The following is a 47,216-nucleotide window of genomic DNA, read 5'->3' as shown; positions in this document are numbered from 1 at the left end:
CTCATCAAGAGCGGACGTACCGAGGACGAGGCGGCCTCCCGTCTGGTGGCCGCACTGCGCGGCGCCCTCATCGGCTGGTCCACGGCACCGGACCGGAGGGACGACTGAGGGCCCCCGACCGCGGCCGGGACGACGGCATCACAGGGTGAGCAGTTCCTCGTGGAAGCCGCCGAACTCCCGTTCCCGGTCGATGAGATGGATCTCCAGGATCCAGTGGCAGCGGCGCCCGGCCTTGTCGGTGCGCCGCATGGGAGTGGTGTTGGCGGGCGCGACGTACGACTCCACGTCCGCGCCCTCGATCCACTCGTGCGGGAACTCGCCGACCAGATGTCCGGCGTGCCAGCCGCCCAGCTCCCACCCGGCCTCCTTCGCGAGCCGCTCCACCTCGGCGTACAACCGTGCTCCGGTGATCTCCGGATCGGCCTCGAAGAAGCGCCGGCCCGCCGCGAAGAGCTGCGGCAGGTCGTCGCGGAGCCGGTGCTTGACCGGGTCGTCGCCGAGGACGAAGGTCCGGCCGAAGTCGGCCTCGTACTCCTCGAAGATCGGCCCGAAGTCGGCGAACACGATGTCGTCCGCGCCGATCACCCGGTCCGGCGGGTTCTCCCGGTAGGGCTTCAGCGTGTTCGGCCCCGAGCGCACGATCCGCTTGTGCCAGTGCCGGGTCGTGCCGAACAGTTCATTGGCCAGATCTCGGACCCGGTCGCTGACCGCCCGCTCGCCCTCGCCGGGCGCGACCAGCCCACGCTTCTCGATCTCCGTGAAGAGCCGCTCGGCCTTCGCCTGGGCGTCCAGCAGCCGTGCCGCACGCGTGGGTTCGTCATCCGCCATGGGCCGAACGTAGTTACCTAGATCGCTTCCGGCAACGCAATTCCGATGCCCGGACCCGGGTCCCGTGCAAACGCACATGCCATCTCAACAGATCACAGTTACGGATCATGCGAAGGCACAGGAGACATTTGCCTTGCATCTGCGGCAGTATCATCAGCGCCTGAACCCGCTGGCTGCCAGAACTCCAGGTGATCGTGTCCGTCAGGACCAGAGAGAGTGGACCCGTGATGACCCGTACCGTGCGCCGGACCCGCCGACCGATGCGGGTGGCCGCTCTGGGGGCCACCGCGCTGCTGGCCCTGAGCGCCTGCTCGTCGTCCGACGACTCCTCGTCGGCGAAGTCGGACTCCGCCGCGTCCACCGCGTCGTCGGACAAGCTGTCCGGCACGGTGACCGTGTTCGCCGCCGCGTCGCTGAAGGAGAGCTTCACGACGCTGGGCGAACAGTTCGAGAAGGACCACCCCGGTACGAAGGTGACCTTCAGCTTCGGTGGCAGCGACTCCCTCGCCGCCAGCATCACCGGCGGCGCCCCGGCGGACGTGTTCGCGTCGGCCAGCCCCAAGACGATGAAGATCGTCACGGACGCGGGCGACGCCACCGGCACACCCGCCACCTTCGTGCGCAACCAGCTGGAGATCGCCACCCTGCCGGGCAACCCCGACAAGATCGCCTCGCTCAAGGACCTCACCAAGTCCGGGCTGAAGGTCGTGCTGTGCGACAAGGAGGTGCCGTGCGGCGCCGCCGCCCAGAAGGCCCTGGACGCCACCAAGTTGAAGCTCACCCCCGTCTCCTACGAGCAGGACGTCAAGGCCGCTCTCACGAAGGTCGAGCTGAAGGAGGCCGACGCGGCCGTCGTCTACAAGACCGATGTGCACGCCGCAGGTGACAAGGTGGAGGGTGTGGAGTTCCCCGAGTCCGCCAACGCCATCAACGAGTATCCGATCGTCCAGCTCAAGGACGCCCAGAACACCGAGGCCGCCAAGGCGTTCATCGCACTGGTGCGGTCCGCGGCGGGCCAGCAGGTCCTGACCGAGGCCGGGTTCCTCAAGCCGTGACCCTCCCGACCGACAAGTCCGACGCCGCGGCCGACGCCCTCCGGGGTGGCCCGCGGCGTCGGCGCGTCCGGACGGGCGGCATGGGTGGCGGCGGCCGGGGCGCTCCCCTGCCGCTGCTGGTGCCCGCGTTGATCGGCGTGGCGTTCCTGGTCGTACCGCTGATCGCACTCCTCGTACGGGCCCCCTGGCGCAGCCTGCCCGAGCTGCTGACCAGCGCCGAGGTGTGGCAGGCGCTCCAGCTGTCCCTGGTCTGCGCGACCGCCGCCACCGCGGTGAGCCTGGTCATCGGTGTGCCGCTGGCCTGGCTGCTGGCCCGCGTCGAGTTCCCCGGACGCGGACTCGTCCGGGCCCTGGTCACCTTGCCGCTCGTGCTGCCGCCGGTGGTCGGCGGTGTGGCGCTGCTGATGGCGCTCGGCCGCAACGGCATCGTCGGGCGGTCGCTGGACTCCTGGTTCGGGATCACGTTGCCGTTCACCACTGCGGGGGTCGTGGTCGCGGAGGCGTTCGTCGCGATGCCCTTCCTGGTCATCAGCGTCGAGGGCACCCTGCGCGCCGCCGACCCCCGCTTCGAGGAGGCGGCGGCCACGCTCGGCGCCTCCCGGTTCACCGCGTTCCGCCGGGTCACGCTCCCGCTGATCGCCCCGGGCATCGCGGCCGGCGCGGTACTGGCCTGGGCGCGGGCGCTGGGCGAGTTCGGGGCGACGATCACCTTCGCGGGCAACTTTCCCGGCCGTACGCAGACGATGCCCCTGGCGGTCTATCTGGCTCTACAGAGCGATCCGGAGGCCGCCATCGCCCTCAGCCTGGTCCTGCTGGCCGTGTCCGTCGCGGTGCTGGCGGGCCTGCGCGACCGTTGGATGACAACAGGATGACCACTCTTCACGATGCCCCCGACGGGCTCGACGCCCATCTCGTCGTCGAGCGCGGCGCCTTCCGTCTCGACGTGGCGCTGAGTGTCGCGCCCGGTGAGGTCGTCGCCCTGCTCGGCCCGAACGGTGCCGGGAAGACCACCGCCCTGCGTGCCCTCGCCGGTCTGGCACCGCTCACCGACGGTCATCTTCGCCTGGACGGCACGGCGTTGGAACGTACGCCGCCGGAGTCCCGCCCGGTCGGCGTCGTATTCCAGGACTACCTGCTCTTCCCCCACCTGAGCGCCCTGGACAACGTGGCGTTCGGGCCGCGCTGCCAGGGCGCGACCAAGGCGGAGGCCCGTGCGCGGGCCGCCGAGTGGCTCGACCGCCTGGGCCTCGCGGACCACGCCGGCGCCAAGCCGCGCAAGCTGTCCGGCGGCCAGGCCCAGCGCGTCGCCCTGGCCCGCGCACTGGCCACCCGGCCGCGCCTGCTGCTCCTCGACGAGCCGCTGGCGGCGCTGGACGCCCGTACCCGCCTGGAAGTGCGCGCCCAACTCCGGCGCCACCTGGCCGAGTTCGCGGCCGTCGCCGTCCTGGTCACGCATGACCCGCTGGACGCGATGGTGCTGGCCGACCGGCTGGTCGTGGTCGAGGACGGCCAGGTCGTCCAGGAGGGCGGTCCGTCCGACATCGCCCGCCATCCCCGTACGGACTACATCGCCCAGTTGGTCGGCCTGAACCTCTACCGGGGCAAGGCCGACGGCCACACCGTCCGACTCGACACCGGCCCCGTCATCACCACCACGGAGATCCTGTCCGGCCCGGTGTTCGTGGCGTTCCCGCCGAGCGCGGTCACCCTCTACCGCGACCGCCCGACCGGCGCCAGCGCCCGCAACCTCTGGCGCTGCGAGGTAGCGGGCCTGGAGACCCACGGCGACCAGATCCGCGCCGACCTCGCGGGAGAGCTACCGCTGGCCGCGGACCTGACCACGGTCGCCGCCGCCGAACTCGAACTGCATCCGGGGGCCGAGGTCTGGGCGACGGTGAAGGCGACGCAGACGCACGCGTATCCGGTCTGAGAGCGTCCACTGCGGGGCCGCTTCCACGTCCGGCAAGGCGCGCCATGGCATCGACGGCGGCCAGGACCTCACCTCGGCGCTCCCCTGGGCTCCGTCACGGAACTCGCTCTCGCCACGGGCCCGGTGGCGGGCGTCTCCACCCGCAACAGCCTGCCCGGCACGGTGAGCGCCGTCCCCCCTCGGAGGCCCAGGGCCCGGAGTCGCGATGGCCTCCGCCAAAGTCGGCGTCGAGGGCTACGACCTCACCGCCGGGATCGTCACCACGCCGGCCAAGTCGACCCAGGCCTCCCTCGCCGCCGTCGGACACCTCTTATTACGCGCCGGCGATCTCGGGCAGTGCGACGCCCAACTTCTCCGCCCCTTCCCTCAGTTCGCGCCACACCTTCGGTGCCACGGGCACCCCCTCGTCGGCCCGGCTCTCAGCCAGTGCGGCGCTGCGTTCGCCCGGGTAGAAGACGCCTGCGGCGCCCTCCGCGACCGGGAGTTGCTTCAGGGTTCCCAGTGTCGTGTCGACGGCTGCGGCAAAGGCGTCCGGGTCGCCGAAGGCCGCCGGGTCGAGGGCGATGAGCAGGGCGTTCTGGCGGTGCTTGCGGCCCTGGGGGTCGTCCGAGTGGAAGGCGGAGAAGATCGGGGCGCCGACGAGCACGCTGGTCAGCAGTTCGAAGGCGAGTGACATGCCCGAGCCCTTGGCGCCGCCCAGCGGCAACGGCATGACCGCCTGCTCGGGATCGGTCGTGGGAGTGCCGTCCTCGGTGGCGGCGGCGCCCTCGGGCAGCTGGGTGCCGTTTGCCCTGGCCTGGCGGATCTTGCCCAGGGCGATGGTGGCGGTGGCCATGTCGAGGAGCAGCGGCGCGTGTTCGCGGGCCGGTACGGCGATGGCGATCGGGCTGGTGGCCACGGCGGCGCCCTTGACGCCGGTGTAGCCCATGTTCGGCATTCCGGCGACGAATCCGATGCCGACCAGGCCCTGTTCGGCGATCTTCGAGACGTAGTAGCCGATGGCTCCCGTGTGGACGGTCCGGCGTACGCCCACGGAGGCGATGCCGGTCGTCCGGGCCCGCCGTACGGCCTCCTCGGCGGCAGCGGTCAGGGCCACCGGGCCGGGGGCGCGGTCGGCGTCCAGGACTGCGGCGGCAGGCGTGGTGGACTCGAAGGTGAGGTCGGGCTTGGCGTTGGCCACGCCCTTGGCCAGCAGTTCGACGTAGGCGGGGACGCGGGCGATGCCGTGGGAGTCGACGCCGCGCTGAGCGGCCCAGACGAACACGTCGGCGGTGGTGCGGGCGTGCTCGGGGCTGAGGCCCGCCTTCTCCAGGACGGCGGCGGCGAGGGTACGCAGCTCAGCGGCGGGGACAATGACCTTGCCCGGCTTGGGCGTTGGGGTGTCGGACATGGTGGCGGGGGTCTCCTGGTTCAGCGGGTGACAAGAACGTCGACGACAGCGGTCGTACCGTCCGCCACGGCCTTGAGGGCGCGCTCCAGAGCGGGCGCGAGGGCATCGGGCGCGTCGACCGTCTCGGTGTGCATCCCGAACGGCTCGGCGAACGCGGCGAGTCGGGGCAGCCGGTGCAGATCGGTGCCGAGCCACTCGCCGGTCTCGGCCGCCGCGCCCTGGGGGTAGAAGCGGCGGTGGTTGAGGTTCATCGACTTGTAGACACGGTTGTTGAACACCACGATCAGCAGCGGGAGTTCGTATGTCTTCGAGGCGTCGTACGACGGGAGGACCGGGTTGTACGCGAACGCGCCGTCGCCGATCGTGAGCACCACGGGGCGTTCCCGTGCGGCAAGTTTGACGCCGAGGGCGACCGCCATGCCCTGGCCGAGACCGCCCTGGACGTAGAAGTACGAGTCGGGGTCGGAGACCTGCAAATGGCGTTTGACGACCCGGCTGTGGGTGATGGTCTCGTCGACGACGATCGCGTCCCGCCCGTCGAGGAGCCCCCGCAGGGTCGCGGCGAGCAGCACCGGGTCGACGCCCTCTCCCCCCGCCGCCTTCGCCTCCGCGGCTGCGATGGCCGCCTGTTCGTCGGCGTGCCGCTGCTCCTGTGCCGTACGGCGTGCGGTGACGGCAGCCGTGTCGAGCCCGTGGGCACGCTTGGTGAGCTGGCGCAGGGTGTTGGCGACGTTGCCTTCCAAGTAGTGGTCGGCGAACAGGACTTGGTAGGTGATGTGCGGGCGCTGCGGTACCTCGTCGATGACGACGACCTTCGCGCGGGCCGGGCGGCGGGAGGGCGGGTAGAAGGGGGCCCGGCAGTTGACGAGGAGGATCAGGTCCGCCTCGTCCAGCCACGGGCCGATGTCGGAGCCGGCGTGCAGGGGGTGCGTACGCGGGAAGTTGCCGCACACGGCCGAGTCCGGTTCGACGACCGGGATGTTCCACGCCTCGGCGAAGGCGGCCAGGGCCTCGAAGCCTCCCGCCTCCCGGCCCGCCGTCTCGGTCACGACGACGGGGTTGTCCGCCTCGCGGATCAACTGGGCGACGGGGTCGACCTCTTCGGGCGAGCTGTGTGTGGAGCCGGGCGGGACGATCGGCTTGGCCTCGCGGCCGTCCCACTCCTCCAGGAGGATCTCCAGCGGGATGTTGAGGTACGTCGGTCCCGCCGGGGCCCGCCAGGACAGTTCGGCGGCACGGGTGATCATCGTCGGCAGCGTGTGGACGCTCGCTGCCTCGGTGGACCACTTGGTGAACGGCTGGGCGACGCCGTGCGGGCCGCCCACGATCGACAGGTTGCGGTACCACTGGCCGCCCGGGTCCTGGCCGGGGCCGTCGCCGTAGGTCGTCGACTCCGAGGAGGCGACCACCATGGGAACGCCCGCGAGCAGCGCGCCGTGGACCGCCATCGAGCCCTGGAGGAGGCCGGGGGCCGCGTGCAGGAGCACGCCCTGCGGCCGGCGCTCGACAAGGCCGTAGCCGGTGGCCATGCCGACGGCGACGGTCTCGTGCGTGAGGTCGAGGTACTGCGGGCAGGGCAGTCCGTCGCGGTGGTGGCGGGCCAGTGACTCCCACACCGGGGCCCATTCGGATCCCGAGGAGCAGAAGAGGTAGTCGGCGCCGGCGGCGGTGAAGGCGCGAACGGCCGCGTCCCCGCCATCCCTGTACTGGCTGTGGCTCTGGCTCATGTCAGCCCTCGATCGGCCAGTTCAGGACCTCGGAGATACCCCGGCCCATGATCCATTCGAGCTCTTCCGGGGTGAAGTCCCAGTGCTTGGTGAACTGCTCGATGGTGTCGGTGTACGTGATGCCGTGGCCGAGCAGCCGGGTGATGTCGGTGCCGTAGAAGCAGCGCTGCGGGCCCATCTTGTCGACCATCTCGCGCACGTACTTCTGGATGTTGTTGTTCGGGAAGGGCTGCGTCGAGTAGCCCGGCAGCGCGGAGAGTTTGACGTAGATGTTGGGGTGGGCGGCCAGGTCGGCGGTCTCCGAGACCCAGTAGCCGATGGAGTCGTCGACGCAGCGGGCCATGATGCCCATGTGGTCGATGATGATCTTCAACTCGGGGTGCTTGGCGGCGATCTCGCCGAGTTCGCGCTTCCAGATCGGCGCGTGGACCATCGTCGGGACGCGCAGTTCCTCCGCGAGGGGCCAGTACCAGTCGTTGGTGCCGTCGATCATCCAGTTGCGGTCGATCGGCCGGTGGAAGGTGAGCCTGGTGCCCTTGACGTGCGGGTTCTGCGCGAAGTCCGCGAGCATGGCCTTGCCCTCTTCGGGCTTGTTCTGCGGGATGCGCGCCATGATGCCGAACCGGTCCGGGTGGGCCTCGCAGGCTTCGAGGGCGTAGTCGATGCGGTCGCCCTCCCAGGAGGGGGGAAGGATCAGCGCCCGGTTCACCCCCGCCTCGTCCATCAGCTCCAGCGCCTCCTCGTACGAGAAGGGGTCCTCGCGGTGTCCGTTGAGGCGGATGCGCTCCCGCGCTCCCGGGACCCAGGGGCGGTCCTCGGACTCTTCCAGCCAAATGTGGATCTGCGTGTCGACAACGAACATCGGCGGGCTCTTTCTCTTCGGCGGAGGTGGTGACGTGGTGCGGTGGTGAGGTGGTGCGGATGGAACGCTAGGCGTGGTGCGAGGCCTTGCGGAGCCCCTGGGAGCGCAAGCACTTGTTGCACGTGACCGCCCCATGAGCAGGGCATTTTCAGCTTGCGGAGGCGTCCCCGAAGACGGCGCCGACGATGTGCTCGGCGATCGCCATGGAGGCAGTGGCGGCCGGTGAGGGGGCGTTGCGGACGGCGGTGACCCGGCCCACCCGATGGATGCGGAAGTCGTCCAGGAGGGTGCCGTCGCGGTCCAGGGCCTGGGCGCGGACACCCGCTCCGCCGCGCACGACGTCGGAGACGCCGACGTCCGGGACGTACAGCCCGGCGTCCTTCATGAAGGCGGTCGTGGAGAAGGAGCCCCGGTATTCGCGGATGCCGGTACGCCAGTGCCGGGCCGCCATCCTCCAGGTGCCCGGGTACGCGGCGAGGCCGAGGAGGTCCTTCGGGGAGATCCTCGTCCGCGTGTAGCCCTCCCTGGCCAGGGCCAGGACCGCGTTGGGACCGACCTCCACCGAGCCGTCGACGCGGGGTGTGAAGTGCACGCCGAGGAACGGGTAGCGCGGATCCGGCACGGGGTAGATCAGACCGCGGACCAGGTCGGCCCTCTCCGGCTTGAGCAGCATGTACTCGCCCCGGAACGGGACGATCCGCGGCTCCCGCCTGTCCTGCGCGAGTCGCGCCACGGCGTCCGACTGCAGGCCCGCGCACAGGATCAGTCGGTCCACGCGGACGCGTTCCTGTCCGGAGGTCACCGAGATGCCGCCCGGCACGGTGGTGATGCCCGTGACCGGGAAGCCGAGCCTGACCTCGCCACCGGAGTCGACGACGTCCTTGGCGAAGGAGCGGGCGATCGCCGGGTAGTCGGTGATGGCGGTGCGGGGCGAGTGCAGCGCGGCGACGCCGGCGCCGTTCGGCTCGTACTCCCGGATCTCCTCCTTGGAGATACGCCGCAGGTCGGGCACGTGGTTGTTCCTGGCCCGCTCGTAGAGGTCGTTCATCCGGCCGAGTTCGTCCTCGCGGACCGCCACGACCAGCTTGCCGATCTCCTTGTACGGCAGTTCGCGGTCCCGGCAGTACTCGCGCAACAGCGCCACGCCTCGTACGCACAGGTCGGCCTTCAGGCTGCCGGGTGTGTAGTAGATGCCGGCGTGCACGACGCCCGAGTTGTGGCCGGTCTGGTGGAGGGAGACCTCCGGCTCCTTCTCGAAGACGACGACCCGGGTGCCGGGGCGGCTCAGGGCGATCTCGCGGGCCGTGGCCAGGCCCACGATGCCGGCGCCGACGATGCCGACGGTCTCGTCAGCCACGAACCGGCTCCCCGGGCTTCCCTGGCTCCCCGAGATGGATCGCGACCGTCTTGACCCGGGTGGAGAAGCGCAGCACCTCGTCGCCCTGCTCCTTGTAGGCCGTACCGGAGTCGTGGAAGCCGCCGAAGGGCAGATGGACGTCCCAGCCGGTGGTCGTGGTGTTGACCGCGACCTGTCCGCACTCGGCCTCGTCTGCGAAGCGGTAGGCGTTGCCCAGGTCGCGGGTGAAGACGGCCGCCGCGAGGCCGAAGTCGGAGTCGTTGACCGCCTCGACGGCCGCCGCGAAGTCGTCGACCGCGCGAACGGCGAGGACCGGGCCGAAGACCTCCTCGCGCCAGATCGCCGTATCGGGCGTGACGCCGGCGAGGACGGTCGGCTGCACATAGCAGCCGTGGGCGCGCTCGCCCTCGGTGTCCGCGCGGCCGCCGGTGAGGACGGTGGCGCCCTGTTCGATCGCCTGGTCCAGGTCCGCGAGGACGCTGTCGCGCTGCTTCGGGCTCGACAACGGGCACAGGGTCGTCGCCGGGTCGCTGCCCGGGCCGACCTTCAGCGTCTCGACCTCGGCGACCAGCAGACGTGCGAACTCCTCGTACACCGGCTGTTCGACGATCACTCGGCTGGTGGCGGTGCAGCGCTGGCCTGCCTGGCCGAAGGAGGCGGCGACGACGGCCTTCGCGGCTGCGGGCAGGTCGGCGTCGCGCAGGACGACGGAGGCGTTCTTGCCGCCGAGTTCGCCCTGGAAGCGGACGTTGCGGTCGGCGAGGCGGCGCCGGATACGGTTGCCGACCGCGTTGGAGCCGGTGAAGGTGATGCCGACGATCCGCGGGTCGTCGAGGAGGGCCTCCTCGATCTCCGCCGTACGGCCGGTCACGACGTTCAGGACACCGGCCGGCAGACCCGCGTCGTGCAGGGCGCGGGCGAAGTGCAGGCCCGACAGCGGGGTTTCGGTGGCCGGTTTGAACACGGCCGCGTTGCCTGCCGCGAGCAGCGGGGCGAGCTTGCGGGCGGGGGTGATCAGCGGGTCGTTCCAGGGGCTGATCACGAGGATCACGCCGATGGGCTCGCGCTGGGTGTGGGTGCGGTGATTGGGGCGTACGTCGTGCAGGAGGGTGCCGTAGCCCTGGCGGGCGAGACCGGCGTAGTACTCCAGGAAATCGGCGGCCTTGAGCGTCTCGCCGGTGGCCTCGGCGCGGGTCTTGCCGTTCTCGGCCGTGACGTCGGCGGCGATCTCGTCGACCCGTTCGCGGATCAGCCGGGCGGCGTCGGTGAAGACGCGGGCCCGTTCGAAGGGGCTGGTGCGCTTCCAGGTGACGAATCCGCGCGCGGCGTGGTCGTAGGCCCGGGTGACGTCCTTGGCGGCGAGGGCGGGGACGTGGGCGAAGGGGGCACGGACGTCGGCCGGGTCGTGGACGTCGATCCAGTCGCCGGTCGACACCCACTCGCCGCCGGAGAGGGTTTCGAGGGTACGCATGCGGTTCACAACACCTCACTGGGTGGGGGTGGGACCAGCACCGGGGCGGCAGACATAGGTTGCGCTCTGCGCGAGCCGCTCATCAGGGGATTCGTGTTGGAATCGGCGGTGTCCGCGCATTCTCCGGAGGAGTCGATATGGCTTTCGTCGTTGTCGCCCAGTACCGCTGCGAGCCCGCTGACGCGGGGGTGGTGCGGGACGCGTTGTTGAAGGCGCGGGAAGGTACGCGTGCGGAGCCGGCCAACCTGGTGTACGAGGTGCATTCGGTGGTTGATCAGCCGGGGGCTTTTCTGCTGTATGAGAGCTATGTCGACAAGGGTGGGTTCGAGGCGCACAAGGTCGCTGATCACTTCCGGGAGGTGATCGTGGAGACGGTGTGGCCGTTGCTTGTCGAGCGGGTGGTTACTTTTGCCGAGGTGCTTTAGGTGTGATTTCTGGGCGCGGGTTGTCTGTGGCTTGTCGCGCAGTTCCCCGCGCCCCTGGGGTGAGTTCTAGAACTCGTTGCCCCATACGTACCGGGCGATTGTCTCCACCAAGGTCAGCTTGCGGCGCTGCTGCTCTGCTGTCAGTAGGGGGTGTGATGCCGCGTCCGCGAAACCTCTCGACGGGGATACGGCGCCGTCCTCCAGGTCCTTGAACTCGGCCGCCGCGTCGATGCGTTCCATCACCGTGTCGATGTCCTCCAACCCGGGTACGGTCGCGTCGACCACGCCCAGGCAGAAGTCACGGTCGCTCGGCAGTGCCCTGAGCAGGTCGAGTTCGGACTCGGTGCCCTGGTCGAAGGGGAGGATCCAGCGGTCGGCCGGGATGCTCGCGTACAGCTGCTCGGTACGGGCTCGGTCCACTGCGGCGGGGGCCGTCCAGCCGGGGCAGACGCCGATGCGTACGCCCTCGGGGCGCTCGTCCAGCCGTACCGCCAAGGCGTCGACCGCCAGCGCGTCCTCGAAGGACAGTGCACCCGGGTCGCCGTCCAGGAGCAGTGGGTTGTTCAGCTGGATCAGGCGTACGCCCTTCGAGACCAGGAGGGCGATCTCCGCTCGGACGATCTCCGCGAGGGCCTCCCCCAGTTCGCGGGGGGACGAGGGGCCGAGGCCGGGCTGATACGTCGTCGCGGCCAGGTATGCCGGGGAGGGCAGGGACACCTTGGGGGCGATCAGCGTCAGCTCGGTGAGCTTCTCCGCCCAGTCCGCGACCAGGGGGCCGCCCGCCTTGGGGAGGGACTCCGCGACCCAGCGGACCAGGCCGTCGGGGGTCGTTTCCTCCGTACGGCGGAATCCTGACACCCCGTCAAGAACCGCGCTCCGGAAGTCCTCACGGGGATAGTCGCCGTCTGTGACGACCGTGGATCGCAGTTTCCGCTGGAGGACCACGGTGTCCTCGACCGCCTGCTCGACGCCGGTCGTGGCGAGGTCGGTGGGGCGGACCAGGCTGCCGTGGTGGTCGATGCGGTAGTTGAAGGTGTCCGCCATGACGTCACGCGTCCTTTCCGGAGGTTCCGGAGGTGCCGGCGGGCTTGCCGGTGACGCCCCAGGCCGCGAACTCCAGTTCGTAGCCGAGGGATTGGAGGACGTCCTCGGCGATCTGCTGGTCCTCGTCGGCGGTTCCGCCGGCTATGCCGAGGCCACCGATGATCTCGCCGTCCCTCTTGATGGTGACGCTGCCCTCGGTGGCCATGATCGGCATCGCGGCGCCGGGCAGTTGGGAGAGCTGGGAGAAGAAGACGGGCTGGCTCTCCTGCCACTTCTTCAGCATCTTGCCGGGCCGCTGCATGATCGCGGCGGTGTAGGCCTTGGCTCGGGCGATGTCCGGGGTGAGCGGGCGGGCCCCGTCCGGGCGGCGGATGGCTATCGGGAATCCGCCCGCGTCGACCACGGCCACGCTCACCGCCTTGCCGATGGCCTGGGCGCGCTTGTGGGCGGCGTCGATGATCTCCTCGGCGGCGTCCAGGGTGAGGCTGCTCATGCGGCTTCCTTCGGTGCGGGTGCGGGGCTCATGCGGCTTCCTTGGGGGCGGTGAGGGTGCGGCGCAGCCGGGCGACGGCCGCGTTGTACGGGCCCGGGGTCTCCCAGTACATGGAGTGCGGGGCGCCCGGGACGATCTCCAGGTGGGAGCCGGGCAGCAGTTCGTGGGCGCGGGTGACGGTCTTGACGCTGAGGACCGCGTCCTTCTCGCCCGCGAGGAAGGCGACCCGCACGCCCGAGGCCTGGATCTCCTCCAGGGAGGGGCCGTTGGTGTCGAGGTTGCGCAGGTCCTGCATCCTGGCGACGTTGAAGGTGCCCATCTGCTGGAACAGGAAGGTCAGGTCGGCGCGCTCCCGCTGGAACCGCCTGGTCAACAGGCGGTCGATGACCGGCAGTTTGACCGCCTCTGCACGGTCGGTGGCGGCCAGCTCCTTCAACTCGGGGTGACTGATGCCGCCGAGGGAGTGGCCGAGGACGACCGACCCGACCCGCTCGGGGCGGAGCAGCCCGGCGCGCAGCGCGGCGACGGAGCCGATGGACTGGCCGACGAGCATCGCGTCGGTCAGGTCCTCCTGGTCCAGGACGGCGACGACATCACCGGGGAAGTCCTGGCCGTCGAACTCGGGCATGGAGCTGTCGGAATTGCCGAAGCCGCGCAGGTCGACCGTGACAACCGTGAACTCCTCGCGCAGCGCCGCCACTTGCTGCCACCAGGCGGCATGGTGACCACCGCTGCCGTGCACGAAGAGGATCGCCGGGCCGCTGCCGTGTCGCTCGTAGTAGATGGAGGTGCCGTCGGAGTCAGCAAGAGGCATGGGAACAACTCCCTTTTGGACAGGGTCAGTTGGGGCGCTTGCCGTGCCAGACCAGCTCGATCATGGTGTGGTCGGGGTCATGGATGTAGCAGAACTTCGACTGGTTCTCGGGGCGTTGGATCGGGCGGGTGTGCCTGATGCCCAGCTCCCCCAGGTGCTCCATGAAGTCGTCCCAGTCGTCGACCTCGACGGCGAAGTGGTAGGGCGCCATGCGCTCCATCTCCTCGACCGGGGTGAAGTGGAGGTCGAAGTTGCCTCGGGTCATCAGCACCACACGGGTGTTGGACTTGGGCATGATCCGCTTCATCCCGAAGACCCTCGTGTACCACTCGGCGGTCCGGTCGGGGTCGGTGGTCGGGAAGTTGACGTGGTGGATGTAGCGGGGCGCGTTGCTCATGCTCGATTCCCTTCGCGTTCTACGGGGTTGGACAGCACACCGATGCCGCTGATCTCGACCTCGACGGTGTCTCCCGGTTCCAGCTGGCAGGTCGCCTCGGCGCCCATCCACAGCACGTCGCCGGGGTGCAGGGTGATGTGCCTGGTGATCTCGACGATGTGGTCGAAGGGGTCGAAGACCATGTCGCCGGTGGGGAACTTGGCCCGCTCCTCGCCGTTCACCCTGAGCGTGGTCGTCTGTGCGAGCGCGTCGACGTCCGTCTCGATCCAGGGGCCCATCGGCTTGAAGGTGTCGCTGTTCTTGCTGCGCCAGAAGGTGCGGTCCTGGTGCTGCCAGGTGCGGGCGCTGACGTCGTTGCCGATGGTCCAGCCGAAGACGGACTCGCGCGCCTCCTCCTGGGTGGCGTGGCGGAGCGTACGGCCGATTACGGCGACGAGTTCGGGCTCGGCCTCGAAGCGGCCCTCGACCTCGGCCGGCTTCACGATCGGCGAACCGTGGCCGGTGAGCGCGTTGTTGGCCCGGTAGCCGACCTCGGGCCGCTCCGGGGTCGCGGCGCCGGCGTGTGCGATGTGCCGTGGGTAGTTGAAGCCGACCGCGTAGAAGACGGGCGGGACAACAGGCGGCAGCCATACGGCGGTTGAGCGCGGGATCATGCCGATGGTCTCCGGGGTGTCCGTGATCGGCGAGCCGGAGAGCAGCTCGATCCGTGACTCCCCCACGCGGCCCCACAGCGCCCGGCCCTCGACCGAGACTCGCGTGTACCTCATGGCGCCAGCAGGTGGGAGACGCGCTTGGTGACCAGATAGGCGTCCAGGGCTTCGGGCCCGCCCTCCCGGCCGTAGCCGCTGTCCTTCACCCCGCCGGAGGGTGCCTCGTGGACCGAGCCGCCGCAGTGGTTGATCGACAGGATCCCGGCTTCCAGTCCCGCGGAGAGGCGTTCGGCGGTGGCGGCGGACCGGGTGAAGCCGTAGGCAGCCAGGCCGTACGGCAACGAGTTCGCCGTGGCGAGGGCCTCGTCGAGGTCGGTGAAGGAGACGATCGGGGCGAGTGGTCCGAAGGGTTCCTCGTGCAGCATTTCCGCGTCCGCCGGTACGTCGGTCAGGACGGTCGGTGTGTAGAAGTACCCGGCGCGGTCCGGCCGTTCGCCGCCGGTGAGGATCTTGGCGCCCCGGGCGACGGCGTCGGCGGTCAGGCGTTCCGTCGCCTTCAGGCGGCGCTCGTTGGCGAGCGGTCCCATGGTGGTGCCCTCGGCCAGGCCGTCACCGACGACGACCGCCTCGGCGGCCTTCACGAACTCGGCGGTGAAGTCATCGACCAGGGACGCGTGGACCAGGAAGCGGCTCGGTGAGGTGCACACCTGTCCGGCGTTGGCGAACTTGGCCTGGGCGGACTTGCGGGCCGCCTGCACCGCATCCGCGTCCTCGCACACGATCACCGGGGCGTGGCCGCCCAGCTCCATCAGGGAGGGCTTCATGACCTTGCCGGCCTCGGCGGCGAGCAGCTTGCCGACCGGGACCGAGCCGGTGAAGGCGACGATGCGGGTGATGGGCGAGGCGATGAGGTGGGCGGAGACCTCAGCGGGCTCACCGAAGACGAGGTTGAGGACACCGGCCGGGAGCCCGGCGTCGGCGTAGCACCGGACGAGGGCGGCTGCGGTGGCGGGAGTCTCCTCGGAGCCCTTGATGATGATCGAGCAGCCTGCCGCCAGTGCGGAGGAGATCTTCCGGTTGGGGCCACCCACCGGGAAGTTCCACGGGACGAAGGCGGCGACGGGGCCGATGGGCTCGCGCCGGACCGTCAGGACGGTGCCTGGAGCCGAGGGGATGATGCGGCCGTACGCGCGGCGGGCGTCGTCTGCGTGCCAGCGCAGGGTGTCGGCGGTGCGGAGGGCCTCACCGGTGCTCTCCTTCAGGGGCTTGCCCTGCTCCAGGGTCATGACGCGGCCGATCTCGGCGGCGCGTGCGCCGATCAGGTCGGCGGCGGTGTGCAGGATCGCGGTGCGCTCGGCGATCGGCGTCGCGCGCCAAACACGGAAGCCCTCGTCGGCGGCGACGAGCGCGCGGTCCAGGTCGGCGGTGGTGGCCAGCGGTACCTCTCCGATCACCTCCTCGGTGGCCGGGTTGACGATCGGGGCGGTACCGCCGGTGCCGCCCTGGCACCACTCGCCCGCGATGTACATGCGGACGGCGGGGTAGCCGTGGTCTGTGGTGGTCATGGAATGGGTGCCTCTCAGGCAGGCGGGCGAAGCAAGTCGGAGGCCGGCAAAGGCGGTTCAGGAAGCGGTGGCGTCCTGGTCGCGGTTGGTGCGCAGGGCCCAGATGTGGTGGGGCGGGGTGGTCTCGTGGACGCGGGTCTCGTAGGTGTCGTCGACCCGGTCCATGTCGGCGGCGTACTCGACGCGACCGCCGCAGGGGGCGTGCAGGAAACGGAAGACGTTGGAGCCGATGGTGTGGCGGCCGAGTCTGCGGGCCTCCCGCCAGCCGTGCTCGATCATGTAGTTGCCGCCCTCGATCACATCGTCGAAGCCGGGGACCTCGTACGCGATGTGGTTGACGCCGGCCCGGTCGGGGCGGTGGCACAGCAACATGGTGTGCTGGTCGTCGTCGCCCGGGGCCTGCATGAACACGCCCATGGGCTCCACCACGTCGGTGGGCCGGAAGCCGAGGCGCTCGGTGTAGAAGGCGACCGCCTCCTCCTTGCCGAACTTGGCGATGTTGAGGGCCACATGGCACATCCGCAGCGGACGGACCCGTTCGATCGGCTCCAGTGCGGTGTTCCAGCGGTCGACGTTGCCGAGCGCGTTGGCGGGCCGCGGGATGACGGGCACCGGCTTCGGCCGGGCCAGGGCCAGCCCGACGCCGAAGCCGGTCTCGTCCACGGTGTGGTGGACGCCGTCGGCACTCTCGCGCACCGCGCGGTCCTTGCCGGCCGCGGCGACCAGGCGCTCCAGCTCCTCCCGGGTGTCGACGCCCCACACGACCTCGCGCAGGGTGGGCCCGGACTCCACCGGGGGCGGCAGCAGCGAGCTCGGGAAGGCGTCGAGATGGAGCGTCTGACCGGTCAGTGTTTCGAACACCGCGTGGTCGTCGGTCCGCTCCAGCGGGAAGAGCCCGAAGTCGTCGAAGAACCGGGCGCATTCGTCGAGTCCGTCGACGCTGTAGGTGACCGATTCGATTCTCTGGATTCCCATGGATTCCTCGTTTCCGGGTCGCCTCGTGAGCGTAGGTACCGGGGTGCGACAGCCTCAATGTCCCGAGCCGCACGAGGTGTGCAATCGTTTCTTGCGATTACGGCCGGATCGCCGGCATCGGATTCTGCGAGAACCACCCGGCGAGGAAGTCGAGGAACACGCTGACCTTGCGCGGGGCGTCCTGTCCGGGGCCATAGATCGCGTACAGGGGGCGGTCGGGCACGGCCAGGTCGGGCAGCAGCACCTGGAGGGCGCCGGAGAGCAGATCGTCGTACGCCGGACGCTGTGGGAGCAGGGCGATGCCCCGGCCATGGAGGGCCGCCTTCTGCAGGGCGATGTAGGAGTTGGACGAGAACGCGATGTTGCGGATCTTGTGCAGGGTGCTGGCGTGGCCGTGGCCGATGCGCCACACCGGGTCGTTGACGTGGACCAGGCAGTCGTGGGCGGCGATGTCGTTGGGGTGGGCGAGGGCGCCGTGCCGTTTGATGTACGCCTCGGACGCGCAGAGCACGAAGGGCAGCGAGGAGATCTTCTTGAGCCGGACGCTGGAGTCCCTCAGGTCCCGGGTGTGGAAGGCGACGTCGAATCCGCTGTCCAGGAAGTCGTACGTCCGGTCGGACATTCCGCCGAGTTCGAAACGGACCTGGATCTTCGGATGCTCGGCGGAGAACGCGGCGATGGCATCCCCGAGATCCAGGCTGCCTATCCACTTGGGGCAGATGATGCTCAGGGTCCCTTCGGCCCGGTCGTGGAGTTGGGCTATTCCGGCGTCCTCCGCCTCGATTTCCCCCAGAATGCGCGCGGCGAATTCGGAGTATCTCTGCCCCGGTTCGGTGAGGCTGACGGAACGGGCCGTGCGATTGACCAGCCGGACACCCACCTGCCGTTCCAGTTCGGCGACGTGCCGTGACACCAGTGAGCCGGAAGAGCCCAGCTTCTTGGCGGCTCCGCTGAAACTGCCGACCTGAGCGACAGTGACAAAGCTGTGCATGAGGAGCAAGCGATCCATATATGGGCCTCTATTTCGGGCAGTACTGGGGTGCGTCGCTCACGTTGTCCTTGGTGACCAAGACAAGAGGAATGTTGGCAATTTTGTCAACACCTTGCGCCTTGTCGAGCAGACCGATCGTGTTCTTCACCGCGGTCTCACCGATCGACATGGCCGAGTTGGCCACGGTCGCGGACAGCTGCCCGCTCTCGACGGCGGCGATGCCGTCCTCGGTGCCGTTGACGGTGACGATCTTGACGCCCTTCGCACCGGCCGCGTCGAAGGCCTTGCGGACGGCGAAGGCCATCTCCTCGTTGGCGACGAAGGCATAGTCCAGGTCGGGCTGGGCCTGGATCATGTTCTCGGCGACGTCCTGCGCCTTGGCCGGGTTGAACATGCCGGGCTGGTTCGCCACCACCTTCGCGGTGGCCGGCAGCGCGGCCTCGAACCCGCCCACCAGCAGGTCGGAGGCGGCGCCCGGGGCACCCGCGACGATGCCGACCTTCACGTCCTTGCCTGCGGCGTCCTTCGCGATCCATCCGGCGTCCAGCGCGCCGACCTTCTTCAGGTCGACCTTGGCCACGCCCAGGACGTCCGACAGGTCGGAGGTGGCGACGGAGGTGAGGAAGATCGGGATTCCCGCGCTCTTGGCCTTGGCTATGTCGCCTTCGAGGGCATCGACGTTGACGGTCTGGACGATCAGGGCGTCCACGTTCCGGGCGATCATGTCCTCGATGTTGGACAGCTCGGTGGCCGCGTCCTGCTTGGAGTTGGCGGAGAAGACGGTGGCCTTCTCCGCCTTGGCGGTCTGCTCGACGGACTTGAGCAGACACTGGTGGAAGTGGGTGTTCGCACCGTTGACGAACCCGAGGGTGAGGGCGCCTCCGGCGGATCCCGAGCCTTCGTCCGCGGTGCCGCAGCCTGCGAGCACGAGGGCGGCGGTGCTGAGGAGCGAGGCCGCGGTGGTGGTGCGGCGGGGACGGGTCGTGGGCTTCATGGGTCGGCCTTTCCTGCGTCTTTGAGGGGAAGGTTGGGGAGTGCGGCACTAAGTAAGTGTCAGTTCGGGTGCGGCGCCGTCGTGGCTGGTCGCGCAGTTCCCCGCGCCCCTTTGGGGCGCGCCCCATTGGGGTTCGCTGCCGAGTTGCAGTGGACTTCGCCGGGCCCGCTCAGTGGCCCGGTGTCGACTTGCGTTGGAACTCGTTGACTATCGCCGCGACGAGCAGTACCCCGCCGGTCACGACGAACTGGTAGTAGCTGTTGACCTGGAGCAGGTTCAGCGCGTTGGCGACGACGCCGAGCAGCACCACGCCGAGGACGGTTCCTACGACGGTGCCGTGGCCGCCCGCGAGCGAGGTGCCGCCGATGACCACCGCGGCGACGGCGGTCAACTGGAGTTGCAGCCCACCGGTGTTGGGGGCCGCCGCACCGAGCCGGGACAGCAGCATCAGCCCGGCCAGACCGGCGAGGGCGCCGGCAAGGGCGTACAGGGCGAGTTTGCGGCCGGAGACGTTGATGCCGCTGAGGCGGGCCACGTACTCGTTGCCGCCCATCGCGAAGGCGTCCCGGCCGAAGGTGGTGAACCGCATCGCCAGTCCGATCGCGGCGAGCACGAGGACCGCGACGACGCACAGGTAGGGGATGCCGAGCACCTTGTCGTTGCCGAGGGCCCACATGCGCTGCCCGATGGTGATGGACTCACCGTCGAGGACGAGCAGGGCGACGCCGTCGAGCAGCATCGCGGAGGCGAGGGTGGCGACGAACGGGGCGACCCGGGTGAAGGTCACGACCAGGCCGTTGAGCAGGCCGATCACGGTGGCGAGGAGGAGCGTGACCAGCACGGTGACGGCGGTGGGCCGGCCGTCGTGCAGGAGGGTCGCGCCCACCGACACGGTGACGGCCGCGTTGCTGCCCATGGAGAAGTCCATGCCGCCCGCGGTCATCAGCAGCGTCAGCCCGGCCGCGATGACGGCGGTCACGCTGATCTGCCGCAGCACGTTCAGGAGGTTCTGCGAGCTGGTGAAGGAGTCCGCCTGGACGGCGGTGAACACGGCCACCAGCACGAGGACCACGACCAGACCGCCGTGCGGGACACGCAGCAGGGCGTGCGCCGACAGCCGGGACGCGGGGCGCCGCGCCGGGCCGGCCGCGACGTCCGGAGTGGCGGAGGGGGTCTTGAGGCTCACGTCGGCTGACCTCCGAGTGCGGTGGCGACGAGTTCGTCGCGGGTGATGGCGGTGATGTCGTGTTCCGCGACCGTGCGCCCGGCGCTGACGACGACGACCCGGTCGGCGAGGCGCATGACCTCCTCGGCGGAGCAGGAGGCGAGCAGGACGGCCACGCCACGCGAGGCGAGGTCGTCGACCAGGGCGTGGATGTCGGCCATGGCGGCGACGTCGACGCCGTTGGTGGGGTCCTCCAGGAAGCAGGCGACCGGCTCGGTCTCCAGCCACTTTCCGAGCAGGACCTTCTGCTGGTTGCCGCCGGACAGCGCGCCCACGGGCGGGTTGCCGGTGAGGGCGACCACGCCGTAGCTGCTGCGCAACGGGGCGGCGCGGCGGGCGAGTTCACCTCGGCGGTGCAGTCTGCGGCGGGCGAAGCGGTCGCCGGCCAGCATCAGGTTCTCGTCCAGGGTCATCCCCGGGACCAGCCCCAGGGTCCGGCGGTCGCCGGTGACACAGCGCAGCCCGCTGGCGAGCGAGGCCGCGACCCGGCCGAAGGGCACGGCGCGGCCGTCGACGAGCAGTTCGCCGGTGTCGGGGCGCTGCCGTCCGGAGAGCAGGTCGAACAGCCGTGACTGGGCGTCGCCCGCGGGTCCGAGGACGGCGACGATCTCGCCCCTGCGCACGTCGACGGTGAAGTCCTGGACGGCCCGGCCATGGCTCAGGCCGCGTACGGTCAGGCCGCTCTCGTGCTTCGGGGCGGGCCGCTCGGGCCGCTGCGAGACGACGTCCCGGCCGACCATGCTGCGGACCAGCGACACGGGGTCCATCCCGGTGGCCGGGGCGGTGGTGACCACCTCCCCGTCGCGCAGGACGGTGAGACGGTCGGCGACCGCCATGACCTCGTCGATGTAGTGCGAGATGTAGACGACGGCGACCCCGTCGTCCCGCAGGGTGCGCACCAGTCCACGGATCCGGTCGGCGTCCTTGGCGCTGAGGCAGGCTGTCGGCTCGTCGAGGATCAGGACCCGGCCCCCGCGCCGGACCTCGCGGGCCACCTCGACCATGGTCTGTTCGGCGACGGTGAGGGTGCCGGCGACGCGCTCCACGTCGATGTCGATGCCGAGGCCCGACAGCGCGCTGCGCGCCTCGTCCCTGACGGCCCGCCAGCGCACGGCACGGCCCCGGGTGGGCAGGTCGCCGAGCATGACGTTCTCGGCGACGGTCAGCCCCATCGCCAGTTCACGGCGCTGCGGCACACACGCGATACCGAGCTTGCGGGCCTTGCGCACGGTCAGCGCGGAGTGCTCCTGCCCGCCGATCTCGATGGTGCCGCCGTCGGCCTGGTGGACTCCGGAGAGGATCTGCACCAGGGTCGACTTGCCTGCGCCGTTCATGCCCATCAGCGCGTGGATCTCGCCCGGGTACAGATCGAGGTCGACGCCTTTCAGCGCGGTCGCCCCGCCGAAGCTCTTGGTGACGCCCCTGACGCGCAGTATCGCCTCGCGGGGTGCCGTACCGGCGTGCGGAGTCACGGCTGGTCGCCGTCGGGTGCCACGCGCCCGTACCCGCGCACGTCGGGGAACGGGGGCTCCTTGTCGGCCTGGAGGTCCACTTGGAAGGTGTTGAGGCACATGCCGAGCATGGTGAAGTTGCCGAGTGCGCCGATGGTGTCGACCAGGCCCTTGGAGCCGAAGTGGCCGAGGGCGCGGGCGAAGGTCTCGTCGGTGACGAAGTGCTCTTCCAGGATCTCCCGGCAGAACTGGTAGAAGGCCTGGTCCGCCTCGTTGTCGAAGACCGCCTCCCGTTTCTCGGCGACGGCCTTCACGGCTGCCTCCGGGATGCCCGCCTCGATCGCCTGGTGCACATGCGCGTTCCAGGAGTACTGCGCGTCCCAGTTGCGGGCGGCCATCAGCAGACTCAGCTCGCGCAGATGCTTGGGCAGATCGCAGTCGAAGCGGGCGAAGGCGCCGAGGGACTCCGCCCGCTCGCACATCTCCGGGCTGTGCAGCCAGACCCGGAAGGGTCCACGGACGGCGCCGCGACGCCCGGCGATCCGGGCGGCCAACTCCCGCTGCCGCGGGTCCATTTCCTCTTCGCTGAGAACGGGGAGCCTCATCGGCCGATACCTGCCTTTTCTGTGCGGCGCGTGTCCGGCACGCATTCGCGAGCCGTGCGATGCGAGCCGACGGTACAGCCGGGTCCGCGAAGCTCACCCCTCCCGGAACGCAAGGTAAAACTGCACGCCGGAGGGCACCCATGCGCGGGTGTGCGACCTACCGTCAGTCGACGCGCATCACCGTGAAGTGGAGAGGAACTCCCGGATGACCACGATCATCAAGGTCTCGTCGGTACCGCCGCTCAGCCGTGGCGGTGCGGTCGTCTCGACGCCGCTGATCACCACGCCGTCGGCCGGCGGGGAGAACAGGATCACCAGCGGGATGAGCGTGTACCCGGTCGGCTCCGGGGCGCCGTTGCACTCGCACAACTGCGACGAGCACGTGACGATCCTGGAGGGCGAGGCGGAGGTCTGGGTCGACGGCGAGGTGACGAAACTGGAGCGGTTCGACACCACGTACGTCCCGTCCCCTCTCCCCCACCTCTTCCGCAACATCGGAAGCACCCCGTTGCGCATCCTGTGGGTGTACACCTCGGGCCATGTGACCCGCACCTTCACGGAGACCGGCAGGACCGTGGAACACCTGTCGCCCGAGGACCGGATGGCCTGAGCCCCTGCCCAGGGCCGGATCAGTATCCGATGGCCTCGCGGAGCAGCAGCACGGTGCCCCGCCCCGGGTGGGGCTCCGCGTTGAGGACGAGCAGGCGGTTGACGGCGCTCGGCACGCCGTACGCCGCCTGGGCGCGGACGTTCTCCAGCGGGAGGGCGTGCTCCTCGACGCGGCGCAGGGCCGTGCTCAGGTCGGGTACGACCTTCTGCGCGCCGACGATCCAGATCGCGCGGGCGGCGCCGCCCGCGTTGGCGGGGAGCTGGCTGCCGCTGCCCGAGGCGAGGACGAGCGAGCCGGTCTCGGTGACGGCGGCGACGCTGTTGACGACGAAGTCGGGGCCGGCGACCAGCCTGCGGATCTCGTCGGCGCCCGTGGCCCGGTCGATGGCCAGGACGCGCGGCCTGACGGCGTCGTACCGCTCGCCGGTGTTGATGTCCTCGTCGATGCCGGACAGCCGGAGGGTCTCGCTGGCTCCGGTGAGCACACTCGCGCCCTCGGGGACCAGGTCCTTGACGCGGACGCGCGCGGCTGCGGCGTCGTCGAGGATCTCGACGCCGAAGCCGTTGGCACGGAGTGCGGCGGCTGCCCGCTCCAGCCGTTCGGCCGGTACCGGGTCGGCGAAGGACGCGGCCGGGGCCGGGGTGGTCCCGGAGCCGCCCTGTGCCGCGTCGGGTGCCGTGCCCGCCAGCGGGGAGGTGTCGAGGTATCTGACCTCGTACCGCCGCTCGGCGAACCTCCAGCCCTCCCCGGTGCGCTGGTAACGGTCGTGGTAGACGGCGTAGTTCAAGCCCTGGCGTCCGTCGAGGGTGCGCGCGAGTTCCTGGATGTAGGCGCGGCCGGTCGCGGTGTCGCCGTCGAGCAGGATCGTGCCCGGGTGAGTGGTCTGTACGAAGAAGTCCCACTGGCTCTGCAAGCGTTCGCCCCCGGCAAGGATCTCGTCGCGGCCGACCAGCTCGACGGGGATGTTGGGCATGCGCAGGGCGCCGTCCGGTAGAAACAGCGACGCCAGGCGGGGCCGGTCGCGCATCATCGCCGCGTCGGTGAACTCGCCGCGCAGTGCCTCGATCTCGACGCGGTCCGCGATGGCCTGGAAGTCGTTCATCAGTGGGCCTCTCTCCTTCTTGTTGTCGTCCTCGCCGGTACGACAACGCGGCCCCGCGGATTGTGAGGTGGCGCGTCGGCCTCACATTCCGATGCGCTGTCCTGTCGTAACGGGTAGAGGCGGAGAAGCGAGTGAACGAGGGAGGCGGCCGAACCATGACCACCAGAGCCGAGCCGGGCGACGATCGGGACGATCCGGACCTCGGCGCGATCATGGGCGAGCGGCGTCGTCTGTTCAACCTCGGCTATCGGCTCCTCGGGTCCCTCGCCGACGCCGAGGACGTCGTGCAGGAGACCTACGCCCGCTGGTACGCCATGTCCGAACGGGAGCAGCGGGCCATCGAGTCGCCCGGCGCCTGGATGATGACCGTCGCCGGCCGGATCTGCCTGAACCTGCTCGGCTCGGCGCGCGCCAGGCGGGAGACGTACGTGGGCGACTGGATCCCGGAACCGCTGCCCGAACCCTCGGAGTGGATCACCGGGCGCCCCGGCACCGGAGTCACCGACCCGGCCGATCGGATCACCCTCGACGAGTCGGTGACGATGGCCTTCCTGGTCGTCCTCGACTCGATGACCCCGGCCGAACGTGTCGCGTTCGTCCTGCACGACGTCTTCCGCTACCCCTTCGGCGAGGTCGCCGAGATCGTCGGCCGCACCCCGGCGGCATGCCGCCAACTGGCCTCGTCCGCCCGCCGTCGCATCCGCACCGCGCGGACACCGGCGGGCCCGAGTGCGGGGCAGGCCGCCATCGTCAAGCGGTTCAGGGCGGCGTGGGAGGCCAAGGACATCGAAGCCCTGATCGGCCTGCTCGACCCCGACGCCACCGCGACCGCAGACGGCGGCGGGCTGGCCGTCACCCACGTGCACCCGCTCGTCGGCAGTGAGCGGATCGCGCGTGCCTACGCCGAGATCGCCCGGGTGGCGGGCGACCGCACGACGTTCGTGGAGTGCACGGTCAACGGTCTGCCCGGCCTGGTGGCCTACCAGGGCGGCACCGTCGCGACCGTGTTCGCGTTCGAGATCGCGGGCGACCGGATCAGACGCATCTGGGCGGTGCGCAACCCCGAGAAGCTCCGCCCCTGGCGGGCCGGTGAACCGGGCCGGACCGACGGCTCTGCCGACAGCGAATCTGCCGCAGGCCGAGAAACCGGCCGCTGACCTCGAGTCGGGCCGAGAGTGGGGAGCGCGGAGCGATCCGCCGTACGACGACCTGCGCCCCCATCTCTCACCCAGGAGCCCCGATGTCCCCACTCACCGCCGCCGGTCCCTGGCCGGCCCTGCTGCCCCGGGCCGAGGAGGGCGACACCCCGCCTTCCCGGTTCGACGACCATCTCGCCGCCCAACTGCTCGCCCAGCGCATCGTGTTCCTCGGTACGCAGGTCGACGAGGTCTCCGCGAACCGCATCTGCGCCCAGCTGCTCCTGCTGTCGGCGGAGGACCCGCGCACCGACATCAGCCTGTACATCAACAGCCCCGGCGGCTCGGTGACGGCGGGCCTCGCCATCTACGACACCATGCAGCTCATCCCGAACGACGTGTCCACACTGACCATGGGATTCGCGGCCAGCATGGGCCAGTTCCTGCTCAGCGTGGGCGCGGCCGGCAAGCGGTACGCGCTGCCGAACGCGCGGATCATGATGCACCAGCCGTCGGCAGGCATCGGCGGCACCACCGCCGACATCGAGATCCAGGCGGAGAACCTGGAGTTCACGAAGAAGGCCATCGAGCGGATCACGGCCCGGCACACCGGCCAGAGCGAGGAGACGATCTCGCGGGACGGCGACCGCGACCGCTGGTTCACGGCCGAACAGGCCCAGGAGTACGGCATGGTGGACCAGGTCGTCGGCTCGCTGGCCGACGTACGCCCGGCCGCCTCTCGACGACGGATGGGGCTCTGACATGGGGACGTACACGATTCCGAACGTCGTCGAGCGGACCCCGCAGGGCGAGCGGTCGTACGACGTGTTCAGCCGCCTCCTCTCCGAGCGGATCATCTTCCTCGGCACCGAGATCGACGACGGCGTCGCCAACGTCGTCATCGCGCAGCTCCTGCATCTGGAGGCGTCGTCGCCGGAGAACGAGATCGCGATCTACATCAACTCGCCCGGCGGCTCGTTCACTTCGCTGATGGCGATCTACGACACCATGACGTACGTCCAGGCGCCGATCTCGACGTTCTGCGTCGGCCAGGCGGCCTCGACGGCGGCCGTGCTGCTGGCCGGGGGCGATCCCGGGCGTCGGTTCGTCCTCGAACACGCGCGGGTGCTGCTCGGCCAGCCCGCGAGCAGCGGACACCGGGGCATGGTCTCCGACCTGGCCGTGCAGGCCAGGGAGATGGTCCGGATCCGCGCACAGGTCGAGGAGGTGCTCTCGCGGCACACGCACCACGACGTGACGACACTGCGCGCGGACATGGATCGCGACAAGGTGTTCACCGCCGCGGAGGCGGTGGCGTACGGCCTGGCCGACGAGGTGGTGAGCCGGCGTCTGGCCAGGGCCTGACCGGGCCGGGCCGCTAGGCGACCAGGCAGAGCCCGTTGTACGGAGTGCCGGTGGTCGTCCGCGTCCGGCTCAGGGTGTGCCGCGTCAGCTCGGTCTGGGCCAGGGACAGCAGGTCCCCCAGGCCCAGGCCGAGGGCGTGGGCTGCGGCCGCGAGAACCTCCGAGGAGGCCTCCTTGCGGCCCCGCTCCAGCTCGGACAGGTACGGCATGGAGATCCTGGCCGCGTCGGCCACGTCCTTCAACGTGCGTTCCTGCGCGAGCCGTTCGCGGCGCAGGACGTCGCCGACCAGGTCGCGGAAGAGCGGCTCCTTGGGTGTGGGCACCGGCGGGGCCACCGGGGCGGCGGGGGCCGGTGCGGGCGTGGTCTTCGGACGCAGCGGGATCACGCGGGCCTGGTTCGGCGCTTGATTGCTCACCCCTTCAGCCTAAAAGCCGTCGCCTCGGAGGGAAGGGATCGGCATTCTGCCCTGGGTGGAATCCTCACGGCGGGGCGAACAGGCAAAAGGGGCGAGCGAGCATGCTGCGTGACACCTTCGACGAGGCGGCGGAACTGTACGACCGGGCCCGCCCCCGGTATCCGGAAGCCCTCGTGGACGACCTGGCCCGCGTGGCCGGCCTCGGTCCGGGCAGCCGCGTCCTGGAGATCGCTCCCGGCACGGGCCAACTCACCGTCTCGCTCGCCGAGTTGGGCTGCCGGATCACGGCCGTCGAACTGGGCCCGTCCCTCGCGGAGGTGGCCCGGCGCAATCTGCGGGCGTTCCCGCTCGCGGAGGTGACGGTCGCCGACTTCGAGCAGTGGCCGTTGCCGCCCGAGCCGTTCGACCTGGTCGTCGTGGCGACCGCGTTCCACTGGCTCGACCCGGCGACACGACTTCCCAGGGCGGCCCGGGCACTACGGCCGGGCGGCACGTTCGCCGTCGTCACCACCCACCACGTCAAGGGCGGCACGGTCGACTTCTTCGATCGGGTGCAGCGCTGCTACGAGCACTGGGACCCGGCCACGCCACCCGATCTGCAACAGGTCGACGAGGCCGACACCTCGACGGACACCGAAGAGTGGGACCGCTCCGAGCACTTCACCGACGTCACCGTCCGGCGCCACGCCCGGGACATCGCGTACACCGTCGACGAGTACATCGACGTCCTGCTCACCTACTCGAGCCACCGGGCACTCGACGCGCCCTCCCGACAGGGCCTGCTCGCCTGCATCCGGGACCTGATCGAGACGCGGTACGGCGGCCGGATCACCAAGCGCTACCTCCACGAGCTGATCACGGCGACCCGGGTGTCCTGAGCAAGCGGGTCTCCTACGCCGATCCCCCGACCGGTGGCCAGCAATCGCCCCACGGTGTCTACGCCGCCGCCCCGACCGGCGCCACGGACCTTACCGGCAGGTCAACACCCGTCGTTCCGTGGGCTTTTCACACCTGGCGTCCACCCGTTCCGGGTAGGGAACATCACAGGTGGCATGCTCGGCGGCTGACCGGGTACGCGCATTCCGGAACGGTTCCATCATCCGTAGTGTGATGTTTCGTGGGAGAGGTACAGGTAATGGACACCGCCATGATCCGGTCGAAGGCAGAGGTCGTCGAGGACACCGCCAGGACCAGGACGGGTGACGCCCCACTGCCCGGAGTCCCGGAACCGCGAAAGGTGGCCCCTCGTGACGCACGGGAGCTGTCCCGCCAGTTCTTCCAGCGCCTCACCGAACTCGAAGAGGGCACGCACGACCATCAGTACGCGCGCAACACCCTGATCGAGATGAATATGTCGCTCGTGCGGTTCGCCGCCGGGCGTTTCCGGGGCCGCGGCGACGACATGGAGGACATCGTCCAGGTCGGGATGATCGGCCTGATCAAGGCCATCGACCGGTTCGAGCTGTCCCGCGAGGTGGAGTTCACGTCGTTCGCGCTGCCGTACATCATCGGTGAGATCAAGCGGTTCTTCCGCGACACGACCTGGGCGGTGCACGTTCCGCGCAGGCTCCAGGAGCTGCGCGTCGAACTGGCCAAGGCCCGTGAGGAACTGGCTAGCAGGCTGGACCGCGATCCGACGGTCGCCGAACTCGCCACCCTGATGAACCTGCCCGAGGAAGAGGTGGTCGAGGGCCAGATAGCCGCCAACGGCTACAACTCCGCGTCGCTCGACGCCGCGTTGACCGGCGACGGGCCCGAGGACGGCGAAGCCGTGCTGGCCGACTTCATCGGGGTCGAGGAGCACGGGATGCGGCTGGTCGAGGACTTCCAGTCGCTCGCCCCGCTGCTCGCCGAACTCAGCGACCGCGACCGGCAGATCATCCATCTGCGGTTCGTCGAGGAGGCCACCCAGGCGGAGATCGGCGAGCTGCTCGGCTGCTCGCAGATGCATGTCTCCCGGCTGATCAAGCGCATCATCACCGGGCTGCGCGAGGGCATGCTCGGCGAGCTGGACTACGCCTGACCCACCCGGACCCCGCCACGGAGGCAGGCGTAGTCCTCGGACTACGCCTGCCTCGCCGGTTGCGCCGATGACCGGCCGGCTCCCTGGCTCTGGTTGAGCGGCAGCACGGCGCGCACGTACTTGCCGACCGGCACCCTGCGCGCCGTCACCTCGGTGGCGAGCGCGTGGACGATCTCCAGACCGTGCCGCCCGATCCGTTCCGGGTCCCGCGGGTAGCGCAGGGGCAGCGCGGCGCTGCTGTCGTACACGGACACCGTCACGGCGGTGTCCGTGCCCTCGAGTTCGAGGACGTACGGTCCGTGACTGTGCCGGTCCGCGTTGGTGACCAACTCGCTCACCACCAGCACCAGTTCACCGTCGGCACGCCCGTCTGCCGGGGCACACCACTCCTTCCTCAGCTGCTCCAGGAAGTGCTCGGCGAAGGCGCGTGCCTCCGCTATGCAGCCCGGTTCGCCGGTGAAGTGCGTCGCCCGTCGCAGCGGTTCGACGGGCGCGTCGAAACCAGTCGGTATCACTGCTCCGCCCAGGTGGTCGATCATGCGTTTCTCTCTCGGTGACCGGTCCAGCCGGACCCGGTCGCATCACTGCTCGTACCCCGAGCCGCGCGACGCAGTCCCCCTGTCCCCGGAGGCTGCGTTCGCCCCTGACGGAACCTCAGTAGGACGGCGAGGTGGAGACCGACTCGGGCGCCCTCTCCGACAGGCTCTCGTCGGGCGGAGACTGTGACGACTCGGGGGCCGGGGACGAGGAGGAGGGAGGCGCGCTCGATGCCGACGGGCAGGGTGTGGCGGACGGGTCCGCGGTGTCCGTTGCGGCCGGTGACGCGGGCGACGCGGTGGGCGAGGACACACACGGCACCGGTGACCGCTGCGGCAGCAGACCGGGCGCCGCGGACGTCGGCTCCGAGGACTTCGAGGACTTCGGCTCCGAGGGGTCCGGCGACGAGGGCTCCGAGGACCCCTGCGACGGCGTCGACGACCTCTCCGACGAACTCACGGACGGGGTCGGATCCTTGACCGGCGGATCGGTCTTCTTGTCCTTGCCGCCCGTGTCGCCCGGGCGCCGGTGGAACCAGTCACGGCGGTCGGGGTCGTACACGACGAAGATGTTCACGACCGTGACGGCGGGCGCCACGTAGACGACGTTCGAGGTGCGGTACGACGGCCACGCGTCGCCTCGCGGGCGGGCGGCGCTCTGCCGTACCGGGTCGGTGAGCGGGTTGCCGCATGCGCAGCGCACGCGCGGGCGCCCGCGGTCGTCGACGAGGACGCCCGTGCCGGTCTGGAGGACGGCCTGGTAGGTGGTGGCGGCGGCGTCCCGGTAGCCGTGGTTGGTGACACGGGTGTCCATGCGCAGCTGTACGGGGGTGAGCGAGCGCAAATACGCGGGGACCCCGGCCGGCTGAAGGCCGAGGACCGAGGCGAAGGCGCCGTTCTTCGCGGGGGCCGCCCGGAGCACCCGGATCTGCTTCTCCACGTCGCAGCTGGCGACCTTGCGGGTGCCGCCGTAGAGGCCGGCCGCGCCGCCGTCCACGCGCCGTACGACGTTCGCGGTGGCTGTCTCCGAGACCGTGGCGGTGGGGGTTGCGGCCGTCGGGGCGGAGCTGTCCTTGGCCGTGGACTCGGTGAAGGGGTCGGGGCCCGACTTGTCGGCGGCCTGGAGGAAGACCTCGCCGCCCGCCTGGTCGGAGGTGCCCGCGGAGCCGCTGTCGGAGCGGGTGAGGACGACGATCAGGGCGACGGCGACCACGACCGAGGTGGCGAGCACGGCGATGCGGGGCGCCGACCTCCACCAGGCGGGGTCGCGCCCGGGCCCTTCTCCCGTGCCGCCCCCGCCACCTCCGCCGTCGGTGGGCGGCTGGGACGGTGGGCCTGCGGGCGGCTGGGAGGAGCCGGACAGAGGGCCGGAGGGCGGTCCGGTGGGGCGGTCGGAGGACGGCTGTTCGACGCTCACGGGCTCTTCTTCCGACGTGGGCTCCTGCGGCACTCGCCCCGATTCCTGCCGCTTTCTTCCACAACGTGCCCATTGTGCGCCCCGCCCCCGGGCCGCCCGCAAGCGGACGCCTTCGCTCCGTTCGGCCGGAGCCCCGACAGGCGCACCACCCGAGTGCTGCTTAGCGTGGCAGGGTGAGCACGCGAACCCCCGCTCCCGTGCCGATCCTGGGCGAGGAGCGGACCGTCTCCCGGCACGGCTGGGTGCAGGCACTGGCCGTGGTGCTGACCGGCCTGGCCGCCATGGTGCTGGCCGCCGGGCTGGGGCTGTGGGCGGCCGGTGCGGGCGATCTGCCGGACGGCGCGTTCCCCCGGGTCGTCACGGCCACCGTCGTGACGGCGGTCGGCGGGACCGTCGACCTCACGGGCGACGCCGGAGGTCTCGCCGAGACAGCGGGCGGTCTGACCGTGATGCCGCTGTCGGTGACGCTCGTCGGGGCGCTGGTGACCGGCGCGGGTTTTCTGCGCCCGCTGCGGCACCGGGCCGTCGCCGGTGCCCGCGAGCTGGCGGGCTGGGCCGCGCGGATCGCCGTCCTGTGGCTGCTGGGTCTGACCGGTCTGGCGTTCGCGGCCCGTCAGACCTTCGCGGTCTCGCTGGGCGACGGCACGCTCGCCGACATCGGCGACATCTTCGGCGCCTCACCACAGATCGGCTTCGAGACGGACGTACCGCTGACGCTTCTCGCCGGTGTGCTGTGGTTGGCGGGCGTCCTGGTGCTGGCCCTGCTGGTCTCGCGCGGGGCCCCGCTGCCGGCGCGGCTGCTGCGGTTCCAGGAGTCGGTACGTCCGGCCGCGTACGCCATGGTCGTGCTGCTGCTCGTCTTCGTGGCCACCGGGACCGTGATCGCGCTGGTCGTGGCGGTGACGCGCGGACAGCCCGCGCAGTCCCTCGCGCTGGTCCTCCTCGGTATGCCGAACCTGGTCTGGCTGGCCCTCACCACCGGACTGGGCGCCACCTGGGAGGGCCGGGTGGACGGCCCGTTCGGACTCCCGATGCCGCACGTCCTCGACCAGGTCCTGCGCACCGACGAAACGGCCAGGCTCAACCTGAACACCCTCGCCGACTACGACGGCAAGGTGTGGTGGCTGGTGGTGGTCGACGCCGTACTGCTGCTGGCCGCCGCGTTCCTGATGGCGGCCCGCTCACCGGCCCGCGTGCGCGCCTGGCAGCACGCCGTGCACATGGCGGTCGCGCTCGCCCTCACGGTCCTGATGATCTGCCTGATCGGCCGGATCGACGCCCACTACGGCCTGTCCGTCCTCGGCCTCGGCGACTTCGGCGGCAACCTCTCGGGCAGCCTGTTCCTGCGACCCCAACTGTGGGGAGCGCTCGGCCTGGCGTTGCTGTGGGGGCTGGTCACGGGGTTCCTGGGGGCACTCCTTGCCCGGCGGGTGCATCGGCGGGGAGAAGTCGAAATCCGTTAGGCGGGTGCCCGGCGGGCGTGGGAGCGTGGCGCCATGGTGTTGAGTGCCGAAGACCGGCTGGCCGTCACGGAGTTGATCGCGCTGCACGGTCACCTCGTCGACGACGGGGATCTCGACCGCACGGCGGAGGTGTTCACCCCGGACGTGGTGTACGACCTCTCCGACTTCGGCCAGGACCTGGTCACCGGTCTCGCCTCGCTCACGGAGGCGGCACTCGCCCGCGGCGCGGCCAATCCTGTCGCCCATCACGTCACGAACGTCGTCGTCACCGAGGGGTCCGGCGGCCAAGTGCACGCCCGTTCCAAGGGGTTGGGCGTCATGGCGGACGGTTCGTGCGGCTCGGTGACGTACGACGACACGGTGGTGCGGGTCGACGGCGGCTGGCGCATCTCGTACCGGAAGGTGTCCGCGCGACGGGTGCCGTTGGGTGGGCTCGGGCAGAGTTAGCGCCGACCGTACGCGCCCCAGCGCCTGTTACCCCGACCGTCGGTGACCGTGCCGGGTGAACACCGGGCGGGCCCAGTCCGGAGGCTGTGGTGGGGGTTCCTCGGTGGTCTCGGGCAGGCGGACCACCTTCGTGGTGGCGTGCCCCGTGGGCGAGGTCGGGGCTGCGCGGAGTGCGGCGATGAAGTCGAGGCAGGAGTCGTAGCGGTCGTCGGGGGTCTTGGCGAGGGCCTTCGCGAACACCGGGTCGACGGCGGCCGGGAGTTCGGGGCGCTCCTCGGTCAGCGGAGGCGGCTCGTCGTACTGGTGGGCCCACAACAGGGCCATGTCGTCGTCGCGTCGGAACGGCGGGTGGCCCACGAGGAGTTCGTAGACGACGCAGGCGAAGCCGTAGACGTCGCAGCGGCCGTCGACCGGGCGGCCCGAGATCTGCTCGGGGGCCACGTAGTCGAGGGTGCCGACGAACTGGCCGACCGTCGTGAAGCCGGTCAGGGACAGTGACTTCTTCGTCAGGCCGAAGTCGGTGAGGTAGACGTGCTCGGGGTGGTCTCTGTCGGTGCCCCGGGCGACCAGGATGTTGCCGGGTTTCACGTCCCGGTGGACGAGGCCGTGTTCGTGGGCGGCGTCGAGCGCGGAGGCCACCTGGGCGGCGATACGGGTGGCGGCGGTCAGCGTCAACGGGCCCTCGCGGTCGAGGAGATGACGCAGGTCGCTGCCTTCGACGTACCGCATCGCGATGTAGAGGATGCCGTCCTTCTCGTCGGCCTCGAAGACCGGGACGATGTGCGGATGGTCGATCGCGGCGGCCACCCGGCACTCGTGGGTGAAGCGTTTGCGGAAGGTGTCGTTGCGGGCGAGTTCCGGGGCGAGGAGTTTCAGGGCCACGGTCCGGTCGAGGCGCAGGTCCCTGGCCCGGTAGACGACGGCCATACCACCCCGGCCGATCTCCGCCTCGACGCGGTAGCCGGCGAGCTGCTTCCCGATCAGGTCGGAGGGGCGTCCCGCGTGCGAACGCGTGTCGCGGTCCGGGTCGCGGTTCATCGGCCGCCGCCGTCGCCGTCGTCCCTGACGACCTGGGTGGGCGCGTGGCCCAGGTCGGGCACCACCTGGGTCGGTTCGTGCGCGGGGGCGGCGGGTTCCCGGTCGGCGGCGTAGGTGCTGAGCCGGGTGCCGTCGGTGTACACCCAGCGCTCGTGCTCGGCGTCGTACAGCCACACGGACTCCCCGTCGACGACGATCCCGATCCGCTGTCCGTGCGTACGCCCCCGGAACGACTCCCGGTCGAGTGCGCCCCCGGTCAACTCCTCCACGGCGCCGCGATACCGGGCCAGTGTCTGTTCCGCTCGGGCCAGCAGGGGCCGTGGGTCGGCGGTGCGGGCGAGCGGGGCGCCCGCGGCGGGCGGGTCCTGCGGTACGGCGACCAGGAGCCGTCCGTCGACCCACGCGGACCAGCCGTTCGCACACCGCACATGCCCCCAGTCACCGCGCCGCTCGACCAGCTCGACCGGCAACAGCGCGTCGAGGGGCACCGTGGGCCGGGACGGGTCCGGCTCCTCCCAGGTGGCCATGCCGTCCCCGGGGACGACATGCGTGGGCCGGAACCCGGTGATCCGGAAACCGGGGGACGTCATCTCACCCACCCCACCTCTCCCGCCCCCTTCTACTTCCGCATGACAGCCGGTTCGTGCCGCCGCAGCAGCCGGAGGACCAGATAGCCGAAGACCACCGAGAGCACGAGCAGCATCCCCGTGTTGAGCAGCCAGACCCCGGCCGAGTGTTCGAACAGCGGGTCGCCGGTCAGCTCCCCGGGGACGATCCGGGACAGCCCGATGGTCCCCGCCATCGCGCCGAGCGCCCATCGCGAGGGCACCAGCCAGGAGAGCTGCTCGATACCGGGGACACCGTCGAGTTTCAGCAGTGCCCCGCAGAACACGACCTGGACGATGGCCAGCAGCACGAGCAGCGGCATCGTCACCTCCTCCTTGCGGACCAGCGCCGAGACCAGCAGCCCGAGCATCATCGCCGTGAAGGAGAGCAGCGCGACGGCGACCGTGATCTCCACGAGGGGAGGCATCAACACGCCCTCGCCGCCGGGTGCGTTGAGGTCGACGCCGAGCAGCGCGACCAGCGTCAGTACGACGGCCTGGGCGACGGTGATCGTCCCGAGGACGACGACCTTCGACATCAGGTACGCCGATCTGGACAGGCCGACGGCCCGTTCGCGCTGGTAGATCACGCGCTCCTTGACCAGTTCGCGCACGGCGTTGGCCGCCCCTGTCAGGACTCCGCCGACGCACAGGATGAGCAGCGCGTTCATCGCCGTCTCCTGGGTCAACTTGCTGCCTGCCAGTGCCCGGGCCATCGCGCCCATCACGAACGGCACGGCGATCATGATGGCGAGGAAGGTGCGGTCGGCGCTCAGGGCGGCCGTGTAGCGGCGTACCAGGGTGCTCAACTGGGCGCCCCAGCTCTGCGGTTTGGGCGGGGGCGGGGTGGTGGCGACCGGGCCCGAAGTCGGCAGTCGGGGCTGTGAGGTCGAGTTGACGATGTACTGCCGGTGGAACGGCGAGGCGCGGTAGTCCCCCGCCCAGTCCCGTTCCCGGTCGCGCTCGAAGGCCTCGAACGCCTCGGGCCACTGCTCGTACCCGAAGAAGGCGAGGGTGTCCTCGGGCGGCCCGTAGTAGGCGACCTTGCCACCGGGAGCCATCACCAGCAGCCGGTCGCAGACGTCGAGGCTGAGCACACTGTGGGTGACGACGATGACGGTCCGGCCGTCGTCGGCGAGGCCGCGCAGCATGTGCATCACCGAGCGGTCCATCCCGGGGTCGAGGCCCGAGGTCGGTTCGTCGAGGAAGAGCAACGACGGCTTGGTGAGCAGCTCCAGGGCCACACTGACCCGCTTGCGCTGGCCGCCGGAGAGGCTGTGCACGGGCTGCTTGACCCGCTGTTCCAGGCCGAGTTCACGCACCACCTCGTCGACGCGGGCCCGTCGCTCCTGCTTCGCGGTGTCCTGGGGGAAGCGCAGTTCGGCGGCGTAGGAGAGCGCTCCGCGCACGGTCAGCTGGGCGTGCAGGATGTCGTCCTGCGGGACCAGGCCGATGCGCTGGCGCAGTTCGGCGTAGTCACGGTAGAGGTCGCGCCCGTCGTACAGGACCGTGCCGTGGTCGGCGGGGCGCTGTCCGGTCAGGGCGTTGAGGAGGGTGGACTTGCCGGCGCCGCTGGGTCCGACGACCGCGAGCAGGCACTTCTCCCCCACCGGGAAGGACACGCCCTCCAGCAGCGTCTTGCGGCCGTGGTCGACGGCGACCGTGAGGTCCTGCACGTCGAGGGAGACCTCGCCGGTGTCGACGTACTCCTGGAGCTGGTCGCCGACCAGGCAGAACGCGGAGTGTCCGACGCCGACGATGTCACCGGGCGCGACGATCCCCCGGGCGACGGGCCCGCCGTTGAGAAACGTCCCGTTGTGGCTGCCGAGGTCGACGATCTCGTACGTCCCGTCCGGGTGGGCGCGCAGTTCGGCGTGGCGGCGGGAGACGAGGAGGTCGTCGACGACCAGGTCGTTGTCGGCGGCGCGGCCGATGCGGACGGTACGGGTGGACAGCGGCCGGACGGTGGTCGGCTGGCGGAAGGTGCCGGTCATGCCGGGCATGGAGACCGCCGAGGGGCGTTCACGGGCCGGCGGGGGCGGGCTGACGAGGACGGCGCGTGGCCCGTCGGCGGGGCTGCCGAAGCGCAGGACGCTGCCAGGTCCGATGTCCCGTTCATGGACGCGCAGACCGTCGGCGTACGTGCCGTTCGTGCTGTTCTCGTCCTCGACCGTCCAGTGGCCGTCCTCCTGCCGCAGCACCGCGTGGTGCCAGGAGACCCGGGCGTCGTCGATGACGATCTCGCTGAGCGGGTCGCGTCCGACGTGATAGGCGTGACCCGGGCTCATCAACGTGGAGCCCGCCTCCGTCTCCAGGACGAGTTCGGGCGCAGGCGGCGCAACCGACCGGTCTGCCATGCCCAGAATTCTAGCGATTCGTCCTTATATACGCCTGGCCAGCCCCCAGGGGCTCCGAACTCCCGCAACCTAGGCGACCGGGACGACCAGCGCCGGGGTGGTCCGCTGCATCCGCAGGGCGTCGACGGACTCGGCGAGCAGTTCGTACTCGGTGGTCTCGTCGTACGTGGCGATCCGGACGAGCCGGCCGGCCGCCAACTCGTCGGCGACCAGCTCCTGTTGGTACTGGTCCATGCTCCAGGCGCGCAGCAGACCGGGGACGTCGGGCACGGTGGCGGCGACCGGGATGAGCGAGTTCGGGGGGAAGTACTGCTCCTCGGGCTGCGGATCGAGCCGTTCGGCGATCCAGTTCGCCCGGTCCCGTAACCACCACAGGGCCAGTGCCAGGGTGGGCGCGCGATACGTACCCAGCGGTACGCCTATTCGCCGGCCCGCACAGACGCCGTACGCCGTGACATGGCAAAGGAACTCGTCGTGCACGGTCTTTCCCCCGATCGCCTGCCGGCCCTGCCTCGCTTTCCCTGCGGCTCACTCGGTCGTGCGGTGTTCTACCAGTTGAGTATCTTCACTATTGACACTCTGTCACCACGCCTTTCCGGCCAGTCTCCAGGCATTCGTCTGGCATATTCCTGGCAGGTATGGACCAGAATCCGACGGGACGGTCTCTTTTACCGTCGGCGGATCTACGGGGATTCCCGAGGAGCACAGGATTGGCGATCGGCGCTCCGCTTCCCAGCGGTCTCTGGAGCGAAGACCACTGGGAATGGAGGGCACGATGACCACCAGCGAAAAGGCCGCCGGGGCGGACAGGCAATTCACAGCCGTACCGTGCAAAAGCCCGCCACCTGGGGCTGGACCCGCCTGACCTGGCCGGAATCCGTCAGATTCCTTGATCCCGGCGACCGGGAAGAGGCGTCATCGTGACAGTACGGCCGACCACCCGGTTCCGTTCATATCGGAGCGAGAAAGGATCAGGCAAAAGATCAGGCCTTGATCACCGCATCGATTCGCGCCAGCTCCTCGTCGGAGAACTCCAGGTTGCCGATGGCCGCGACGCTGTCCTCCAACTGCTGCGGGCTGCTCGCGCCGACCAGGGCGGAGGTGACCCGGCCGCCGCGCAGCACCCAGGCCAGGGCCAGCTGGGCGAGGCTCTGGCCACGGGACTTGGCGATGTCGTCGAGGGCGCGCAGCTGCTGCACGAGGTCCTCGGTGATCCGGTCGGAGTTCAGGAAGGGGCTGTCGCTCGCCGCCCTGGAGTCCGCCGGGATGCCGTTGAGGTAGCGGCCGGTGAGCAGGCCCTGCTCCAGCGGGGAGAAGACGATGGAGCCGACCTGCAGCTCGTCCAGCGCGTCCAGCAGACCCTCGTCCTCGGGGCGGCGGTCGAGCATCGAGTAGCGCGGCTGGTGGATGAGGAGCGGGGTGCCCAGCTCGCCCAGGATGCGGGCGGCCTCACGGGTCTGCTCGGCGGAGTAGTTGGAGATGCCGACGTAGAGCGCCTTGCCCTGCTGGACGGCCGTGTGCAGGGCGCCCATCGTCTCCTCCAGGGGAGTCTCCGGGTCGGGGCGGTGCGAGTAGAAGATGTCGACGTAGTCCAGGCCCATGCGCGTCAGGCTCTGGTCGAGCGAGGACAGCAGGTACTTCCGCGAACCCCATTCGCCGTACGGGCCCGGCCACATCAGATAGCCGGCCTTGGTGGAGATCACGAGTTCGTCGCGGTACGGGGCGAAGTCGGCCTTGAGTGCCTCGCCGAGGGCGGACTCGGCGGCGCCGGGCGGCGGGCCGTAGTTGTTGGCCAGGTCGAAGTGGGTGACGCCGAGGTCGAAGGCGCGGCGCAGGATGGCCCGCTGGGTGTCGACGGGGCGGTCGGGTCCGAAGTTGTGCCACAGGCCGAGCGACAGCGCGGGGAGCTTCAGACCGCTGCGTCCGGTGCGCCGGTAGGGCATGTCCGCGTAACGGTCGGTGTGTGCGGTGTACAACGCGACTCCAGAGGGGTTGGCACGGCGGATGTGATCCCTGCTGTTCCTACTCTTCCCCCGGGAACGGGCAGTGGTCCAACAGGAGAATCGGATGGAATTCAGCGGATAGGCTTCTCAATCATGGAACTACGCCATCTTCAGCACTTCGTCGCGGTCGCCGAGGACCAGCACTTCACCCGGGCCGCCGAACGCCTGATGGTGTCGCAGTCGGGTCTGTCGGCCTCGATCCGCGCGCTGGAGCGGGAGCTGCAGACGCCGCTGTTCGTGCGTACCACCCGCCGGGTGACGCTCACCCCGGCGGGGCGTGCGCTGCTCGGCGAGGCCGAGCGGATCCTCGCCCAGGTGCGGTCGGCCCACGAGGCGGTGGCCGCGGTGCAGGGGGTACTGCGCGGGATGCTCGCGCTTGGCTCCGAGCAGTGCATCGCCGGGGTGCATGTGGCGGGACTCCTCGCCGCGTTCCGGCGGCAGCACCCGGACGTGGAGATCTGTCTGCGGCAGGCGGGCTCGGGCGCGCTGGCCGAGGAGGTGGCCGCGGGGCGTCTGGACCTGGCCTTCGCCGTCCGCGGGACACGGGACGAGACCGACCAGTTGCGTGCCGTACCGCTGAGCAGCGAGCCGATGACCATGCTGTGCCATCCGAGCCACCGGCTCGCGGCCGTCGGCGCGGCCGTGACCCCGGAGGACCTGGGCGGCGAGGTGTTCGTCGACTTCCACCCGGACTGGGGACCACGCCGCACCACGGACGCCGCCTTCGCCGAGGCGGGCGTGCGCCGGACGGTCGCCCTGGAGGTCAACGACGTGCACAGTCTCCTCGACCTCGTGGACGAGAACCTCGGTGTGGCCGTCGTACCCCGGCACTTCCGGCACAAGCGCGAGTCGCTGACGGCGCTCCCGGTCAAGGGCACCGGCGAGACCGTGTACGAGACGGTCGCCCTGCTGCCCGCCTCGGAGGCGACCAGCCCTGCGGCACGGGCGCTCATGGCCCTTCTGGAGACGGAGCGGGAGACCGAGGGGGCATGACGGGCCGGAATGCGGGAGGCTGGACCTCATGCATGCACAGGACATCCTCATCGACGGGTACACCCGCATCCAGGAAGAAGTCCACGCCGCCGTCGAGGGCCTGAGCCCCGACGACCTCAACCACCGCCCAGGCCCCGACGCCAACTCGATCGCCTGGCTGGTCTGGCATCTCACCCGGGTCCAGGACGACCATGTGGCCGGTGCCTTCGGTCTCGACCAGGTGTGGCTCACACAGGACTGGGAGAAGCGCTTCGGCCTCGATCTGAAGCCCCGTGACATCGGATACGGCCATTCCTCGGCGCAGGTCGCCAAGGTCCGGGTCGACTCGCCCGAACTGCTGACCGGCTACTACGACGCCGTTCACGCCCAGACCCTGTCAGCCCTGCACGGTCTGACCTCCGGGGACCTGGAGCACATCGTCGACGAGAACTGGGACCCGCCGGTCACGCTCGGCGTACGGCTGGTGAGCGTCCTGGCCGACGATCTTCAGCACGTCGGCCAGGCCGCCTATCTGCGGGGACTGCTTCAGAGCGCCGAGGCGTAGCCCGGCAGGACGACGTCCTCGATGAGGGCGTTGCGCTCGTCGAACGGGATGAACGCGCTCTTGACCGCGTTCACGGTCACCGTGCGCAGGTCCTCGACCGTCCAGTCGGCCTCCTCGACCAGCAGGGACATCTCGCGGGTCATCGTCGTGCCGGAGACCAGCCGGTTGTCCGTGTTGAGGGTGACCCGGAAGCCCAGGTCCTTCAGAGTCGTGATGGGGTGCTCGGCGATCGAGGTGGCGGCGCCGGTCTGGAGGTTGGAGGTCGGGCACATCTCCAGGGCGATCCGGCGGTCGCGCACCCAGCCCGCGAGGCGGCCGAGCTTGCCGTCGACGATGTCCTCGGTGATGCGGACGCCGTGGCCGATGCGCTGGGCACCGCAGACCTGGAGGGCCTGGTGGATGCTGGGCAGGCCGTGCGCCTCGCCGGCGTGGATCGTGAACGGCACGCTCTCGCCACGCAGGTGTTCGAAGGCGGCAAGGTGGTCGGCGGGCGGGAAGCCGTCCTCGGCGCCCGCGATGTCGAAGCCGACGACACCGGCGTCCCGGAAGGCCACGGCCAGGTCGGCGGCCTCCCGGACGCGGTCGAACATGCGCATCCCGCACAGCAGCGTCCCGACCCGCACCGGGGTCCCCGCGGCGGCGGCCTTCGCCATACCGGCAGCCAGGCCCTCCTGGACGGTCTCGACGACCTCGGGGAGGGTCAGCCCGCCGTTCACGTTCAGCTCGGGGGCGTACCGCACCTCGGCGTAGACGACGCCGTCCTCGGCGAGGTCGAGCACGTACTCCTCGGCGGTGCGCAGCAGGCCCTCGCGAGTCTGCATCACGGCGAGGGTGTGTTCGAAGGTGGCTATGTAGCGCACCAGGTCACCGGAGTTGGCGGCCTCGTAGTACCAGGCGGCCAGCTCGTCCGGGTCGGTGGTGGGCAGGGTGTGCCCGACCTCGGCGGCCAGTTCGACCAGGGTGGCGGGGCGCAGGCCTCCGTCGAGGTGGTCGTGCAGCACGGCCTTGGGGAGGCGGCGGAGGGTGTCGGTGTCGACGTGGGACGCGGTCATGTGCGGTGTTTCCTCGGCAGGTGGTGGTGCGGTGGGGTGGTGTGGCTGCGGGTCAGTCGGTGGCGGTCGGCTGGAGGAGGTCCCAGCGGTTGCCGTACAGATCCTCGAAGACGGCGACCGAGCCGTACGTCTCGTGGCGCGGCTCCTCCAGGAAGGTCACGCCTGCGGCGCTCATCCGGGCGTGGTCGCGGGCGAAGTCGTCCGTGTGCAGGAAGAACCCGACGCGTCCACCGGTCTGGTCGCCGATCCGGGCGCGCTGGTCCTCGCCCTTGGCCCGGGCGAGCAGCAGGCCGGTGCCGGCTTCTCCTTGTCCGCTGCCGGGCTCGACGACCACCCAGCGGGAGCCGTCGGGGCGCGGGGTGTCCTCAACCAGCCGGAACCCGAGGGCGTCGGTGTAGAAACGGATCGCCTCGTCGTAGTCGTCCACGACGAGGGTGACAAGTGCGATGCGTCTCATCGGCTCTCCTCGGCCTCTCGGGTGCGGGTGCGGTCCGGGCGCAGGCGCGGGTGCGCCGGACTGTCCGGTTGACCTGCGGATCACGTGCGGTTGACGGGTGAGGTTATACGTAACACCCCGGGTGTGTCATCTCCGTACCCGCACGGGTGATCTCGTCCGCGTCCGTGAGGTTCCGGGAACGATCGCCGGGGCGTGATCGTCGAGCAGATGTGAACCGTGAGCAGGCTGTCGCAAGGGCGGGCTCCCCGATGCTGGGGAGCCTGGTCGCGTTTGTGCTGCTCGTGCTGCTCGGCGTAACGGTGATGGTCCAGGGCGGCGGGACTCTCTTCGGCGACCGGGATCTGCTGGAGTGGTCTCTCGCGCACCGCCCGGAGGTGGTCGTCACCCTCGCCCGGGTGGTGACCCACACCGGCTCGGGCTTCGTTCCGTACGCCCTGGTCGCCCTCGCCGGTTGTCTGCTGGGCCGGACCGCGCGGCAGCGGATCCTGGCGGCCGCCGCCTGTCTGGTCTGCCTGGTCGCAGCCCAGGCGGTGCGGTTCTCGGTGATGGCGCTGCTGTCCCGGCCCCGGCCCGCCGTGGCGCACTGGGCGACGGACGCCGGCCACTGGTCGTTCCCCTCCGGCCACACCACGACATCGGCCGTCACGGCGGGGCTGCTCATCCTGGCCGTGTGGATACGGGCCCCACGTGGGCGGTCCGCGATCGCCGCCGCGGTCGGCTGCTGGGGCGTGCTGGTCGGGCTGACCCGGGTCTATCTGGGCGTCCACTGGTTCTCGGACGTCGTCGGCGGCTGGTTGTTCGCCGCGTGGTGGCTGGGCCTGGCGGCGTACGCGGTGACGCGCTTCGCGCCGGACGCGTGCGCGGAGGTGCTGCGCGGCGACGGGACCGGGGTGCGTGGGGCGCTGCGCGGCGACGGCGCCGGTGTGCGCGGGGTGCTGCTGTCCGGCATACCGGGGCCGGGATCGGGGGCCGGACCCGCGCATGGCAAGGTGGAGATCGCGTCGGAGTCCGACGACTGCGGCGCACCCCCACCGAGCGCTGCCCTTCCAGGAGTTGAGTGCCATGTCCGAGCTGCCGAAGCCGACCGGATACCCGTCCCGCCAGAACGTGACGTTTCCCAGCGCTGACACCACCGCGCACGGCTATCTGGCGCTGCCTCCGTCCGGCAGCGGGCCCGGCGTCATCGTCATCCAGGAGTGGTGGGGCCTCAACGACCACATAGCGGACGTCACCGACCGGCTCGCGCAGGAGGGCTTCGTCGCCCTCGCCCCCGACCTCTACGGCGGCAACGTGGCGCACGAGAGCGAGGAGGCGCTGCGCATGCTGCGGGCCCTGCCGGTACCGAAGGGCGTCGAACTCCTCACCGGCGCGGTCGACTACCTGCTGGCCCGGCCCGAGGTCACATCGGAAACAGTCGGATCGGTCGGTTTCTGCATGGGCGGCGGCTTCGTGCTCTACCAGGCCGCGGCCGACCCGCGCGTCAGCGCCGCTGTGCCCTTCTACGGCGTGATCCAGGGCGAGCTGCCCGACTTCTCCGGCCTGAAGGCCGAGGTGCTCGGCCACTACGGCGAACTCGACGCGAGCATCCCGGTGGAGAGCCTGGACCCGCTGCGCGAGGCCATCAAGGAGCAGGCGGGTATCACCGCGGATCTGCGCGTCTACCCGGCGGACCACGCCTTCTTCAACGACTCCCGCCCGGTGTACGACGCGGAGTCGGCGACCCGCGCGTGGGAGAGCACGGTGCCGTTCCTGCGGGAGCGGGTGCGCTGAGCGCTGGCTCCCGTACGGGGCGATGGGCGGGCCCGGGGTTCCCGGGCCCGCCCGTGGACCTTCCGGTCCCGAACCGCTGCTCTGTCGGCTGGATCAGTCGCTCGCGCCCGCGAGCCAGGCCGTGGCGTTGAGGGCGAGGGGGGCGTTGGTGGCGCCGGTGTCGTTCCAGCCGTCGTACAGGGTGTTGCCGGACTGGCCGGTGCCGTCGTCGATCGGGGAGCTGTCGCCCCAGAAGGCGATCCGGCCGCTGCCGTAGGTGCTGGTCAGGAAGAACGCGCCGGTGTTGCCGGAGTAACCGGAGCGGTAGAGCAGGCCCTTGACGGCGGAGTTGTCGGCGGGCGTGAGGGTGGCCGTCGTACCGCTGGCGATGAGGCTCTTGGTGACCGTGCCGAAGGTGCCGTGCAGGACGGCGTTCGTGCTGTCGCTGATCGCGGCCGGGTAGCCGGAGCTGATGCTCAGCGAGTCGATGGAGAAGCCGAACGGGTCGGTGGAGTCGACGCTGTTGTTGGTCATCAGGTCGTTGAGGACCTCGACCGCGTCCTCGCCGTCGTTGTTGCGGTCGGCCCCGGTGTGGTCGGAGATCATAAAGAGGCCGCCGCCGTTCTGGACGAACTTCATGATGGCGGTCTTCTCGGCCGTGGTGAACAGCGTGTTGGGCTCGGGCAGCACCAAAGTGTCGAAGTTCGACAGGTCGGTGGCCGTGGAGCCGCCGTAGGCGAGGCTGGAGCCCGAGGGCAGCGTCTTGAGGCTGTAGTCGCCGGTCTGCTGGAGGGCGACGCCCCAGGAGGAGAGCGCGCCGGTCCAGTCGGTCTCGTCGGAGGGGGCGGAGTCCTGGGAGAGCGGGTCGGGCTGGCTGGTGGAGATGATCCAGTCGGCGTTGCCGGCGGTCTCGGCGTGGGCGTTGTCGAAGAGGACGCGGTGCGTGGTGGCCGCGTGGGCGGGGGTCGCGGTGGCGGTGGCCTGGACGGCGACGCCGGTGGCGATCAGACCGAGCACGGCGAGGGCCGAGGCGAGTCTGTGCCGGGTCCCGGTGATGGCGTACATCTGGCGTTCCTCCATGGGTGGGGGGATGTGGGGGAAGGCGGTGCGGGTGCCGAATCTGCGCGCGTAGACCGGGCGTTGGAGCCCTCCCGGTACACACAAGGCAGGACCGTACCGACAAGATCCACGCCACCGGGAGGCCCGGCCGGGCTTTCACGTAAAGCTCTTACGGACGGGTAACCCCCGGTCGACAAGGGGCACTTGCGGTGGATTACGGGCGATGCAGTGCGCCCAGCCGCGCCAACTCCTCGCTCGTCAGCCGCAGTCCGCCCGCCGCCACGTTGTCCACGAGGTGCTCCGGGTTGCCCGTGCCCGGGATGGCGAGGACATGCGCTCCCTGGTGGAGACTCCAGGCGATCCGGACCTGGGCGGGGCTCACACCGTGCGCGCGGGCGACGGCGAGCACCGCGTCGTCGTGGGTGTCGGTGACACCCCGTTCTCCTCCGTTCCCCGCGACGGCGAAGAAGGGCACGAAGGCGATGCCCGACTCCCCGCACAGCCGCAGGAGTTCGTCGCCCTCGGGGTCGGGCCGGTCCAGCGCGTACCGGTTCTGCACGCACACCACCGGGGCGATCGCCTGCGCCTCGGCGAGGTGCCGGGGCTCGACCCCGGAGATCCCCAGGTGGCGGATCAGACCGGCCTCGCGCAGATCGGCGAGCGCCCCGAAGTGCTCGGCGATGGAGTCCTGCCGCATCCGCCGCAGGTTGACCACGTCGAGGTGGTCGCGGCCTAGTTGGCGCAGGTTCTCCTCGACATGCGCGCGCAGTTGGTCGGGGCGGGCGGAGGTGGCCCAGTCCCCCGCGTAGTCGCGGTACGGCCCGACCTTCGCGACGATGACGAGGTCGTCCGGGTACGGCGCCAGCGCGCTGTTGATCAGTTCGTTGGCGGAGCGCAGGGCGGAGAAGTAGAAGGCGGCGGTGTCGATGTGGTTGACGCCGAGCTCGACGGCCTTCCGCAGCACGGCCAGCGACCGCTCGCGATCGCTGGGCGTGCCGAGATGGAAGGCCGCGCTGCCGGTGAGCCGCATGGCTCCGAACCCGAGCCGGTTGACGGTGAGATCGCCGAGTTTCCAGGTGCCCGCGGCTTCCGCGGTGATCGTCTGCGAGGTCATTCGGCGGAGTCTCGCACGCGCCCCGGGCACCGGATCGGCGTTCTTACCGTCCTTTTGGCTCCCTTTACGGATACACGTACGTGTTCAGCGTGGACACCGCCGAAGCCGGGTTCCCCAGGTTGTAGTGGTCCACGGCGAGGAAGTTGGGCTTCTTGCGGGCGGCCGGCTGGCAGAAGCGCTGGGCGCGGTCGGCGAGTTTGGTGTTGTCGGTCGTCGTCGTGGAGGTGATCGCCGCGTCGCGGAAGTGGTTCATGACGAAGAGGGGCTTGAAGGCGCCCTGGGTGAGGGTCAGCGGGGTGTTGGAGTCGGCGCCGTACCAGCGGCTGTAGCAGGACCAGTCGGAGGAGCCGACGCCGCCGCCCATGGACCAGTAGTTCTCGACCGTCCACTCGCGCTGGTACATCACGCCGAAGGTGTCCCGGGTCAGGCCTGCGGTCTGGTCGGCGGAGCGGCTGTGGTCGGTGAAGATCAGCAGGCGGTCGTTGGCGGCGATCAGGTCGGCGACCTTCGGCCAGCCGTTCTGGCGTACGCCGGTCTGGTCGGGGCGGTAGAGGACGTCCGACAGGCCGCTGACGCGGGCGAGTTCGCTGCGCAGGACGCCCGGGTCGACATAGTCCTCCAGGAAGACGGTGACGACCTGGGTGGGGTTCTGCTTGAGGAAGTCGACCATCCGTTGGAGGTCCACCCAGAGTGCGACCGGGCTGCTGACAAGGGTGCAGCTGTTGTGGCAGAGGATCGCGCCGTCGGAGGTCTGGTGGATGTCCAGCATGAACCCCCGTACGCCGTCGAAGAGTTGCTGGTTGATACCGCGTGTCTGGTTCGGGACGAGGTTGACGAAGGGCGGGGCGAAGCCGCCGTCGACGCCGTTGGCGTAGGCGTTGTGGGAGGTGAGGAACGTGACCTGGTCCAGGGTGCGTTGGTCGGCAGAGGGCATCGGGCTGACCGTGGGGGTGACCGGGGTGAGGTACCAGGCCGCGAGGCTTCCGGAGCCGCCGATGGTCAGCTGGTCGGGGTAGTTGGCGCCGGACGGCTTGGCGGCGACCGTCAAGTAGCGGGTGGTTCCCGGGGCCTTGAGCGTGTACTGGTCGGTGCCGGAGGGGGTGATCTCCCAGGGCGCGTCGGCGCTCGTACAGGCGACGGTCCTGGCCTGGTCGCCGGAGCGGCCGAGACAGGAGCCCGCGGTGTCGGTGCTCTCCAGGAGGTACGAGGTTCCGCTCGCGCGCAGCGTCCACTGCTGGCGGTCCTCGTTGCCCTTGGGCCGGTGCTGCTCGACGGCTCCTGCGTCGTCGGCGGCGTTGAGTCCGGTGGTGGCGCTCTGGACGTAGTAGGCGCCGGCGGCCGGCACGGGGGCGGCCAGGGCGGGCGGTGCGGGTGCCGCGACATCCTCGCCGTCGACTGGGAAACCACGGGCGACGGCACCCACGCGTCGAACGCGGACGCGTCCGCTGCAACGCCTTCCCCTTCGTCGTCCTCACCAGCAAC

At 70.4% G+C, this 47,216-nt stretch carries 47 protein-coding genes and 1 pseudogene; 16 read left to right on the top strand and 32 right to left on the bottom strand.

The annotated features are described in order from the left end of the window. Positions 1-138: 138 nt before the first annotated feature. On the bottom strand, positions 139-828 hold the full coding sequence (locus ACWCRB_RS28040; protein WP_450998686.1) for a M24 family metallopeptidase: 690 nt from the start codon (positions 826-828) through the stop codon (positions 139-141). A gap of 227 nt (positions 829-1,055) precedes the next feature. Here ACWCRB_RS28040 and modA point away from each other — a divergent pair, with 227 nt between their 5' ends. The 3 genes from modA to ACWCRB_RS28025 are packed head-to-tail and all read left to right on the top strand — an operon-like array spanning position 1,056 to position 3,813. After that, positions 1,056-1,883: a molybdate ABC transporter substrate-binding protein gene (modA, locus tag ACWCRB_RS28035; RefSeq protein ID WP_450998688.1), complete on the top strand. Its 828-nt coding sequence runs from the start codon at positions 1,056-1,058 to the stop codon at positions 1,881-1,883. Then, positions 1,880-2,755 carry a molybdate ABC transporter permease subunit gene (gene modB / locus ACWCRB_RS28030; protein WP_450998685.1) on the top strand — a complete coding sequence of 292 codons (876 nt, stop codon included), beginning with the start codon at positions 1,880-1,882 and terminating at the stop codon, positions 2,753-2,755. The genes modA and modB overlap by 4 nt, the downstream gene beginning before the upstream one ends. Further along, positions 2,752-3,813 (top strand): ABC transporter ATP-binding protein, encoded by a 1,062-nt coding sequence (locus tag ACWCRB_RS28025; protein WP_450998684.1) that lies wholly within the window; start codon positions 2,752-2,754, stop codon positions 3,811-3,813. Before modB ends, ACWCRB_RS28025 begins: the two co-directional genes overlap by 4 nt. 313 nt (positions 3,814-4,126) lie before the next feature. On the opposite strand, the gene ACWCRB_RS28020 is transcribed toward ACWCRB_RS28025, so the two are convergent. From ACWCRB_RS28020 to ACWCRB_RS28000, 5 genes are all read right to left on the bottom strand, one after another. Continuing rightward, positions 4,127-5,203, bottom strand: a complete 1,077-nt coding sequence (locus ACWCRB_RS28020) for an Ldh family oxidoreductase (protein WP_450998683.1) — start codon at positions 5,201-5,203, stop codon at positions 4,127-4,129. Between the two features lie 20 nt (positions 5,204-5,223). Further along, positions 5,224-6,930, bottom strand: a complete 1,707-nt coding sequence (locus tag ACWCRB_RS28015) for a thiamine pyrophosphate-dependent enzyme (protein ID WP_450998682.1) — start codon at positions 6,928-6,930, stop codon at positions 5,224-5,226. A 1-nt stretch (position 6,931) separates the two neighbouring features. Further along, the gene (locus tag ACWCRB_RS28010; protein WP_369031586.1) at positions 6,932-7,792 is read right to left on the bottom strand and encodes an amidohydrolase family protein; all 861 of its coding nucleotides are present in this window, start codon (positions 7,790-7,792) and stop codon (positions 6,932-6,934) included. 148 nt (positions 7,793-7,940) lie between these two features. Next, positions 7,941-9,149: an L-2-hydroxyglutarate oxidase gene (lhgO, locus tag ACWCRB_RS28005; RefSeq protein WP_450998681.1), complete on the bottom strand. Its 1,209-nt coding sequence runs from the start codon at positions 9,147-9,149 to the stop codon at positions 7,941-7,943. Further along, complete coding sequence (locus ACWCRB_RS28000; protein WP_450998680.1) at positions 9,142-10,620, bottom strand: aldehyde dehydrogenase family protein; 1,479 nt, start codon at positions 10,618-10,620, stop codon at positions 9,142-9,144. Before ACWCRB_RS28000 ends, lhgO begins: the two co-directional genes overlap by 8 nt. Before the next feature lie 137 nt (positions 10,621-10,757). On the opposite strand from ACWCRB_RS28000, the gene ACWCRB_RS27995 reads away from it, so the two are divergent. Next, the gene (locus tag ACWCRB_RS27995; RefSeq protein WP_450998679.1) at positions 10,758-11,045 is read left to right on the top strand and encodes a putative quinol monooxygenase; all 288 of its coding nucleotides are present in this window, start codon (positions 10,758-10,760) and stop codon (positions 11,043-11,045) included. Between the two features lie 66 nt (positions 11,046-11,111). Here the strand turns inward: ACWCRB_RS27995 and ACWCRB_RS27990 are convergent, their stop codons facing one another. The 12 genes from ACWCRB_RS27990 to ACWCRB_RS27935 all read right to left on the bottom strand — a co-directional run bounded on the left by ACWCRB_RS27990 (position 11,112) and on the right by ACWCRB_RS27935 (position 22,219). Next, on the bottom strand, positions 11,112-12,089 hold the full coding sequence (locus ACWCRB_RS27990; RefSeq protein WP_450998678.1) for a methionine synthase II (cobalamin-independent)-like protein: 978 nt from the start codon (positions 12,087-12,089) through the stop codon (positions 11,112-11,114). Positions 12,090-12,093: 4 nt separating this feature from the next. Further along, positions 12,094-12,582, bottom strand: a complete 489-nt coding sequence (locus ACWCRB_RS27985) for a GlcG/HbpS family heme-binding protein (protein WP_450998677.1) — start codon at positions 12,580-12,582, stop codon at positions 12,094-12,096. A 28-nt stretch (positions 12,583-12,610) separates the two neighbouring features. Further along, a complete protein-coding gene (locus tag ACWCRB_RS27980) occupies positions 12,611-13,396 on the bottom strand; it encodes an alpha/beta fold hydrolase (protein WP_450998676.1) in 786 nt (261 codons plus the stop codon). A 25-nt stretch (positions 13,397-13,421) separates the two neighbouring features. Then, positions 13,422-13,793 carry a VOC family protein gene (locus tag ACWCRB_RS27975; RefSeq protein WP_369031593.1) on the bottom strand — a complete coding sequence of 124 codons (372 nt, stop codon included), beginning with the start codon at positions 13,791-13,793 and terminating at the stop codon, positions 13,422-13,424. After that, positions 13,790-14,560 carry a fumarylacetoacetate hydrolase family protein gene (locus ACWCRB_RS27970; protein ID WP_450998675.1) on the bottom strand — a complete coding sequence of 257 codons (771 nt, stop codon included), beginning with the start codon at positions 14,558-14,560 and terminating at the stop codon, positions 13,790-13,792. The genes ACWCRB_RS27975 and ACWCRB_RS27970 overlap by 4 nt, the downstream gene beginning before the upstream one ends. Continuing rightward, positions 14,557-16,008 carry an NAD-dependent succinate-semialdehyde dehydrogenase gene (locus ACWCRB_RS27965; RefSeq protein WP_450998674.1) on the bottom strand — a complete coding sequence of 484 codons (1,452 nt, stop codon included), beginning with the start codon at positions 16,006-16,008 and terminating at the stop codon, positions 14,557-14,559. Before ACWCRB_RS27965 ends, ACWCRB_RS27970 begins: the two co-directional genes overlap by 4 nt. 57 nt (positions 16,009-16,065) lie before the next feature. Continuing rightward, a complete protein-coding gene (locus ACWCRB_RS27960) occupies positions 16,066-16,983 on the bottom strand; it encodes a VOC family protein (protein ID WP_450998673.1) in 918 nt (305 codons plus the stop codon). Between the two features lie 97 nt (positions 16,984-17,080). Next, positions 17,081-17,992: a LysR family transcriptional regulator gene (locus ACWCRB_RS27955; protein ID WP_450998672.1), complete on the bottom strand. Its 912-nt coding sequence runs from the start codon at positions 17,990-17,992 to the stop codon at positions 17,081-17,083. A 10-nt stretch (positions 17,993-18,002) separates the two neighbouring features. Continuing rightward, the gene (locus tag ACWCRB_RS27950) at positions 18,003-18,968 is read right to left on the bottom strand and encodes a sugar ABC transporter substrate-binding protein (protein ID WP_450998671.1); all 966 of its coding nucleotides are present in this window, start codon (positions 18,966-18,968) and stop codon (positions 18,003-18,005) included. Positions 18,969-19,137: 169 nt separating this feature from the next. Beyond that, the gene (locus ACWCRB_RS27945) at positions 19,138-20,154 is read right to left on the bottom strand and encodes an ABC transporter permease (RefSeq protein WP_450998670.1); all 1,017 of its coding nucleotides are present in this window, start codon (positions 20,152-20,154) and stop codon (positions 19,138-19,140) included. Then, positions 20,151-21,665: a sugar ABC transporter ATP-binding protein gene (locus tag ACWCRB_RS27940; protein ID WP_450998669.1), complete on the bottom strand. Its 1,515-nt coding sequence runs from the start codon at positions 21,663-21,665 to the stop codon at positions 20,151-20,153. The genes ACWCRB_RS27945 and ACWCRB_RS27940 overlap by 4 nt, the downstream gene beginning before the upstream one ends. Further along, the gene (locus tag ACWCRB_RS27935) at positions 21,662-22,219 is read right to left on the bottom strand and encodes a carboxymuconolactone decarboxylase family protein (protein ID WP_450998687.1); all 558 of its coding nucleotides are present in this window, start codon (positions 22,217-22,219) and stop codon (positions 21,662-21,664) included. The genes ACWCRB_RS27940 and ACWCRB_RS27935 overlap by 4 nt, the downstream gene beginning before the upstream one ends. A 235-nt stretch (positions 22,220-22,454) precedes the next feature. On the opposite strand from ACWCRB_RS27935, the gene ACWCRB_RS27930 reads away from it, so the two are divergent. Continuing rightward, a complete protein-coding gene (locus tag ACWCRB_RS27930; RefSeq protein WP_450998668.1) occupies positions 22,455-22,859 on the top strand; it encodes a cupin domain-containing protein in 405 nt (134 codons plus the stop codon). Positions 22,860-22,878: 19 nt separating this feature from the next. Here ACWCRB_RS27930 and ACWCRB_RS27925 read toward each other — a convergent pair whose 3' ends face one another. Then, complete coding sequence (locus ACWCRB_RS27925; protein ID WP_450998667.1) at positions 22,879-23,961, bottom strand: LUD domain-containing protein; 1,083 nt, start codon at positions 23,959-23,961, stop codon at positions 22,879-22,881. Positions 23,962-24,116: 155 nt separating this feature from the next. On the opposite strand from ACWCRB_RS27925, the gene sigJ reads away from it, so the two are divergent. The 3 genes from sigJ (at position 24,117) to ACWCRB_RS27910 (ending at position 26,462) form a co-directional block, all read left to right on the top strand. Beyond that, positions 24,117-25,118, top strand: coding sequence for an RNA polymerase sigma factor SigJ (gene sigJ, locus ACWCRB_RS27920; RefSeq protein ID WP_450998666.1), 1,002 nt, complete (start codon positions 24,117-24,119; stop codon positions 25,116-25,118). An 83-nt stretch (positions 25,119-25,201) separates the two neighbouring features. Next, positions 25,202-25,858, top strand: coding sequence for an ATP-dependent Clp protease proteolytic subunit (locus ACWCRB_RS27915; protein WP_450998665.1), 657 nt, complete (start codon positions 25,202-25,204; stop codon positions 25,856-25,858). Position 25,859: 1 nt separating this feature from the next. Next, positions 25,860-26,462, top strand: coding sequence for a ClpP family protease (locus ACWCRB_RS27910; protein ID WP_450998664.1), 603 nt, complete (start codon positions 25,860-25,862; stop codon positions 26,460-26,462). A gap of 13 nt (positions 26,463-26,475) precedes the next feature. Here ACWCRB_RS27910 and ACWCRB_RS27905 read toward each other — a convergent pair whose 3' ends face one another. After that, positions 26,476-26,877, bottom strand: coding sequence for a helix-turn-helix domain-containing protein (locus tag ACWCRB_RS27905; protein WP_450998663.1), 402 nt, complete (start codon positions 26,875-26,877; stop codon positions 26,476-26,478). A gap of 101 nt (positions 26,878-26,978) precedes the next feature. Between ACWCRB_RS27905 and ACWCRB_RS27900 the strand changes: the two genes are divergently transcribed. After that, on the top strand, positions 26,979-27,755 hold the full coding sequence (locus ACWCRB_RS27900) for a class I SAM-dependent methyltransferase (RefSeq protein ID WP_450998662.1): 777 nt from the start codon (positions 26,979-26,981) through the stop codon (positions 27,753-27,755). Positions 27,756-28,012: 257 nt separating this feature from the next. After that, the gene (locus ACWCRB_RS27895; protein WP_450998661.1) at positions 28,013-28,900 is read left to right on the top strand and encodes an RNA polymerase sigma factor SigF; all 888 of its coding nucleotides are present in this window, start codon (positions 28,013-28,015) and stop codon (positions 28,898-28,900) included. A 41-nt stretch (positions 28,901-28,941) separates the two neighbouring features. Here ACWCRB_RS27895 and ACWCRB_RS27890 read toward each other — a convergent pair whose 3' ends face one another. After that, entirely contained in the window at positions 28,942-29,439 is a 498-nt protein-coding gene (locus tag ACWCRB_RS27890) for an ATP-binding protein (RefSeq protein ID WP_450998660.1), read from the bottom strand. A 115-nt stretch (positions 29,440-29,554) separates the two neighbouring features. After that, a complete protein-coding gene (locus ACWCRB_RS27885) occupies positions 29,555-30,853 on the bottom strand; it encodes a DUF6777 domain-containing protein (RefSeq protein ID WP_450998659.1) in 1,299 nt (432 codons plus the stop codon). A 173-nt stretch (positions 30,854-31,026) separates the two neighbouring features. Here ACWCRB_RS27885 and ACWCRB_RS27880 point away from each other — a divergent pair, with 173 nt between their 5' ends. After that, positions 31,027-32,316 carry a streptophobe family protein gene (locus ACWCRB_RS27880; protein WP_450998658.1) on the top strand — a complete coding sequence of 430 codons (1,290 nt, stop codon included), beginning with the start codon at positions 31,027-31,029 and terminating at the stop codon, positions 32,314-32,316. A 33-nt stretch (positions 32,317-32,349) separates the two neighbouring features. Further along, positions 32,350-32,763: a nuclear transport factor 2 family protein gene (locus ACWCRB_RS27875; RefSeq protein WP_450998657.1), complete on the top strand. Its 414-nt coding sequence runs from the start codon at positions 32,350-32,352 to the stop codon at positions 32,761-32,763. 27 nt (positions 32,764-32,790) lie between these two features. On the opposite strand, the gene ACWCRB_RS27870 is transcribed toward ACWCRB_RS27875, so the two are convergent. From ACWCRB_RS27870 to mgrA, 5 genes are all read right to left on the bottom strand, one after another. Continuing rightward, entirely contained in the window at positions 32,791-33,801 is a 1,011-nt protein-coding gene (locus ACWCRB_RS27870) for a serine/threonine-protein kinase (protein ID WP_450998656.1), read from the bottom strand. After that, positions 33,798-34,391, bottom strand: a complete 594-nt coding sequence (locus ACWCRB_RS27865; protein WP_450998655.1) for a hypothetical protein — start codon at positions 34,389-34,391, stop codon at positions 33,798-33,800. The genes ACWCRB_RS27870 and ACWCRB_RS27865 overlap by 4 nt, the downstream gene beginning before the upstream one ends. Before the next feature lie 29 nt (positions 34,392-34,420). After that, complete coding sequence (locus tag ACWCRB_RS27860; RefSeq protein ID WP_450998654.1) at positions 34,421-36,763, bottom strand: FHA domain-containing protein; 2,343 nt, start codon at positions 36,761-36,763, stop codon at positions 34,421-34,423. Between the two features lie 69 nt (positions 36,764-36,832). After that, positions 36,833-37,243: a hypothetical protein gene (locus ACWCRB_RS27855; RefSeq protein ID WP_450998653.1), complete on the bottom strand. Its 411-nt coding sequence runs from the start codon at positions 37,241-37,243 to the stop codon at positions 36,833-36,835. A gap of 503 nt (positions 37,244-37,746) precedes the next feature. Further along, on the bottom strand, positions 37,747-38,739 hold the full coding sequence (mgrA, locus tag ACWCRB_RS27850) for an L-glyceraldehyde 3-phosphate reductase (RefSeq protein ID WP_369031623.1): 993 nt from the start codon (positions 38,737-38,739) through the stop codon (positions 37,747-37,749). Positions 38,740-38,859: 120 nt separating this feature from the next. On the opposite strand from mgrA, the gene ACWCRB_RS27845 reads away from it, so the two are divergent. Together ACWCRB_RS27845 and ACWCRB_RS27840 are read left to right on the top strand one after the other, a co-directional pair. Beyond that, positions 38,860-39,759: a LysR substrate-binding domain-containing protein gene (locus ACWCRB_RS27845; protein ID WP_450998652.1), complete on the top strand. Its 900-nt coding sequence runs from the start codon at positions 38,860-38,862 to the stop codon at positions 39,757-39,759. Positions 39,760-39,787: 28 nt separating this feature from the next. Next, positions 39,788-40,303 (top strand): mycothiol transferase, encoded by a 516-nt coding sequence (locus tag ACWCRB_RS27840; protein WP_450998651.1) that lies wholly within the window; start codon positions 39,788-39,790, stop codon positions 40,301-40,303. On the opposite strand, the gene ACWCRB_RS27835 is transcribed toward ACWCRB_RS27840, so the two are convergent. Both ACWCRB_RS27835 and ACWCRB_RS27830 read right to left on the bottom strand, forming a co-directional pair. Beyond that, entirely contained in the window at positions 40,285-41,355 is a 1,071-nt protein-coding gene (locus ACWCRB_RS27835) for an adenosine deaminase (protein ID WP_450998650.1), read from the bottom strand. The genes ACWCRB_RS27840 and ACWCRB_RS27835 overlap by 19 nt on opposite strands. Positions 41,356-41,407: 52 nt before the next feature. Continuing rightward, positions 41,408-41,812, bottom strand: a complete 405-nt coding sequence (locus tag ACWCRB_RS27830) for a VOC family protein (protein WP_450998649.1) — start codon at positions 41,810-41,812, stop codon at positions 41,408-41,410. A 248-nt stretch (positions 41,813-42,060) separates the two neighbouring features. Between ACWCRB_RS27830 and ACWCRB_RS27825 the strand changes: the two genes are divergently transcribed. Together ACWCRB_RS27825 and ACWCRB_RS27820 are read left to right on the top strand one after the other, a co-directional pair. Then, positions 42,061-42,939 (top strand): phosphatase PAP2 family protein, encoded by an 879-nt coding sequence (locus tag ACWCRB_RS27825; RefSeq protein WP_450998648.1) that lies wholly within the window; start codon positions 42,061-42,063, stop codon positions 42,937-42,939. Next, positions 42,875-43,582, top strand: a complete 708-nt coding sequence (locus tag ACWCRB_RS27820) for a dienelactone hydrolase family protein (protein WP_450998647.1) — start codon at positions 42,875-42,877, stop codon at positions 43,580-43,582. Before ACWCRB_RS27825 ends, ACWCRB_RS27820 begins: the two co-directional genes overlap by 65 nt. Positions 43,583-43,681: 99 nt before the next feature. On the opposite strand, the pseudogene ACWCRB_RS27815 reads toward ACWCRB_RS27820, so the two are convergent. The 3 genes and pseudogenes from ACWCRB_RS27815 to ACWCRB_RS27805 form a co-directional block, all read right to left on the bottom strand. Then, positions 43,682-44,626, bottom strand: a pseudogene (locus tag ACWCRB_RS27815) (hydrolase); the annotation flags it as partial. A 208-nt stretch (positions 44,627-44,834) separates the two neighbouring features. Further along, positions 44,835-45,734 (bottom strand): aldo/keto reductase, encoded by a 900-nt coding sequence (locus tag ACWCRB_RS27810; RefSeq protein ID WP_450998646.1) that lies wholly within the window; start codon positions 45,732-45,734, stop codon positions 44,835-44,837. A gap of 64 nt (positions 45,735-45,798) precedes the next feature. Beyond that, positions 45,799-47,157 (bottom strand): phospholipase, encoded by a 1,359-nt coding sequence (locus ACWCRB_RS27805; protein ID WP_450998645.1) that lies wholly within the window; start codon positions 47,155-47,157, stop codon positions 45,799-45,801. Between the last annotated feature and the right edge of the window lie 59 nt (positions 47,158-47,216).

The organism is Streptomyces sp. NPDC002156, from assembly GCF_053593675.1.
Note: the sequence above shows the minus strand (reverse complement) of the source record. Positions and strands in the feature narration are given on the sequence as shown.

What these genes read in the sequence shown, in the direction of transcription:
- ACWCRB_RS28020 (WP_450998683.1), bottom strand. Translation starts at nt 5,203, where the DNA reads ATGTCCGACACCCCAACGCCCAAGCCGGGCAAGGTCATTGTCCCCGCC.
- ACWCRB_RS27995 (WP_450998679.1), top strand. Translation starts at nt 10,758, where the DNA reads ATGGCTTTCGTCGTTGTCGCCCAGTACCGCTGCGAGCCCGCTGACGCG.
- ACWCRB_RS27925 (WP_450998667.1), bottom strand. Translation starts at nt 23,961, where the DNA reads ATGAACGACTTCCAGGCCATCGCGGACCGCGTCGAGATCGAGGCACTG.
- ACWCRB_RS27890 (WP_450998660.1), bottom strand. Translation starts at nt 29,439, where the DNA reads ATGATCGACCACCTGGGCGGAGCAGTGATACCGACTGGTTTCGACGCG.
- ACWCRB_RS27860 (WP_450998654.1), bottom strand. Translation starts at nt 36,763, where the DNA reads ATGGCAGACCGGTCGGTTGCGCCGCCTGCGCCCGAACTCGTCCTGGAG.
- ACWCRB_RS27990 (WP_450998678.1), bottom strand. Translation starts at nt 12,089, where the DNA reads ATGGCGGACACCTTCAACTACCGCATCGACCACCACGGCAGCCTGGTC.
- ACWCRB_RS27895 (WP_450998661.1), top strand. Translation starts at nt 28,013, where the DNA reads ATGGACACCGCCATGATCCGGTCGAAGGCAGAGGTCGTCGAGGACACC.
- ACWCRB_RS27835 (WP_450998650.1), bottom strand. Translation starts at nt 41,355, where the DNA reads ATGACCGCGTCCCACGTCGACACCGACACCCTCCGCCGCCTCCCCAAG.
- ACWCRB_RS27950 (WP_450998671.1), bottom strand. Translation starts at nt 18,968, where the DNA reads ATGAAGCCCACGACCCGTCCCCGCCGCACCACCACCGCGGCCTCGCTC.
- ACWCRB_RS27910 (WP_450998664.1), top strand. Translation starts at nt 25,860, where the DNA reads ATGGGGACGTACACGATTCCGAACGTCGTCGAGCGGACCCCGCAGGGC.
- ACWCRB_RS27870 (WP_450998656.1), bottom strand. Translation starts at nt 33,801, where the DNA reads ATGAACCGCGACCCGGACCGCGACACGCGTTCGCACGCGGGACGCCCC.
- ACWCRB_RS27955 (WP_450998672.1), bottom strand. Translation starts at nt 17,992, where the DNA reads ATGGATCGCTTGCTCCTCATGCACAGCTTTGTCACTGTCGCTCAGGTC.
- ACWCRB_RS27830 (WP_450998649.1), bottom strand. Translation starts at nt 41,812, where the DNA reads ATGAGACGCATCGCACTTGTCACCCTCGTCGTGGACGACTACGACGAG.
- ACWCRB_RS27845 (WP_450998652.1), top strand. Translation starts at nt 38,860, where the DNA reads ATGGAACTACGCCATCTTCAGCACTTCGTCGCGGTCGCCGAGGACCAG.
- ACWCRB_RS27840 (WP_450998651.1), top strand. Translation starts at nt 39,788, where the DNA reads ATGCATGCACAGGACATCCTCATCGACGGGTACACCCGCATCCAGGAA.
- ACWCRB_RS28025 (WP_450998684.1), top strand. Translation starts at nt 2,752, where the DNA reads ATGACCACTCTTCACGATGCCCCCGACGGGCTCGACGCCCATCTCGTC.
- ACWCRB_RS27865 (WP_450998655.1), bottom strand. Translation starts at nt 34,391, where the DNA reads ATGACGTCCCCCGGTTTCCGGATCACCGGGTTCCGGCCCACGCATGTC.
- ACWCRB_RS27970 (WP_450998675.1), bottom strand. Translation starts at nt 14,560, where the DNA reads ATGAGGTACACGCGAGTCTCGGTCGAGGGCCGGGCGCTGTGGGGCCGC.
- ACWCRB_RS27900 (WP_450998662.1), top strand. Translation starts at nt 26,979, where the DNA reads ATGCTGCGTGACACCTTCGACGAGGCGGCGGAACTGTACGACCGGGCC.
- ACWCRB_RS27985 (WP_450998677.1), bottom strand. Translation starts at nt 12,582, where the DNA reads ATGAGCAGCCTCACCCTGGACGCCGCCGAGGAGATCATCGACGCCGCC.
- ACWCRB_RS27915 (WP_450998665.1), top strand. Translation starts at nt 25,202, where the DNA reads ATGTCCCCACTCACCGCCGCCGGTCCCTGGCCGGCCCTGCTGCCCCGG.
- ACWCRB_RS28040 (WP_450998686.1), bottom strand. Translation starts at nt 828, where the DNA reads ATGGCGGATGACGAACCCACGCGTGCGGCACGGCTGCTGGACGCCCAG.
- ACWCRB_RS27820 (WP_450998647.1), top strand. Translation starts at nt 42,875, where the DNA reads ATGTCCGAGCTGCCGAAGCCGACCGGATACCCGTCCCGCCAGAACGTG.
- ACWCRB_RS27960 (WP_450998673.1), bottom strand. Translation starts at nt 16,983, where the DNA reads ATGGGAATCCAGAGAATCGAATCGGTCACCTACAGCGTCGACGGACTC.
- sigJ (WP_450998666.1), top strand. Translation starts at nt 24,117, where the DNA reads ATGACCACCAGAGCCGAGCCGGGCGACGATCGGGACGATCCGGACCTC.
- ACWCRB_RS28010 (WP_369031586.1), bottom strand. Translation starts at nt 7,792, where the DNA reads ATGTTCGTTGTCGACACGCAGATCCACATTTGGCTGGAAGAGTCCGAG.
- ACWCRB_RS27875 (WP_450998657.1), top strand. Translation starts at nt 32,350, where the DNA reads ATGGTGTTGAGTGCCGAAGACCGGCTGGCCGTCACGGAGTTGATCGCG.
- ACWCRB_RS27980 (WP_450998676.1), bottom strand. Translation starts at nt 13,396, where the DNA reads ATGCCTCTTGCTGACTCCGACGGCACCTCCATCTACTACGAGCGACAC.
- ACWCRB_RS27930 (WP_450998668.1), top strand. Translation starts at nt 22,455, where the DNA reads ATGACCACGATCATCAAGGTCTCGTCGGTACCGCCGCTCAGCCGTGGC.
- modA (WP_450998688.1), top strand. Translation starts at nt 1,056, where the DNA reads ATGACCCGTACCGTGCGCCGGACCCGCCGACCGATGCGGGTGGCCGCT.
- ACWCRB_RS27935 (WP_450998687.1), bottom strand. Translation starts at nt 22,219, where the DNA reads ATGGACCCGCGGCAGCGGGAGTTGGCCGCCCGGATCGCCGGGCGTCGC.
- ACWCRB_RS28015 (WP_450998682.1), bottom strand. Translation starts at nt 6,930, where the DNA reads ATGAGCCAGAGCCACAGCCAGTACAGGGATGGCGGGGACGCGGCCGTT.
- ACWCRB_RS27965 (WP_450998674.1), bottom strand. Translation starts at nt 16,008, where the DNA reads ATGACCACCACAGACCACGGCTACCCCGCCGTCCGCATGTACATCGCG.
- ACWCRB_RS28000 (WP_450998680.1), bottom strand. Translation starts at nt 10,620, where the DNA reads ATGCGTACCCTCGAAACCCTCTCCGGCGGCGAGTGGGTGTCGACCGGC.
- ACWCRB_RS27825 (WP_450998648.1), top strand. Translation starts at nt 42,061, where the DNA reads ATGCTGGGGAGCCTGGTCGCGTTTGTGCTGCTCGTGCTGCTCGGCGTA.
- ACWCRB_RS27810 (WP_450998646.1), bottom strand. Translation starts at nt 45,734, where the DNA reads ATGACCTCGCAGACGATCACCGCGGAAGCCGCGGGCACCTGGAAACTC.
- ACWCRB_RS27975 (WP_369031593.1), bottom strand. Translation starts at nt 13,793, where the DNA reads ATGAGCAACGCGCCCCGCTACATCCACCACGTCAACTTCCCGACCACC.